This window comes from Methylomarinum vadi, assembly GCF_000733935.1.
GTDB classification, from domain to species: Bacteria; Pseudomonadota; Gammaproteobacteria; order Methylococcales; family Methylomonadaceae; genus Methylomarinum; species Methylomarinum vadi.
Genome location: NZ_JPON01000001.1, coordinates 1,151,076 through 1,208,746, shown reverse-complemented (window position 1 = coordinate 1,208,746; position 57,671 = coordinate 1,151,076). Strand labels below are relative to the sequence as shown.

At 51.0% G+C, this 57,671-nt stretch carries 39 protein-coding genes and 6 pseudogenes (1 of these 45 only partly in view); 31 read left to right on the top strand and 14 right to left on the bottom strand.

What is annotated here, in order from left to right; genetic code table 11:
• From EP25_RS0106105 to EP25_RS0106090, 4 genes are all read left to right on the top strand, one after another.
• Positions 1-1,056 carry the 3' portion of a PilW family protein gene (locus EP25_RS0106105; protein ID WP_036300292.1) on the top strand. Its footprint begins 33 nt before the window's first position, so 1,056 of the gene's 1,089 nt are visible here — the last part of the coding sequence; the start codon falls outside the window, past its left edge; the stop codon is at positions 1,054-1,056.
• A gap of 14 nt (positions 1,057-1,070) precedes the next feature.
• Positions 1,071-1,679, top strand: coding sequence for a pilus assembly PilX family protein (locus EP25_RS0106100; RefSeq protein WP_051906439.1), 609 nt, complete (start codon positions 1,071-1,073; stop codon positions 1,677-1,679).
• Between the two features lie 46 nt (positions 1,680-1,725).
• Entirely contained in the window at positions 1,726-5,247 is a 3,522-nt protein-coding gene (locus EP25_RS22430; RefSeq protein ID WP_084190977.1) for a pilus assembly protein, read from the top strand.
• Positions 5,248-5,398: 151 nt separating this feature from the next.
• Positions 5,399-5,848: a type IV pilin protein gene (locus EP25_RS0106090; protein ID WP_031433051.1), complete on the top strand. Its 450-nt coding sequence runs from the start codon at positions 5,399-5,401 to the stop codon at positions 5,846-5,848.
• 652 nt (positions 5,849-6,500) lie between these two features.
• On the opposite strand, the gene EP25_RS0106085 is transcribed toward EP25_RS0106090, so the two are convergent.
• From EP25_RS0106085 to EP25_RS0106065, 6 genes and pseudogenes are all read right to left on the bottom strand, one after another.
• Positions 6,501-7,256, bottom strand: a complete 756-nt coding sequence (locus EP25_RS0106085) for a peptidase (RefSeq protein ID WP_031433050.1) — start codon at positions 7,254-7,256, stop codon at positions 6,501-6,503.
• Between the two features lie 61 nt (positions 7,257-7,317).
• Entirely contained in the window at positions 7,318-8,214 is an 897-nt protein-coding gene (locus tag EP25_RS0106080; protein ID WP_031433049.1) for a transglutaminase family protein, read from the bottom strand.
• Positions 8,211-10,766, bottom strand: a complete 2,556-nt coding sequence (locus tag EP25_RS0106075) for a circularly permuted type 2 ATP-grasp protein (RefSeq protein WP_031433048.1) — start codon at positions 10,764-10,766, stop codon at positions 8,211-8,213. Before EP25_RS0106075 ends, EP25_RS0106080 begins: the two co-directional genes overlap by 4 nt.
• A 130-nt stretch (positions 10,767-10,896) precedes the next feature.
• Positions 10,897-13,860: pseudogene (locus EP25_RS21805) on the bottom strand (transglutaminase family protein).
• Positions 13,861-13,965: 105 nt separating this feature from the next.
• Entirely contained in the window at positions 13,966-14,295 is a 330-nt protein-coding gene (locus EP25_RS23810; RefSeq protein WP_235185850.1) for a transglutaminase N-terminal domain-containing protein, read from the bottom strand.
• 336 nt (positions 14,296-14,631) lie between these two features.
• The gene (locus EP25_RS0106065; RefSeq protein ID WP_031433047.1) at positions 14,632-14,922 is read right to left on the bottom strand and encodes a DUF6794 domain-containing protein; all 291 of its coding nucleotides are present in this window, start codon (positions 14,920-14,922) and stop codon (positions 14,632-14,634) included.
• Between the two features lie 423 nt (positions 14,923-15,345).
• Here EP25_RS0106065 and EP25_RS0106060 point away from each other — a divergent pair, with 423 nt between their 5' ends.
• Positions 15,346-16,368: a class 1 fructose-bisphosphatase gene (locus EP25_RS0106060; RefSeq protein WP_031433046.1), complete on the top strand. Its 1,023-nt coding sequence runs from the start codon at positions 15,346-15,348 to the stop codon at positions 16,366-16,368.
• Positions 16,368-16,970 (top strand): nitroreductase family protein, encoded by a 603-nt coding sequence (locus EP25_RS0106055; RefSeq protein WP_031433045.1) that lies wholly within the window; start codon positions 16,368-16,370, stop codon positions 16,968-16,970. The genes EP25_RS0106060 and EP25_RS0106055 overlap by 1 nt, the downstream gene beginning before the upstream one ends.
• A gap of 50 nt (positions 16,971-17,020) precedes the next feature.
• On the opposite strand, the gene EP25_RS0106050 is transcribed toward EP25_RS0106055, so the two are convergent.
• Complete coding sequence (locus EP25_RS0106050; protein WP_031433044.1) at positions 17,021-18,394, bottom strand: sensor histidine kinase; 1,374 nt, start codon at positions 18,392-18,394, stop codon at positions 17,021-17,023.
• On the bottom strand, positions 18,387-19,061 hold the full coding sequence (locus tag EP25_RS0106045; RefSeq protein ID WP_031433043.1) for a response regulator: 675 nt from the start codon (positions 19,059-19,061) through the stop codon (positions 18,387-18,389). The genes EP25_RS0106050 and EP25_RS0106045 overlap by 8 nt, the downstream gene beginning before the upstream one ends.
• Before the next feature lie 147 nt (positions 19,062-19,208).
• Here EP25_RS0106045 and EP25_RS0106040 point away from each other — a divergent pair, with 147 nt between their 5' ends.
• The 8 genes and pseudogenes from EP25_RS0106040 to tnpA all read left to right on the top strand — a co-directional run bounded on the left by EP25_RS0106040 (position 19,209) and on the right by tnpA (position 30,752).
• A complete protein-coding gene (locus EP25_RS0106040; protein ID WP_031433042.1) occupies positions 19,209-19,853 on the top strand; it encodes a carbonic anhydrase in 645 nt (214 codons plus the stop codon).
• 440 nt (positions 19,854-20,293) lie between these two features.
• Positions 20,294-21,841 (top strand): SulP family inorganic anion transporter, encoded by a 1,548-nt coding sequence (locus EP25_RS0106035; RefSeq protein WP_031433041.1) that lies wholly within the window; start codon positions 20,294-20,296, stop codon positions 21,839-21,841.
• A gap of 192 nt (positions 21,842-22,033) precedes the next feature.
• On the top strand, positions 22,034-22,570 hold the full coding sequence (locus EP25_RS0106030) for a hypothetical protein (protein WP_031433040.1): 537 nt from the start codon (positions 22,034-22,036) through the stop codon (positions 22,568-22,570).
• A 10-nt stretch (positions 22,571-22,580) separates the two neighbouring features.
• Positions 22,581-26,333, top strand: a complete 3,753-nt coding sequence (locus EP25_RS22425) for an EAL domain-containing protein (RefSeq protein WP_084190976.1) — start codon at positions 22,581-22,583, stop codon at positions 26,331-26,333.
• Between the two features lie 277 nt (positions 26,334-26,610).
• A pseudogene (locus tag EP25_RS0106020) lies at positions 26,611-27,552 on the top strand (IS4 family transposase); the annotation flags it as partial.
• 518 nt (positions 27,553-28,070) lie between these two features.
• Complete coding sequence (gene ltrA / locus EP25_RS0106015; RefSeq protein ID WP_235185849.1) at positions 28,071-29,360, top strand: group II intron reverse transcriptase/maturase; 1,290 nt, start codon at positions 28,071-28,073, stop codon at positions 29,358-29,360.
• Between the two features lie 79 nt (positions 29,361-29,439).
• A pseudogene (locus EP25_RS0106010) lies at positions 29,440-29,817 on the top strand (IS4 family transposase); the annotation flags it as partial.
• 503 nt (positions 29,818-30,320) lie between these two features.
• Positions 30,321-30,752, top strand: a pseudogene (gene tnpA / locus EP25_RS0106005) (IS200/IS605 family transposase).
• 263 nt (positions 30,753-31,015) lie between these two features.
• Here tnpA and EP25_RS21800 read toward each other — a convergent pair.
• Positions 31,016-32,367 (bottom strand): annotated as a pseudogene (locus tag EP25_RS21800) (IS1380 family transposase).
• A gap of 113 nt (positions 32,368-32,480) precedes the next feature.
• On the opposite strand from EP25_RS21800, the gene EP25_RS0105990 reads away from it, so the two are divergent.
• The 6 genes from EP25_RS0105990 (at position 32,481) to EP25_RS0105965 (ending at position 37,791) form a co-directional block, all read left to right on the top strand.
• On the top strand, positions 32,481-32,825 hold the full coding sequence (locus EP25_RS0105990) for a hypothetical protein (RefSeq protein WP_031433035.1): 345 nt from the start codon (positions 32,481-32,483) through the stop codon (positions 32,823-32,825).
• Between the two features lie 434 nt (positions 32,826-33,259).
• Complete coding sequence (locus EP25_RS0105980; RefSeq protein WP_031433034.1) at positions 33,260-33,655, top strand: DUF6869 domain-containing protein; 396 nt, start codon at positions 33,260-33,262, stop codon at positions 33,653-33,655.
• A 658-nt stretch (positions 33,656-34,313) separates the two neighbouring features.
• A complete protein-coding gene (locus EP25_RS0105975; protein ID WP_152555604.1) occupies positions 34,314-35,237 on the top strand; it encodes a hypothetical protein in 924 nt (307 codons plus the stop codon).
• 470 nt (positions 35,238-35,707) lie between these two features.
• On the top strand, positions 35,708-36,535 hold the full coding sequence (locus tag EP25_RS0105970) for a replication initiation factor domain-containing protein (RefSeq protein ID WP_051906434.1): 828 nt from the start codon (positions 35,708-35,710) through the stop codon (positions 36,533-36,535).
• 9 nt (positions 36,536-36,544) lie between these two features.
• Complete coding sequence (locus EP25_RS24235; RefSeq protein WP_084190973.1) at positions 36,545-36,868, top strand: helix-turn-helix domain-containing protein; 324 nt, start codon at positions 36,545-36,547, stop codon at positions 36,866-36,868.
• Positions 36,787-37,791, top strand: coding sequence for a tyrosine-type recombinase/integrase (locus tag EP25_RS0105965; RefSeq protein ID WP_407661369.1), 1,005 nt, complete (start codon positions 36,787-36,789; stop codon positions 37,789-37,791). The genes EP25_RS24235 and EP25_RS0105965 overlap by 82 nt, the downstream gene beginning before the upstream one ends.
• A gap of 98 nt (positions 37,792-37,889) precedes the next feature.
• Here EP25_RS0105965 and EP25_RS0105960 read toward each other — a convergent pair whose 3' ends face one another.
• From EP25_RS0105960 to EP25_RS0105950, 3 genes are all read right to left on the bottom strand, one after another.
• Positions 37,890-39,233, bottom strand: a complete 1,344-nt coding sequence (locus EP25_RS0105960; RefSeq protein ID WP_051906432.1) for a matrixin family metalloprotease — start codon at positions 39,231-39,233, stop codon at positions 37,890-37,892.
• A 72-nt stretch (positions 39,234-39,305) separates the two neighbouring features.
• Positions 39,306-39,695, bottom strand: coding sequence for a hypothetical protein (locus EP25_RS0105955; protein ID WP_152555603.1), 390 nt, complete (start codon positions 39,693-39,695; stop codon positions 39,306-39,308).
• Complete coding sequence (locus tag EP25_RS0105950; RefSeq protein WP_152555602.1) at positions 39,692-41,038, bottom strand: gluzincin family metallopeptidase; 1,347 nt, start codon at positions 41,036-41,038, stop codon at positions 39,692-39,694. The genes EP25_RS0105955 and EP25_RS0105950 overlap by 4 nt, the downstream gene beginning before the upstream one ends.
• Before the next feature lie 189 nt (positions 41,039-41,227).
• On the opposite strand from EP25_RS0105950, the gene ade reads away from it, so the two are divergent.
• The 6 genes from ade to EP25_RS0105915 all read left to right on the top strand — a co-directional run bounded on the left by ade (position 41,228) and on the right by EP25_RS0105915 (position 48,645).
• Positions 41,228-42,874 (top strand): adenine deaminase, encoded by a 1,647-nt coding sequence (gene ade, locus EP25_RS0105940; protein ID WP_200875017.1) that lies wholly within the window; start codon positions 41,228-41,230, stop codon positions 42,872-42,874.
• A gap of 37 nt (positions 42,875-42,911) precedes the next feature.
• Entirely contained in the window at positions 42,912-44,312 is a 1,401-nt protein-coding gene (locus EP25_RS0105935) for an FAD binding domain-containing protein (protein WP_031433026.1), read from the top strand.
• On the top strand, positions 44,309-46,585 hold the full coding sequence (locus tag EP25_RS0105930; RefSeq protein ID WP_031433025.1) for a xanthine dehydrogenase molybdopterin binding subunit: 2,277 nt from the start codon (positions 44,309-44,311) through the stop codon (positions 46,583-46,585). The genes EP25_RS0105935 and EP25_RS0105930 overlap by 4 nt, the downstream gene beginning before the upstream one ends.
• On the top strand, positions 46,566-47,048 hold the full coding sequence (locus EP25_RS0105925) for a hypothetical protein (RefSeq protein ID WP_031433024.1): 483 nt from the start codon (positions 46,566-46,568) through the stop codon (positions 47,046-47,048). Before EP25_RS0105930 ends, EP25_RS0105925 begins: the two co-directional genes overlap by 20 nt.
• Positions 47,041-48,045, top strand: coding sequence for an XdhC family protein (locus tag EP25_RS0105920; RefSeq protein WP_051906430.1), 1,005 nt, complete (start codon positions 47,041-47,043; stop codon positions 48,043-48,045). The genes EP25_RS0105925 and EP25_RS0105920 overlap by 8 nt, the downstream gene beginning before the upstream one ends.
• A gap of 318 nt (positions 48,046-48,363) precedes the next feature.
• Entirely contained in the window at positions 48,364-48,645 is a 282-nt protein-coding gene (locus EP25_RS0105915; protein WP_031433022.1) for a bacteriohemerythrin, read from the top strand.
• A gap of 302 nt (positions 48,646-48,947) precedes the next feature.
• Here the strand turns inward: EP25_RS0105915 and EP25_RS0105905 are convergent, their stop codons facing one another.
• Positions 48,948-50,045 carry an IS91 family transposase gene (locus EP25_RS0105905; protein WP_036300033.1) on the bottom strand — a complete coding sequence of 366 codons (1,098 nt, stop codon included), beginning with the start codon at positions 50,043-50,045 and terminating at the stop codon, positions 48,948-48,950.
• Positions 50,042-50,949, bottom strand: a pseudogene (locus tag EP25_RS0105895) (tyrosine-type recombinase/integrase). Before EP25_RS0105895 ends, EP25_RS0105905 begins: the two are co-directional and overlap by 4 nt.
• A 51-nt stretch (positions 50,950-51,000) precedes the next feature.
• Between EP25_RS0105895 and EP25_RS0105890 the strand changes: the two are divergent.
• The 5 genes from EP25_RS0105890 to EP25_RS0105870 all read left to right on the top strand — a co-directional run bounded on the left by EP25_RS0105890 (position 51,001) and on the right by EP25_RS0105870 (position 57,625).
• Entirely contained in the window at positions 51,001-51,558 is a 558-nt protein-coding gene (locus EP25_RS0105890; protein ID WP_084190972.1) for a pullulanase X25 domain-containing protein, read from the top strand.
• A gap of 50 nt (positions 51,559-51,608) precedes the next feature.
• Positions 51,609-52,922 (top strand): IS1380 family transposase, encoded by a 1,314-nt coding sequence (locus EP25_RS0105885; protein ID WP_031432630.1) that lies wholly within the window; start codon positions 51,609-51,611, stop codon positions 52,920-52,922.
• A 189-nt stretch (positions 52,923-53,111) separates the two neighbouring features.
• The gene (locus EP25_RS0105880; RefSeq protein WP_051906428.1) at positions 53,112-54,401 is read left to right on the top strand and encodes an alpha-amylase family glycosyl hydrolase; all 1,290 of its coding nucleotides are present in this window, start codon (positions 53,112-53,114) and stop codon (positions 54,399-54,401) included.
• A gap of 561 nt (positions 54,402-54,962) precedes the next feature.
• The gene (locus EP25_RS0105875; RefSeq protein WP_160172704.1) at positions 54,963-56,408 is read left to right on the top strand and encodes a S8 family peptidase; all 1,446 of its coding nucleotides are present in this window, start codon (positions 54,963-54,965) and stop codon (positions 56,406-56,408) included.
• A gap of 305 nt (positions 56,409-56,713) precedes the next feature.
• Positions 56,714-57,625 carry a C1 family peptidase gene (locus EP25_RS0105870; RefSeq protein WP_031433018.1) on the top strand — a complete coding sequence of 304 codons (912 nt, stop codon included), beginning with the start codon at positions 56,714-56,716 and terminating at the stop codon, positions 57,623-57,625.
• Positions 57,626-57,671 lie beyond the last annotated feature (46 nt).

Sequence of the window (57,671 nt, the reverse complement as noted above, 5' to 3'; positions counted from 1 at the left end):
CTGGTTGAAATCATGATTGCGTTATTGCTAGGCGCTTTTTTGCTCGGCGGCGTACTGCAGATTTTTCTTAGTTCGAGACAAACCTACCGCTTGCTTGAAGGTTTGTCCAGGGTGCAGGAAAGCGGCCGGTTCGCGTTGGATATTCTCAACAAGGACATACGCATGGCCGGTTTTTTGGGCTGCGCAAGTTTGAGTTCCATCACGCCGAACGTGATTGTCGACCCAAAGAACCCCAATCCCAATCCGCCACCAACGTCTTTGACGTTAGGCGCTCCGGCGGTAAGAGGGACTGACAATGTCGCTAACAATTGGGACAGTCTCGCCTGCGGCGCTGCCAATGCTTGCGTCGCCGGTACCGATGCCGTTACCATTTATTACGGGGGGTCCTGCGGCGGCTATCTGGTGGCTAACATGGCGACGGTCAACGCCAACATTCAAATCCATGCTCCGAACAGCTGCGATATCGATCAGTATGACGTCGTTATCGTTTCCGATTGCAGCGACGCGGACATTTTTATTGCCACCAGTGCCTCGCTGGGTGCCGGTAAGCAGACTATAGCGCACGCCAACAACCAGAATTTAGGCAATAATTTGAGCAAAGCCTATGGCCCCGATGCGGAGGTTTTCGCCTTCAATTCGTCAACCTTCTACATTCGGACCGGTGCGAACGGCCGGCCGTCGTTATGGCGACTCGATAATTCCAAGGCAATCGGCGGCAATAATCCGGTCGAATTGTTGGAAGGCATCGAAAATATGCAAATAACTTACGGAGTCGATATTGACGACGACGACGACGGCGATCCGGGTACGGCGGCGCCTGACGGTCCCGCCAATTATTATGTCAGCGGCAATAATATTCCCGACATGGATGGCGACGGGGCCGCCGACTGGTATCGAGTCGTTAGTCTGCGTGTCAGTATCCTGGTGGCCAGCGACGATAATCTGGCTTCTCAAGCCTTGCCATACGACTATAACGGCGCGACGGTTACGCCGGCCGACAGGCGGCTTAGGCGGGTTTTCAATACCACCGTTGCAGTACGTAACCGGTTGCCTTAAGAGAAGGTTTGCTTATGTATCAGTTACCAAGACATGCCGCTATTCGCCGATTGCCTTGCTACGGCCGTCCCAAGTCACAATCCGGCGTGGTTCTGGTGGTTTCGATGATTATTTTGTTGCTGTTGACGATCGTCGTTACCACCGCTACCCAGACCAGTACGCTGGAAGAAAAAATGGCCGGGAACATGCGCGATCGCAATCTTGCGTTTCAGGGGGCGGAATCGGCGTTGAGCGCCGGGGAGATCATTGCCGCGACAGTAACGCCGACGATCCTCTGCCCGGACCCCGGCACCAACCCCGTCGGTTTTTATTTGCCGTTTGACGTCGATTGCGATGGCGTCAAAGAAACCGCTCCCATTTGGGATGATGCGGCCATTTGGAGCGACGACGCCAAATCGCTGCAATTCGATGAAGACGGCAATGTCGCGACGATCGATCTGACCGGGCTCAGCGCCAATCCCCGCTACATCATCGAAGACCTGGGATCGGCTTGCGCCAGTGTCACTTCGCCTTGTCCGGCCGCCGACCAAAGGCATAATTACCGTATCACGTCCCGGGCCGTCGGCGGCACGACCAGCTCTTATGTGATGCTGCAATCGAATTACCAGGTTGATGCGCCATGACCATGCTAATCGGCGTTCCTAACGCTTACTCAAAAGCGGAGGTATTATGAAAGACTTTTCCACTTTTCGAAGCGCAATGGCGAATGCCCGCTTTGTTCTTCATTGCGCCGTCATGGGACTGTGTGCGGCAGGTATCGCGAAAGCCGAGATCGCCCAGTCGCCCTTGTTCCTGACCGGCGCTGTTAAGCCCAATGTAATGCTGATGTTGGATAATTCCGGTTCCATGCGTTCAAATTTGGAAGTTAGCGCGGCTGGTACCCCTTATGATCCCTCGGTGAACTATCTGGTCAATACTAACTGCAGTAGCACGCCGCTGCCGGCAGTGAGGGAAGAACCCCAGATCGATTATTCGCTGGATAGCCGGAGAGAATGCGATTCTGCGGGCGGGTCTTGGAGTCGCCGGAGAAATCGCTGCACAGTTATAGTGATGGAACCGGTTGTGTACGATAGTGACATCCCGTCGGATTTTTTTGGTAACAGGTCGGGTCGCCGAACGGGAACGAAGTGCTTCGCCCAAAATCTATCTTACACGACTAGCGGCCTTACTTTGCCTAATGATGTTATAACCGATGCCCAGCGCGCTAATTGGTTGAACTGGTATTACAGTAATGAACTCGCCAAGCAGGGAACGACAACGACGCGCATGCAGGTCGCCAAGAACGCCGCCAACGCCTTGGTCGATTCGCTGGACGACAATATCCGGCTAGGTTTTGCGAAATTCGATTTTTCCGAAGGGGGAGAGCTTTGGGAAGTGGTGGACGACTTGACCGAGATTAAGAAAAAGAACATCAAGAATCGCATCGATGTGTCGTCTCCTGAAACCTGGACACCGTTGGCCGAAACACTAGCCGATATCGGCAACTATTTCGCCACCGGCAGTAACAATTTGGTGTTGCATGCGGGCCAAAGCAATGCCGCCACGAAAACGAAATCGAGCATTTTTCCGAGCTCCCTGGTAAATAATACGAATTGGCAGGGACGCACGACGATAGCGGGCGAGCCTAAATTCACCGACAGTCCTATCCAATATAGTTGCCAAAAAAGTTTCGCGGTTTTCATTACCGACGGCTTGCCGACCAAGGATCAGAATATCGATTCCGATCTAACCGATTACGACGGCGATTGCACCGGGAACAATAGCAGTCAATGCGGTGCTTATGATATGAAAACGGCTTACAAGGATCCGGGAAACGATTCCAGCGATTATCTCGACGACGTGGCACAGGCTTTGTACGAAATGGATTTGCGCCCGGATCTACGCAACACCGACGAATCCGTTACCGCCAAGAACAATTTGACGACGTTCGTGATCGGGTTTGCCGACAAAGATGTCGATCCTAGTTATGTTGATCCTGACCCGAATGTTAAGCCAAATAACCCGTTGCCGAGAGACGCGGCCATCCAGGGAGGCGGAAAATTTTATTACGCCGGTAACGAAGCCGAATTGACTGCAAGTTTGGCCAGCGCATTTAGCTTTATCGTCGAACAAGCCGCTTCTTCGTCGTCGGTCGCGACCAACTCCACCAAATTTCAAACCGACTCCTTGATTTATCAAGCCATTTTTGACAGCAACGAATGGACCGGCGATTTGCGCGCGTTTACATTATTGACCGAAGACATAAACGGCAACGGGGTTCTGGACGACGGCGAAGACAGCAACGGAAACGGGAAAATCGATGCTGGGGAAATAGGCCCGAAATTATGGTTCGCGTCCGAAAAAATGCCGAACGCGGGTTTGCGGAACATTTACTCCTATAATCCCGAGTTGACCGGAGTGGCCAGCAAGGGCATCGAATTTAAGTGGGAAAATTTGAATGCAAGTCAGCAAGCAATATTAGGCGACGAAACAGTGCTTGATTACCTCAGAGGAAAACAGGACCAGGAATTGGATAATGGTGGGAACTTCCGCAACCGTTCGTCGATTCTTGGGGATATCGTTAACTCTGACCCCCTCTATGTCGGGCGCGATAACTTCGGCTATGCTAATTTGCCGGGAACTGAAGGCTCCAGTTACGAGGCATTCGCAACGACCGCACGTCGCGAAATGATTTATGTGGCGGCGAATGACGGCATGATGCACGGCTTCGATGCCGGCACCGAAGCCGATGGCGGCAAGGAAATCTTTGCCTATCTGCCGAATGCGGCGATAAATTCGGCATTGGTATCCTTGACCGATCCCAATTACGCTCACCGTTACATCGTCGACGGTTCGCCCAAGGCGGGAGACGTTTATTTCAACAGCGCCTGGCATACCGTTCTGGTCGGCAGCTTAGGCGCGGGGGGCAACAGCACTTTTGCCTTGGATATCACCGACCCGGATAATTTTTCCGCGAGCAGCGTGTTGTGGGAGTTTACGGAAATCGATATGGGCTACACGCTGCCGGAGGCCGCGGTGGTCAGGGCCGCCGACGGCCAGTGGGTTGCGGTTATAGCGAACGGTTATAATAGTCTATCGGGCAAGGCGGTACTCTATATCGTCAATATCCAAACCGGAGCGCTGGTCAAGAAAATCGAAGCGGAAACGGCAACAGGGGCGAACGGTTTATCGAGCCCCGCCGTGGCGGATGTCGATGGTGACAATATTGCCGATTACGTCTATGCCGGCGATTTACAAGGCAATCTGTGGAAGTTCGACATCAGCTCCAACAATACGGCCAGTTGGGGAGTGGATTACAATGGATCGCCGCTTTTCATCGCCAAGGATTCGGCCGATCCCGCCGCGACCCAGCCGATCACGGCGAAACCGGCCGTCAGCGAAGCCACGGCCAACGGCCAAGGCAAGGGAACGATGATTTATTTCGGTACCGGCAAGTATTTCGAAACCGGCGACAATATCGTTCCGGACTCGCCGCAAATCCAGACTTTTTACGGTATTTGGGATGATTGCGACAAGTCGGGCACGACCTGTAACGGCGTTATATCCGGGCGCGGTGAATTGCAACAACAAAGCATCATTTTCGAGGGAAATACCGGCACTACGATCCTTGCCGATGGAACCACGATAAGCGGCGATGTTCGGGTGACGACCGACTGCGAAGTCGGCTATGGCATTCTTGCTCCGAGTACCACTTCTCCCCCTTGTACGAACCATATCGGCAGGCGCGGCTGGTATTTGGATTTGCTTCCGCCGTCAGGGCCGGCCGGCGAACGGGTGGTGAGCTCCCCCGTCATTCGTCATGGCGTCGTTATTTTTCCGACACTGATTCCGATTACAGCGACGTGTTCGCCCGGCGGAACGAGCTGGTTGATGGAATTGGATCAATTTGCCGGGTCGCGGCTCGCCGGCGGGACCCCGATAGACCTCAATGAGGATCACGTCGTGGATGAAAAAGATCTGGTACGCATAAACGATACTTCCGCTGTTTTCGCCGTTTCCGGCGTCAAATCGACGGTCGGTATTATCGATACCCCGGCCATCATTAATTGCGAAGAAGGCATGGATTGTAAATACGCCAGCGGCAGCAGCGGCAACATGATGATGAAGAAGGAAATCGCTCCCGGGGGAGGAAATCCGCCTCCGGCGGGTGCCGCCAGCGGCCGGCGCCGTTCTTGGCGGCAACTGCATTAAAGCCTTGCTTTCCTATCAATTATGCGAAGAGGGGAACTGCCCGTTAGGAACGGCGCATTTATCCGGATTGATCGGTTTTGAGTTATCGAGGCTTAGGAAAATAATTGATGACCGGTTTCAGGTTTGAATGAATTTACCCGCTAACAATATGATGAGTGAACAAAAAGCATTTACTTTAATTGAATTGATGGTCGTTGTCGTGATCATCGGAATTTTGGCCGGCATTGTCTATCCGAATTATCAAGAGAGTGTCAAGAAGTCCAGGCGCTCCGATGCCGAAGGCGTGTTATTGAATTTGGCAAACACCATGGAACGGCATTTCACCGAAGTTAACAGTTATTGCGATGCGGCCGCCGGCGGCGCTGCGGTGGCCGGTTGCGGCACTGCGACGGAAGACACGGGGACGCCTTCCATTTTTTCCGTTCCGGCGGAAACGGCAAGTTATTATAATGTGACTATCAGTGCGGTTGCGCCGAACAGCTATACCTTGAGTGCGGCTCCCGTTGGTGTGCAGAGTAGTGACAAATGCGGCACGTTAACATTGAGCCATACGGGGGTTAAAAACAATTCGGCCGGTCTTTCGCAAACTCAATGCTGGTAAGCTCGTGGCCATCGGTTTTTGTCGCAGGTTGAAGGTGGCTCGTTTCTATGATTAAGCAAGAGCGTCAACCATAATCGAAATACATAGGCTGCAAGGGATTTAACACAGCGTCGATAAAATGCCGGGCATAATGAATTACGTTGGAACAGTAATCGTAGTTCGTAGCCTGGATGCAGCGTAGCGGAATCCGGGATGGCGTGGGGTTGAGGTCCCGCTACGAGGCTATTTTGTTCCGATAGTTGAATTGGATGAATTTGTTGTAAGAGAGAGTATATCCGGCATCAAGAGAGCCAAGGTGAATATTTCGAGCCATCAAGCTGGATATAAGTGGCTTGGCAGCAAAAAGAGCCCTTAGAGGGCATAACCGAATAAACCTCCGGCTTCCGGAGATAGCTTAATTGTACCTCAGACCGTGCTAGTATGCCCAACCGTACCCCTTAGCAGACTTCGTCCTCGGGATGACAAGGAGATGAAGGCGGAATATATTTACATGCCGATTCCACTTGAAAAGAGCTTGCACGAAGCTAAGCATTTCTTGTGATATTGATACTTATCTCGCCGAGTGATGCCGGGCCGTGATAATACTTTGTTCTGGTACAGTAACCAGATCTCTCTCAAATGGAGATTGTTCTCTTCTAAGACCGGTCGGTCGTTATAACTTGGCGATGAGCGGTTTGACGTATTTTTTATCCAACATAGGCAGTTTCGCGAATGCTTCCCTGAGCTGGTCTTCCCATTGCCGGCGCAGGCCCAGCATGTAAGCATCATCGTCCTGGAAGCAATAATATTCGTCCAGCTTAAAGCTGTCTTTACGGTATATCAGCAGTTCGATCGGCGGACCGACGCTGGCGTTACTGCGGACGGTCGAATCCATCGAGACCAGGCAACAGCGGGCCGCCTCGTTCAGCGAGGTTTCCGGTTTCAGAAAGCGGTCCAGGACCGGCTTGCCGTATTTTATTTCGCCGATTTGCAGAAACGGCGTATTGGCCGAAGTGGTAATACTGTTGCCTTGCGGATAAATCATGAAGGCGCCATGTGTTTCGTGATTGATCTGGCCGGCCAGAATGAAACTCGCGGAAGGATCGAAGGCGTTTTGACCGGCGGCCTCCTTATGCTGTTTCTGCTTTTCCACGCTGACTTGGCCCAGGTAATTGGCCGCGGCAGACAGGCATTCGACGTTATTCAGGTTAACTTCCGCTTCCTTGACTTTATCGCGGTGTAGTTGCTCGAGAACGGCTTGGGTCGTCGCCAGATTGCCGGCACTCAATAAAATCAATTTGCGGTCAGCCGGCGTATCGAAGACGTGCATTTTGCTATACGAACTGACATTATCGATACCGGCGTTGGTTCTTGAATCGGAAACCAGCACCAGGCCTTCATCAATCGAGGCAGCGATACAATAAGTCATGGGTAATTTCTTAATTGACCGAAAAAAACTATTTTATCGCATTCGGGTGAAAGAAACAGGACTATGTTTTTCTGACCACGTCGACGGATACCGAAACCTGATGTTTGCTGCCCCCTACCGCCAAGCCTTTCAGCGGCGTCACGTCGCTGTAATCGCGCCCCCAAGCTAGAGTGACGTGCTGTTCCCCAGCTTGGCAATTATTGGTCGGATCGAAATCCAACCATCCGGTGCCGGGAATGAATACCGAAAACCAGGCATGCGATGCATCGCTGCCGGCCAATTTTACCTGACCCGGCGGCGGTTCCGTTTCAATATAGCCGCTGACATAGCGTGCCGGCAGACCGAACGAACGAAAGCAGGCGATGGCCAGATGGGCAAAATCCTGGCAGACGCCGCGTTTATGCGCCAACACTGTCGCCAACGGCGTGGCGATAGTGGTGAAACTGGGGTCGTAATTGAAGTCTCGGTAGATGCGCTGGGTCAGATTTAACGCCACTTCGGCGATGGATAGACCGGGCTTGAAGGAGGCCGAAGCGTAATTTCTTAGATCGGCGCTGCTCGCCGCCATTTCCGAATCCAGACTATACAAGCGGGCCTCCAGCATGGCGGCCGGTGTCGAAGTTTTTAGCGGTCCGATGTTATGCAGTTGGGCGGACAGGTTTTCCCAGGTTACGGTCTCGTTTTGATTCGGCAATTTAATGGCGGGGTTGATTTCGACTTCGCTGACAGCGGTAACGGTCAATTGGGTATGAGGACGTTGAACCGCGAAATAGGCAACGCGGTTGCCGAAAAAATCCAATCGTTCCCGGTAATCGGCCGGTTCCGGCGCAATCTGCAGCCGGCTGGATAGGCATTGTTGGTTAGCGCAGCCGCGAGGCGACAGGCGGGCTTCGCTATGGCAGAGACTGACCGATTGGCTGTAATTGTAACGAGTGGTATGCGTGATATGGAATTTCACAAATTGTCCTCGGCCCAGGTAGGCGATAACTGATGCGTCGCGCTAATATGGTTAAAATAAGTTTGGGCAATCGCATCGGCCGCATTCCAAAGCGATTGCGCGATATCGCTGAGCAAGGTGTCGAGGTTATCGTAAACGCCGTCGTCGTTATCGGCCAGCAGAGCGTCGATATCGCATAATTGCAGGTCGGTATAGGCTTTTAGGACCAAGCGTTCTTCTCGGCGTAAACGGTTTTTATTGCTGTGCCTGGGCAATTTGGAAACATATTCATGCAGGTTCTTCAATTGAAAAAGAAGCGAGTAGGGCAGGCTTTCATCGGCCAGCAATAACTCCAGCAGCATTGGCAGGCGGGTGCCGGAACGATAACGGCGTTTATAGATACTGAAACTGTCGGTGATCTCGAGTAAGGCTTCCAATACCAGATAGAGCTGGGTATCCGGCTGTTTAGGCACGATAGTGGAACGCAATAACGAAACAAGCGACAAGGAGCGTTCCAGTTTTTGTCCCAACTGAAGTAGCAGCCAACCCGATTCGCGTGTCATGCTTTCGGCCGCGAGGCCGTTAAACGCGGCCAGCCGCGTGCTTAATTCCGTCAGGTAGCGGATCAGTTGCGGATTGGGATGTTCCATCGTCACCACCTGGCTGTACCAGTAGTGCTGCATCGAATCGATGCAGCGCCAAGTGTCCTGCGACCAGAGGTCGCGGATATTGAAGGCCGCTTGGAAAAAGGACTGGATATTGCTGGCGAGCGTACCGTGGCGTTGCTGGTCTCTGAATAATGACAAAATTTCCTGGTGCTGCTGAGCCGGCGACATTTGTGCCATCTCGACGAAACCGGGGTAAGTCACGGTCAAATGGGTCAGGGCGCGCAGCAATACTTGCAGGCATTGTTGGCTGTCCGAGTCATAACCGTTCATTAGGTTGGTTTGCTTGACCAGAATCGTACGTAGTAGGCGAGTGACGCCCAGGATGCGTTCGAAATTCCTGCCCACCCAGAAAAAATTGTCTGCGGCGCGGCTGGACAAAGGTTCGGTGATCGCGGGTATAGCGATATTTTGGGATGGTTGCGGCGGATGATGTTCTTCGACGGCTTCTTCGGTTAGAACCCAGGTGTCCTTGTTGATGGCGCCAAATTGATTGGATACGGTATATTGATCCTTATTGGCGGCGACCCTGGTCAAGCCGCCGGGCATGATTTGATAGCTGTCGTCGGAGCTGACCGCGAAACCGCGCAGAATCGAATTGCGTGCTTCGATGTTGCGGTTGATCAGGGTTGGCACGGTGGAAAAGGTGATTTGTTCCTGGCCGATATAAAGGTAGGGTTTAGCCTTGATTTTATCGATCAATTCGCTGCGTTGTTCGCGGCTTAGGCTATTGCCGAAGATGACATGGTTGGTACCGCCGCGATTGATTGGTTTTATCGCCAGACGGTCTATGTTCTTGATAACGAAATCGCGTTCCTTGGCCTGGCCGCACCACCAGGTCGCCACCGAAGGAAGCCGTAAATCCTGGTTCAGGAAATAACGGCACAAGCCGGGCAGAAAGGCTAAAAGGCCCGGATTTTCCAGAATGCTGCTGCCGAGAGGGTTGGCGATGCTGACGTTGCCCTGGCGGACCGCCTGCAGCAGTCCCGCCACGCCCAATTGCGAACTTCCGCGCAGTTCCAGCGGATCGCAGAAGGTGTCATCGACCCGGCGTAACAGCACGTCTACCGGTTGCAATCCTTCCAGCGTGCGCAGCCAGAGTTTGCCGTCCCGGACCGTTAAATCCTCGCCCTGGGCTAGGGTGAAACCGAGTTGCGCCGCCAGAAAAGCATGCTCGAAATAGGTTTCGTTCAAAGGGCCGGGCGTCAGGACCACGATATGGGGTTCAGATTTATTATGGGGGGCGGATTGCGCCAGGCCTTTCTGTAAGGCGCTGAAAAACGAGCCTAGCCTTTGTACCTGAGCGTCCTGGAACAGATCGGCCATGACTCGACCGATGACGCTGCGGTTTTCCAAACTGTAGCCGATCCCGGAAGGGGCCTGGGTATGGTCGTTCAACACCCACATATTGCCGTTGGGACCGCGCGCCAAATTGGCGGCATAGATCGTTAACCGGGAGAAGTCGGTTAATGTGCCGAGGCAAGGCGCTAAAAAACCTTGATGGGCATAAATCAGCTCCGCCGGCAGCCGACCCTTCTTAAGAAGGTTTTGCCGTCCATAAAGGTCCCTGAAGATCAGGTTCAGCAATTCGGCGCGTTGCTTAAGGCCTTGCTCGATGCTTTGCCATTCCGCCGCACTGATCAATAATGGAATTGGGTCGAGTTTCCAGGGGCGGGTGAAATGTCCGCTGTCGCTATAAACATTGTAGGTAACGCCATTTTCACGAAGCAGACGCTGGCTTTCCTTGCGCCGGCCGTCCAGTTCCTGTCCGCCCATGTGCTCGATCGCCTCCATGAAATGCTGCCAATGAGGTTGCACTTCGTTTTGATGGCTGAGCATTTCATCGTAGCTGCCCAGTCGAGTGGCGTAAAACTGGGCGGCGTTATGAGAGGCGGCTCTGTTTTGCAAGTCAGTTTTTTCCGAATTGGTCATGTGCCTGGCGCTGAATCATGAAAGTACCTTTTAGGCTTGTAGTGCGTCAATGCCCTAAACATTTAATGAAGGTTCCTTCTTAAAACCCTAAACCATGCTAGCGCAACTACAATTTTTTGTCATAACGTAAATCCAGCGTATAGGGGTACTCTTCGTCCGGCAGTTCCAGGGCCGGAGTCGTCGCCGGCCTGACGTTATTATGGCTGGTAAAGGTAACCCCGGTAACTTTGTTGCCTTTGCCGTATTGCAACACCGGTGGTATGTCTTCGATATTGGCGGGGCTGTGGCCGTAATCCCAGAAACGGGTGATGCGCCTGGCTTCCGCTTCGAAACTGTTGACCGGGAAAGTATCGTAACTACGCCCCCCGGGATGCGAGACATGGTAGGTGCATCCGCCGATCGAGCGGCCGTTCCAGCTGTCGAACACATCGATGACTATCGGAGTATGTGGCGCGATGGTAGGATGCAAGGCGGAAGGCGGTTGCCAGGCCCGGTAGCGGACTCCGGCGACGTATTCGCCTTTGCGTCCCGTTGCCCGCAGCGGCAGGCGCCGACCGTTGCAGGTGATGATGTATCGGCCGAAAGTGAAACCGGAAACCTTGACTTGCAAGCGCTCGACCGAAGAGTCGACGAAACGGGCGGTGCCTGTATTGCTCATTTCCTCGCCGAGTACATGCCAGGGTTCGATGGCGAAACGCAACTCCAGTTCGATATTCTCGATTTTTGCGGTGCCGTAAACCGGAAAGCGGAATTCGAAAAACGGCGCCAGCCACTCCATTTGGAATGGGAAGCCGGCGCGCTGCAAATCGCCGGCCACCTCCCGCAAATCCTCGAAGGCATAATGGGGTAGCATGAAGCGGTCATGCAACTCGGTGCCTCAGCGGATCAGATTGTGCTCGTAGGGCGTGCGCCAGAACCAGGCGATCAGTGTGCGCAGCAGCAGGTTCTGCACCAGCGACATGCGCGCATGCGGCGGCATCTCGAAAGCGCGAAGTTCCAGAATGCCGAGACGGCCGGAGGCACTGTCCGGCGAGTACAGTTTGTCGATGCAGAATTCGGCGCGATGAGTGTTGCCGGTGATATCGGTTAAAAGGTGCCGGAGCAAGCGATCGACCAGCCAGGGAGCCGGGACTTCGCCCTTGGGAATTTGTTGAAAGGCAATTTCCAGTTCGTACAATTTTTCGTCGCGCCCTTCGTCGACTCGCGGCGCCTGGCTGGTGGGGCCGATGAAAAGACCGGAAAACAGGTAGGACAGTCCGGGATGGTGCTGCCAATAGGTGATCAGGCTGCGGAGTAAGTCGGGGCGCCTTAATAGCGGACTGTCGGAAGGCGTTTCTCCGCCTAACGTAATATGGTTGCCGCCGCCGGTACCGCTGTGGCGCCCGTCCAGCATGAATTTTTCGGTGCCTAAGCGGACTTGATGGGCCTGCTCATAAAGCAACGAGGTTTTTTCCACTAATTCATGCCAACTGCGCGAGGGGTGGATGTTGACTTCGATGACGCCGGGGTCGGGCGTGACCATCAGGCGTTCGATGCGGTAATCGCGCGGCGGCTCGTAGCCTTCGATGATCACCGGCATGTTCAGTTTTTCGGCGGTGGCTTCGATGGCGGCGATCACGATCAGATAATGTTCCAACAGCGACATCGGCGGCATGAATGCGAATAGCCGACCGTCGCGAGGTTCTATGCACAAGGCGGTATGGGGAACAGAAACGATATGCTCTTGCAGATCTGCGATCGGTTGCGGGTTGATTTCCGGGTGTGGATCGGGGTGGGTAGTATACTCGCTGTAACGGCGGGTGACTTCGCCGTAATAATCCCCCAGTTCCGGTAACGGCTCGAACAGGCTTTGCGGTTCCTGGGGGTCGCGTTTTTCCGGCGCTATCCACGGCAAGCTATCCAGCGGCATACGCATGCCCATGGGCGAATTGCCGGGTATCAAAAACATTGCGCCGCGGCGGAAATCCCATGGACCGCTGCACCAATGCTGGTTTTGCCAATCCCATTGCAGGGGCAGGGCATAGCCCGCCGGCAAGCCCAAGTCGCCGTTCAATAGCTTGGCCAGGGTGCGGCGTTCGATGCTGTCTTTCAGATTGTGTTTGAGCGGGTCGAGATTGGTCGGTATGTTGCCTTCCTTCCACAGATAATAAATACTGTCTTCGTAAGCCGGGCGAATGTAATTCGTCGCGATGCCAAGATGATTGCAGAGCACGGTCATGAATTGGCTGGCATCGGCATGATTGAACTGGTAATCCTGTTCGATATTCGCCAGCAGGGCCGGATTGCGCCAGATCGGTACGTCGTCCTTGCGCCAGAAGCAACCGTATTGCCAGCGCGGCAAGGGTTCGCCAGGGTACCATTTGCCCTGGCCGTAATGCAACAAGGCGCCTTTGGCGAAAACATCGCTCAGTTTATGAATGAGGTTATGCGCCAGTTTGCGTTTGTGGGCGCCGTCGGCTTGGGTATTCCATTGCGCGCTTTCCATGTCGTCGACGGAGACGAAAGTCGGCTCGCCGCCCATGGTCAAGCGCACATCGTCTTGTTGCAGACATTCGTCGACCTGAATGCCCAACGCGTCGATGGCTTGCCACTGTTCGTCGCTATAAGGTTTGGTGACACGCGGATCTTCATGGAGCCGCGATACCGTGTTGTTGAATTCAAATTCGACTTCGCAACGGTCGGTTGCGCCCTCGATCGGCGCCGCGCTGACCGGATCGGGAGTGCAGGCCAACGGAATATGGCCTTCGCCGGCAAACAGACCGGAGGTCGGGTCCAATCCGATCCAACCGGCGCCCGGAACATAGGTTTCGGCCCAGGCATGCAGATCGGTGAAGTCTTGTTCCGGCCCGGAAGGGCCGTCCAGGGATTTGACATCGGCGGTCAATTGCACCAGGTACCCCGATACGAAGCGGGCAGCCAGTCCCAGGTGCCTGAGAATTTGTACCAGTAGCCAGGCCGAATCGCGGCATGAACCGCTACGCTTTTGCAGCGTTTCCTCGCAAGTTTGGATACCGGGCTCCATACGGATGTTGTAATTGATGTCTTTCCATAGCTGTTGATTCAATGCCACTAGAAAATCGACCGTTCTGACTTCGCTTCTATCGACCTTGTTCAGCCATTCGTTCAATAACGGACCGTTGTCGACGATTTGCAGATAGGGACCCAGTTCCTTTTTTTATTGCTCTTGATAAGTAAAGGGATAGTTTTCCGCCGATTCTTCCAGGAAGAAATCGAACGGGTTGATCACCGTCATATCGGCGATGACTTCGACTTCGACACGGAGATGGCGACTTTTTTCCGGAAAAACAACCCGTGCGAGTATGTTGCCGAACGGGTCCTGCTGCCAATTGATGAAATGCTCATCGGGTTCTATACGCAGGCTATAGGCCTTGATCGGTGTTCGGCAATGAACCGCGGGGCGTAAACGAAAAACGTGTGGGGATAAATTGACCAGACGGTCAAAATGGTATGTGGTTTTATGGTTGATGGCCTCTCGAATGGTCATATTTTGCCCCTATGCAGTCACAATATCGTTAAATTGTCTGCAATATTCGGGCCTGAATGGTTTAAGTGATGAAGCGGTTTATTTATATAGGTATAACTTTCAGGCGCGGCCTTTGTAATGATTTACTAAAGTGTAACTTTATCAATATCAATACGCTTTCAGCGACCGCGTTTTGTATGGGGAGCATCGTTCGCCAATTTTGGCAGATTTGAGTCAGAATGCCGGCAACTGCGCACTAAACAAGGCTATTTTATGCACCATTAAGGAGCGATGCCAAGTCGACAAGCATTTTGAACGATGTGCCTGGCTTAGCTAAACGAACATTTCGTCATTGCTTTATTCCGTCAATGTTTTCCAGACTTCTCTGATAATGATGTCGGCCGCTTGCTCCGGACGGGTCGTTCCGCAGTCGACCAACAAACTGCTTGCTTGGTTATCGAGGCTGAAGGCTTTTCTGATGGCGACCCCGAGGGTATAACGTAAATCGATCAAGTCATGTTCCGACATTAAGGCAATCATTAGCTTTTGTTCATTGCTTAGCACGAGTGATAACCGTTTGATTGCGCCGGAAAGGGTTTTAGGCGGGGCGAATAGATATTTTAATTGCTCCGGACATTGTTCAGGCATGAGTTGTGTCGATTAGAAAGGAATGTTAAAAATGCCCTGCGTGAAGAATCATACAGGGCGGAGTTTATCATGAAAGTTTTTGCCTTTCGGCAATGACCAAGATAGTACAAAGTTGTTTTTCAGCTAAGAGCCAATTGTTTATTTTTTGATCAAGTTAACGAAAAATTATTAGTGTCGAGCGCTTGAGAGCGTTTGTAACAGCGTGCTCACAGAGTTATCCACAGATTGTGTGGATAAATCAAAAAGCATGGCCGCTGATTAATGCCTAGGAGTTAAGCGATAACCCTTTTTCTAACATCTATTCAAGGCGGACGAGCATGCCGCCGCAAAATGCCGAGTCGACGAGGCGAAGTCGACAGCGAAAATCGTGTAAACTGGCGCAATTAATTTCAACCAAACTGATTCGCGGGAGATACAAACAACATGAGCAATAAAGTGACTTTGACCCAGTTTATTATTGAGCAGCAGCGTGGGATGCCTGGCGTTTCTGGGACGTTCACTTTATTGTTGAACGATATAGTGACGGCCTGCAAGAAAATTTCTCACCTCGTCAATCAGGGCGATTTGATCGGAATATTGGGAAATGCCGATTCCGAAAATGTCCAGGGGGAAGTGCAGAAAAAGCTGGATATTATCAGTAATGAAATCATGGTCGATGCGTTGAAATGGAACGGGCACTTGGCGGGCATGGCCTCGGAGGAAGAAGACGACCTCATCAGTATTCCCGAGCGGTATCCGAAAGGAAAATATCTGGCTTTGTTCGATCCGTTGGACGGTTCGTCGAATATCGATCTTAACCTGACCGTGGGCAGTATTTTTTCCATCTTGCGTTGCCGTGAAGGCGTGGAACCGGAAATGGCGGATTTTCTGCGCAGGGGCTCCGAGCAAGTGTGCGCCGGCTTCGTGCTGTACGGGCCTTCGACCATAATGGTATTGACCACAGGCCAGGGCGTGAACGGCTTTACATTAGACCAGGAAGTGGGGGAGTTCTATCTAACCCATCCGGCTATGAAAATTCCGGCCGATTGCAGCGAATTTGCCATTAACATGTCCAATCAGCGTTTTTGGGAGCCTGCAGTCCAGCGCTATGTCGACGAATGCGTGCAGGGCGAGGACGGTCCGCGCGGCAAGAACTTCAATATGCGCTGGATTGCGTCGTTAGTGGCCGAAGTCTATCGAATCCTGACGCGTGGCGGGGTATTCATGTATCCTTACGATTACAAAGACCCTACGCAGGCGGGACGTTTGCGCTTGATGTACGAGGCCAATCCCATGGCATTCATCGTCGAACAGGCGGGCGGAGCCTGCTCGACCGGCCGGGAAAGGATCATGGACATCAGACCGGAGGATATACACCAGCGAGTCCCCCTGATTTTAGGTTCCATGAATGAAGTCGAGCGTATTGTCGCTTATCACCGGGAACAACAGCAAAACCGAGAAAAATAATGGAAACCAAACAAACCATACAGTTGCGTCGTTCGGTCAAACAATATGATCCCGAACATCTAATGACGGATGACGAAATCAATCAACTGCTGTCGCTGGCGATGCTGTCGCCGACGGCTTTCAATATACAGCACTGGCGTTTTGTCGTGGTCAAGGACCGGGAGCTGCGCCGGCAGATCAGGGCAGCGGCCTGGGATCAGGCGCAGGTGACCGACGCCTCGTTGCTGATCGTATTGTGCGCCGATCTGAAGGCGTGGGAAAAACAGCCCCAGCGTTACTGGCGCGACGCCGCTCCGGAAGTCTTGGATTTTATATTGCCGGCCATCGATCGCTATTATCGCGGTAAGGAGCGCGTGCAACGGGACGAAGCGATGCGGTCTTGCGGCATCGCCGCGCAAACGTTGATGCTGGCGGCCAAGGCCATGGGTTACGATTCCTGTCCGATGGATGGTTTCGACTTCGAGCAGGTCGGCAAACTGATCCATCTGCCGGACGACCATGTCATCAGCATGTTTGTCGTGATCGGCAAAGGCATACAGGAAGCCAGGCCTCGACCGGGTCAATTAGGCATGGACGAAGTAGTGATCGAGAATACTTTTTAGGAGAGGACGCTCGGCCAGAATTTTACGGCACGACACGAACGCTTTCATTGCTAGCCGGATCGATTGGGAAATTTTAGGTCTATCAGAGTGCCGCCGCTTTCCGATGAGCCCAAACTCAGCTGGGCCTGGTGTAGGTCAGCGATTTCCCTGACGATGGCGAGACCCAAGCCGCAGCCTTTTCCCGGGCTGCCGGGTATCCGATAGAAGCGTTCGAATATTTTGTCATGCTCGGCGGCGGGAATGCCGGCACCGTCATCGGCCACGCTCAAACAAGGAATTGGCCGGCGCGAGACATGGACGCTGATGTTGCCGTGCGGACGCCCATAGGTAATGGCATTATCCAGCAGATTGGCCAGCAATTCCCCCAGCAATACCTTGTCGCCCTTGACGGTTATGCTTGTGCCCGGGTCGTCGAAACTCAATTCAATCTTTTTTTGCAGTGCTTTCGGCACCCATTCGATACAGGTATCCCGCGCCAATACACGCAGGTCGACCGGTTCTAATTGATGGCTGCCTTCTATCGGACCGGAACGGGCCAGCACCAGGAGTTGCGTGATCATATGGGAAACCCGGTCGGCGCTGTTTTGAATCTGTGCCAGTGCGGGGCGCATGGCGTCGATGTCCTTTTCGCGTTGTGCCCGTTCCGCTTGCAGCTTTAACCCGGCCAGTGGCGTGCGTAATTGATGGGCTGCATTGGCAATAAAGCGTTGTTGCGCGGTGATGGCGGTCGCGAGTTTGCCAAGCAAGTGGTTTATCGTGTCGGTCAGCGTACGGACTTCGGCAAATACATGAGTTTCCGGTACGGGGCTTAGATCGCGCGGAGAGCGTTGCGCGATTTCATTGGTCAGTTTATGCAATGGCGCCAGCCCACGGTTGACTCCCTTGAACAAATAAATACTGATAAGCAGCGTCAACAGCAGTTGCGGCACCAGGTCGGCCAATAGAATATCGAGCATCATATCGCGGCGTTTGTTTAATGTTTCCGCGACATGAATAAAGACTTTCTCGGGCAGGTTGTCGCCAGAGGCCCGCATCGAAACGACTCGTATCGGTTCTTCGTGGATCATCGCATTAAAAAAATAAGGTCTGTTCCAGTCGATCGCCTTGATAGGTTCGGGGACGAACTGATCACCCGCCAGCACGCCGCTGTTTTCTGCGATGATTTTAAAATAGGTTTTATCGACATCGTCCCATTTGAAAATCTCCATGGCACTGGTTGGCAGTTTGGCATAGACCTGGCCACCCTTGACTTTGATTTCCTGCAGCAATGAACGGGCGGAATCCAGCAACCAACGGTCGTAGGCTTCATCAACATAATGCAATGTCACGAAATAGGACAGGACCGTTTCGATCGTGAGGAATAATATGACTGGAATAATCAGGCGGACAGTGATTGTTGCCTTTAGGCTGGCTGTTTTATTCATGGGGTTGGTTTTCCAGTAAGTAACCCAGTCCACGAACCGTTCGAATAACGACCTGATACGGTTCGAGACGTTTTCTAAGGCGATGGATATAGACTTCGATGGCATTATCGGCCAGCGCTTCGCCGTCGGCGGACAAACGCTGGGCGATACGTTCCTTGCTAACGACTTTGCCAGCTTGTAGCAATAGAATTTCCAACACGGAAAATTCCCGTGCCGCCAAGGTTAGCAACTGATCGTCGGCCATGACTTGGTGGTTTTGGGTGTCCAGCAATAATCGGCCCACCGTAATGGCATTGCTGAAACCGCCATAGCAACGTCTGATCAATGCATGCAGGCGCGCTTCCAGTTCTCTTAATTCGAACGGTTTGGTCAAATAATCGTCGGCGCCCTGACGGATACCTTCGATGCGGTCGTTAACCGCGTCTCGGGCTGTCAAAATAAGAATCGGCAGGGCCAGCTTCTTACTGCGAAATTTGCGCAATAGTTCCAAACCATCCATGTCCGGCAGCCCAAGGTCAAGAACGATTAAATCGAAATCCTGGGCCTGTAACAAATGTTCGGCGTACTGGCCCGTTTTGGCGCCTGTGACCGAAAAACCGCTGTTAGACAGGGTATGAGTGAGCCCGTCGGCCAATACTTCGTCATCTTCGATTAATAAAATATTCATGAATTTGAAAGGTTATTGAAAGGTTGGGTGTTTACAATGGATTTATTAAATTCGATAAAGTCGGCAGGCTTAGTTAGGGCAGGCAACTGGTAATGACGCAATGTAAGATTGGACATAGGCAAAGTATCTAAGCATTAAGGATAAACCATGCAAAAAGTTGATGACTTTTTAAAGAATAACAAAATCTGGGCGGAAAAGAGCAAGATCGATAATCCGGCTTATTTTGAAGAAATGGCAAAGGAACAAAAACCTGAATTATTGTGGATTGGATGTTCCGATAGCCGAGTACCGGCCGAAATCGTGGTCAATGCCAAGCCAGGGGAAATGTTCATTCATCGGAATATTGCCAACCAGGTGATTGCCACCGATTTTAATTGTCTGAGCGTGATGCAGTATGCGGTGAATGTGCTACAAGTCAAGCACATTGTTGTCTGCGGCCATTATTACTGTGGTGGTGTTCGCGCAGCACTGGCCAAGCAAAATGCCAGTTTGTTAATTACCAATAAATGGTTAATGCATATTAAAAACGTTTATCGCTTGCACCAAAATGAAATCGATGCCATGCCTAGCGAAGACGAGAGAGTCAACAAACTGGTCGAATTCAATATTCTGGAACAGGTGCATGCTTTGTCGCATACCTCTATTGTCCAGGAGGCCTGGAGCAAGCAGCGCAGACCGGTGTTACACGGTTGGGTTTATAATCTGAAAGACGGCTTGTTGAAACCGCTGATCAAGATGAACCCCGGAGACCATATTCATCCTATCTATGAATGCGAATTCGCTGGTAGTTAGGTATCTATTAATCCTGATTTTTAACGGAGTGATAGATTCATAATGACACTGTTCGTGCAGCATTCAGGAAACTGGGTTCCGAACTCCCGAATTCCGCGCTGCATCATACGGGCTGCGCGGTTGAATCAGAAAGCGTGAATGAGCATATCCATTGTATTCACCAAAACAAAATAGCCTAATACCGTATATGGAAGTGATATCATCCTTCGCATGGGTTACCCGAGGGCGGGAGCGTTATCTATTCTAAGTACGGCAACTGGATAATGTTGCTGTCTCCTGAATTTGGGCAATTCTTATGAAATAATCGGCGAAGAAAAATGCTGATTAGCTGAGGGTATTACCCAGATGCAATGAAGGATCGTGCATTTTATTTTTCCTTTGTTTCGTTCCCATCTGTTACAGTTTGTTAAGTTATTTCCTTATTCCGAATTTCAGCGTCAATGATTCATAAACATCTGAGTTATTACCTCTCCCATATCAGGCAGGACATTCCGGCCGGGATCGTTGTGTTTTTGGTGGCTTTGCCGCTATGCTTGGGCATCGCGCTGGCATCCGGCGCTCCATTATTTGCCGGATTGATAGCCGGCATGGTGGGAGGTATTGTCGTATCGTGGGCCAGCGGTTCCCAGCTCAGTGTCTCAGGGCCGGCGGCCGGCTTGACGGTCATTATATTCAATGCCATAGAGCAACTGGGCAGTTTTAGCGGTTTTCAGTTATGTGTCGTGCTGGCAGGAGGCATGCAATTTTTGTTGGGGTTTGCGCGCGCGGGCATCATCGGAGCATTTTTTCCATCCTCGGTGATCAAGGGAATGTTGGCCGCCATTGGTTTGATTTTGATCATCAAACAAACTCCCCATGCGGTCGGTTACGATGTAAGCTTCGAAGGCGACGAGAGCTATATGCAGGAAACCGCGGCATCCAGTTTTCAGGAATTGATTTCCTCGTTTGCCGCAATTTCTCCCGGCGCGACATTGATAGCCGCGGTTTCGTTATTGATTCTGGTGCTGTGGGAATTGCCTTGGCTAAAGCGTTTTACCTTGGTTCGGTTGTTTCCCGGACCATTGGTAGCGGTTGCCTGGGGTATCGTCTACAACTTGTCCGCCAAGGCCTATTTTCCAGCATGGGCCGTGTCCGGCAAGCATCTGGTTTCGTTGCCGGCGACGGGCGGCTTCGAGCAGTTTGTGGATTTGTTTACACTGCCGGATTTTAGTTTTTTCAGCAATCCCGAGATCTACACTATTGCTGCAACGCTGGCGATCATCGCCAGCCTGGAAACATTGCTAAGCTTGGAGGCGGTTGACAAGCTCGATCCGCTGAAACGGACCGCACCGACCAATCGCGAATTGAAGGCTCAGGGAGTGGGCAATATCATCAGCGGTATGATTGGCGGTTTACCGATGACGGCGGTCATCGTGCGTAGTTCGGCCAATATCAACGCCGGTGGTCGCACCCGTGTCGCCAGTTTTATTCACGGCCTGTTGCTGCTCCTTAGCGTCATGTATTTGACCCGCTTTCTCAATCTGATCCCGTTGTCCTGTTTGTCGGCTATTTTGCTACAGACCGGTTATAAGCTGGCCAAACCTTCTCTTTTTCACAATAGTTATCGACAGGGTTGGGGGCAATTCCTGCCGTTCGTCGTGACTATTATCGCTATTTTGCTCACCGATTTGTTGCAGGGCATTATCATTGGTATCGCCGTCGGGCTCTATTTCGTCATTCGCGCCCATTATCATGCCTCCATTACCTTGTATCAGGAAGGTAATCATTACCTGCTTTCAATGAACAAAGATGTATCATTTCTCAACAAGGCATTACTGCGCCGATTGTTGTTTCAGATCGATGAAAACAGCACGGTGCAAATCGATGCGACTAAGGCGCAATTTATCGACCACGATATCTTGGAAACCCTGCAGGATTTTATGATGTCTGCACCAGACGACAATATAAAGGTCGAGGTGATCGGAATGGACGATTCGATTAAAACGTAGCCATGACTCGGTTTCCAGGCCCCATGGCCGAAAATTATTTTCGGTATGGAGATGAATTCTGCTACATTTAGTAATTAAATTGGTTTTCGTGGGGTATCCGGAAAACCCCTTCAGCAGCGGCAAATTTCCTCTATTCAACGGCGGTAAGCGGCTGTAATTATAAATTACTGCAAAGCAAGCAGGGCGGGTCTTATGAATGAATTCATGCTCCAGCTAGGCATTTGGCTGGCTGACTGGCAGCAAACCGCGACTGCTGATATGCGCGTCAGCGTGGTTTTCATAACCTTCGTTTTCACGGCCCTGATTCTGCTTTTTTGGCAGCGGAAAAGTCTCGCAAACTGTAGACAGCAACTGACCGTTAGATTACTTGAGCAGGCCGCGTCATCCAGTTCCTTGAAAAATGCCGACCAATCGGCTGGACAAGTCAAGAGGGAGCAATCCACCAGCGTGGCTAAGTTGCAACAAACTATTGAAGAGCAGTCGAATTACATCCATCGTCTGGAATATGATTTGGAGATCAAGAAACTGTTATTGCAGGATGCGAAACATCCGGTGCAAGCTATTCCGGCCGCGATTATCGCCAAACAACAAGCTGATCAGGCCAGAATCGAGCAACTAGAGAAGCGGCTGGCTTGGAGCAAAAAGGGTGATTTTTCAGGGCACGGAGAAGAAAGCCTAGAGAATTTGCAGAATAAGGTAAAGAATTTTTACCAAAAATGGTTATCTTAGGTTGCCCGTTATGCCTGACACGATTACTAACACTGAGAAAAGAGCGCTAAGCCGGTTTGTTGGCGGAAATAAATGGTGCCTAAAACTGCCTTTAGTTTTATTGTTGCTCTTGCACAGCGCTTTTGTTCAAGCCGAGTCGTCCGCCTTTGTCCAGCCTCTAGAAAAAGTCACCGTTCAACTGCGCTATCTACATCAATTCCAATTTGCCGGTTTTTATGCCGCGATCGCTCAAGGTTATTACCGGGAAGTGGGATTGGAGGTCGAATTAAAAGAGGCAGCGTTGGTTGGTGAATCGATCGACGAGGTTTTGTTGGGGAACGCCCAATACGGTCAGACCGAGTCCGATTTGTTGTTTTATCGCCTGCATGGCAAGCCGGTAGTGGCATTGGCGCCCATTTTTCAGCATTCGCCATTGGTGTTGATGGTGCTTAAAGATAGCGGTATCCGTACGCCGCACGACCTGAAAGGCAAGCGTGTCATGCTGGAAATGAACGATAAAGCGACCAGCTTTATTGCGATGTTGATTCATGAAGGCGTTGGTTTGAATCAGATCGAGGTGGTCGAGCAAAGCTATGGCGTCGATGAACTCATTTCCGGTCAAGTCGATGCGGTCGGCGTTTATCTGACCAACCGGCCGTTTTTGTTGCAACAGGCCGGCATAGAATACCGTATTATTAACCCGCTTACTTACGGTATCGATTTTTATGGCGATACACTCTATACCACCGAGCAGGAAATTGCACGTCACCCTCAGCGGGTCGAGCGTTTTTTATCGGCAACGCTTCGTGGCTGGCAATATGCCTTGTCTCATAAAGAAGAAATCATCGACTTGATCATTGCAAAATACGGCGTCAAGAAATCAAAGGAACATTTGCGTTTCGAAGCGGATGCCATCAGCAAGTTGATCATGCCCGAATTGATCGAGATTGGCCATACCAATCCGCAGCGCTGGCAACGGATGGCCGATATTTTCGTCAGGCAAAAAATGGCGCCGAACGGCAGTGAACTAAATGGGTTTATTTACCAATCTTATCTACCGTGGTTAAAAAAGTATCCGGTCGAATACATTTTGGTTGGAGTGGTCGTTATTATAATCCCATTGTTGGGGGCGATTCATTTCTGGTATTTGAACCGCCGGATGAAGGAGCAGATGCGGGCCCGAAAATTGGCGGAAACGGATAATCAACGTTTGGGGGAGATATTGGAACATTCCCTGAATGAAATCTATATCTTCGACAGCGAAACGCTGAAATTTATTCAAGTCAACGAGGGGGCTAGGGTCAACCTGGGCTATAGCATGGATGAATTGAAACAATTGACGCCTTTGGATCTGAAGCCCGAATACGACGAGGCCAAGTTTAAACGGCTGACGCAATTGCTGAAATCAGGGTTAGGACAAGTGGTGTTCGATACCGTGCATAAACGTAAGGACGGCAGCCTGTATCCGGTTGAAGTCAATTTGCAGTTTCACGACGATTTAGAGCAGCCGGTTTTTTATGCGGTGATCAATGACATCAGCGAGCGTAAGGCCAGTGAGGATAAAATCAATCGCTTAAACCACCTCTATGCCACACTGAGCCAAATCAATCAGGCTATCGTTAAAATCGATAATGAAAAAGAATTGTTCCAGTCTATTTGCAGAATCACGGTCGAATTCGGCCGCGTGCAGATGGCCTGGATTGGTGTGCGGAACGACGATAATCGAATAACCCCTGTCGTTAGCGTTGGTGAATATAAGAGCTATGTGGAGCAATTGAAAATCACCCTGCATCCCGATGATCCCCTAGCCCAAGGGCCGACCGCCCAAGCGTATCTCAGTGGACAAATTATCGCCAGTAATGATTTCCCAAACGACCAAACCACCGAGCCTTGGCATGAACTCGCCAGGCTGAGTCAATGGGGATCTAGTTGCGCGGTACCCATACTCCGCGGTGGCGAGACTTATGCCGTGCTCAATGTTTATACTTCAGAGTCGAATTATTTCGATCAAGAAATCATTCGTTTGTTCGATGAGATGAAAGAGGATCTCAGTTTTGCATTAGATTCCTACGACCGCGAAATGGCCCGTCGTCAGGCCGAGGAAAATCTGAAATTGTCGGACAAGGTCTTTCAACAAAGCCAGGATGCGATTCTGATCTGTGACCAGAACAATAGCATCATTTCAATTAATCCCGCTTTCACTGAGATTACCGGTTACAGCGAAAAGGAAGCACTAGGAAAAAATCCCGGTTTCTTATCGTCGGGAAGGCACGACCGTGAATTTTATAGCGAGATGTGGCAAGCAATTCTGGAGAATGGGTATTGGCAAGGTGAAATCTGGAACCGGCGGAAAAACGGAGAACTGTTTCCGGAATGGCTGACGATCAGCGTGGTCAGTGACGATAATGGCGCTATCACGAATTATATCGCCATTTTTTCCGATATCAGCTTGCATAAGGAGTCGGAAGAGCGTATCGAGCACCTTGCCCATTACGACCCGGTGACCGATCTTCCCAACAGGATATTATTGAGGGCTCATGTCGATCATGAACTGATCGTCTCGGAACGGCAAAACAAGTCCTTTGCCTTGCTGTTTATGGATTTGGATCATTTCAAAAACATTAACGATTCGCTCGGCCATACCATCGGCGACCAGGTATTGATCAAGGTTTCCGAACGGTTGAAACAAATTTTGCGGGAAGAAGATACTGTGGCGCGTCTCGGCGGCGACGAATTTAATATTTTATTGTCGGAAGCCAATTTTAAAGGGGCCGCGCTAGTCGCCGCTAAAATCATTAATACTATCGCCCGGCCGATTCATATCGATCATTACCAATTGCACATCACTGCATCCATCGGTATCAGTCTCTACCCGGAGAATGGGCAGGATTATGAAACATTGTCGAAAAATGCCGATACCGCTTTGTATCAATCCAAGCACAAAGGCCGTAATCAATTTGCCTTTTTTACCGAAGAAATGCAGCAAGCCACCATGCGGCGCATGGAAATCGAACATGATTTGAGGCTGGCCTTAAAGCGGCGCGAACTACAAGTCTATTATCAACCTCAAGTCGACGCGAAAAGCGGCGAAATCATAGGCGCAGAAGCGTTGTTACGCTGGCTGCATCCCCAATGGGGCATGGTGCCGCCTGTCGAATTCATTCCGGTGGCAGAAGAATGCGGCCTGATTTTGACGATTGGCGACTGGGTGTTGGACCGGGCTGTTGCCCAAGCAGCACAATGGCAAAACGCAGGGTTAGGAGAGCTGGTCATCGCCGTTAACCTTTCCATGGCCCAATTCAAGGAGGATGTTCTTTATCAGACCGTTAAAACGACGTTGAAACGGCACCAATTTGCTCCCGAGTATTTGGAATTGGAGTTGACCGAAAGCATCGCGATGAAAAACGCCAAGGCGGCACTCGAAATCACCCGGCAACTGCGCCAATTGGGCGTGCAATTATCGATAGACGACTTCGGAACCGGCTATTCGTCACTCAGTTATCTCAAGGCATTTTCCCTGGATAAACTAAAAATAGACCGCTCTTTCACCAAGAATATGACTGTCAATAAAGATAGTGAAATAATCGTCGACTCAATCATCGGTTTGGCGAAAAGCTTGGGTCTTAGAACCATCGCCGAAGGCGTCGAAACGGCTGAACAATGGCGTATGTTGCGGCAAAAAGACTGCGACGAACTGCAGGGTTACTATTTAAACAAACCATTAACCGCGGAAGAATTTGAGGAATTATTGGTAAACGAGAAACGCTATCGAGTACAGGTTTGATGATGTAGGTACATAGGTCTTAAACAACCTTCTTGCGACCGGCTGATTACAAATATTGTCTATTCAATATCAATTCAATTAAATCAACGCCTTGCATTGTCCGCTAAAATCAAAAACAGTCTCAATAAGCCTTAAAAACAGTAGTAAACATATAGCGTAGCTACGATTTAGCTACAGTTGCTTACCGGCCTCTTACAGCCCTTAATCCATCCCGTTATACACAAGTCACTAAAAACAGTATGATCTGAGTTTTTTGCATGAGGAGCTGAAAGTCACCATGGGATGGGCAAAGGAAGAGTTATCACGGATCGACCTAGGAGATCAACGTTTGAATGCACGTTCTATCAAACTGCTGAAGCAGTTTGCCGCGAAACCGACGGCCAGTATTCCTGGGGCCTGTGGCGGTTGGGCGGAAACTATAGCCGCCTATCGTTTCTTTGCTCAAGAAGAGGTGGACTGGCGTGATATTCTGCAGCCGCATATAGACTGCTCGTTGACGCGGATGCGTTCGCAACCGGTGGTGTTATGTTTGCAAGATACCACGGAGTTAGATTTTAACGGTCGTCAAGGGCAAGGATTGGGGCCGTTATCGTATGAAGCGCAACGTGGAATGTATCTCCATCCGACGTATGCGGTAACGCCAGAGCGTTTACCTTTAGGTGTCCTGGATGCCTGGATGTGGGCGCGCGAAGCGAAAGATGAACAAGGTCACCGTCCCGGTATTTTGGAGAGTTTGCGCTGGATTGAAGGCTACGAACGGATAGCCGAACGGGCCATCGAGTGTCCTGATACCCGATTGGTTTATGTTGCGGATCGAGAGGCCGATCTCTTGGCCTTAATGCAGCGGGCGGATGCGCTTGGCCATCCGGCGGATTGGCTGATTCGAGCCAAACATAACCGCAAATTAAGTGGGGAGACGGACAAGCTATGGGATAAAGTCGCCCAAACCGATGCGCTCGGAGAGCTAGGTTTTTACCTACCGCCGCGCGCTGGGCGCAAGGGACGAGATATCGTCCAACAGGTGCGATCATTGCGGGTCAGTTTGCCAGCCGAAGGCGGTGGGACATTTGAAGCTACGGCCATTTTGGCCAAAGAAATCGATCCACCGGCGGGAGAAAAACCCTTGGAATGGCGACTGTTAACGAACCGCGTCGGGAATACGCTATCCGAAGCGGCGGAATATGTAGACTGGTATCGTTGCCGCTGGGAGATCGAAAGTGTGCCGCAGGCACACAAGTTAGTCGCATAGGATATGCGGTGAATTGTGGCTAAGCTCATTGGAAGATGGTGGTAGGCCCACCGGAGTCTGCTGTCGGAAGCCGGCTTCAAACCGCCTCAAGCTGCGTGTATTAAGAGTGCAGGTAGTGAGCGTTGAGGAAAAGTTAATGGATAATTAGCAGGTAAGGTATAGAGAGACGAGTAACCCCGAACCTTTGTTGACGCGTCGTCATCCAGAGAATTGACATCAAAACCAGAGGCGTTTCGATCTTCTGGGATCAGTTTGCAAGTGAATTCCGAATGCTGTGCAAGCGGTGTCCGGCGTAAAGAAGGCGTGACTCTATAGCGGGCTTTCGATGGGAACTGCGGGAACCAGTCATCATGATGTGAAGAGAGGCATGCAAATAACGAAATTTATGAGCATCAGAGTATCGATGCATGATACTGGGGCGGAGTTGTTCGTAGTAGTGAGGAAGCGTTGGTAATGAACGTGGAGCGAAGGGACAACGTCGGGCTGCTTTGTTCAGGCTTCAACTGTCGACAGACAGGAGGAAGGTCATGAGCCAAGCAAAACCTTTTGTCATTTCCAAATGGCAAGTCATGCGCGCGTTTGAATTGGTGAAAGCCAATGCAGGTGCCGCTGGCATTGATCAGCAAACCCTTGCAGAGTATGAAGGAAACCTGCAAGACAATCTTTACAAACTCTGGAACCGGTTATCGTCAGGCAGTTACTTTCCGCCGGCCGTTAAAGCGGTTGCGATCCCGAAGAAATCGGGGGGAGAGCGTCTACTGGGGATACCGACAGTGAATGATCGTGTGGCGCAGATGGTGGTCAAACTGAAATTTGAACCGGCAGTTGAACCGCATTTTCTCGCGGATTCGTATGGCTATAGACCGAACAAGTCAGCACTGGATGCGATCGGCGTTACTCGGGAACGCTGTTGGCATGACGACTGGGTGCTGGAATTCGACATCAAAGGATTGTTCGACAACATCCCGCATGATCTGTTGCTGAAAGCCGTTGATAAACACACGGACTGTCCGTGGATTCGGCTTTATATCCGGCGTTGGTTAACGGCACCGATGCAGATGCCTAATGGCGAACAGGTGTCGCGGGAAAAGGGTACGCCACAAGGTGGCGTGATCAGTCCTTTGCTCGCCAACCTGTTTCTGCATTATGTCTTCGACAAATGGCTACAAAAGTATTATCCGAATACACCCTGGTGTCGCTATGCGGATGATGGTTTGGTGCACTGTCGTAGTGAAAGGGAAGCCAAACAGATGCTGACAATCCTGGAACAGCGCTTCAAAGCTTGTGGATTAGAGCTGCATCCGCTGAAAACCAAGATCGTTTACTGTAAAGATGGTAGTCGTAAAGGACGCTATGAAAATACGGCCTTTGATTTTCTAGGTTATACCTTTAAGCCACGGCTCTGTAAAAATCGCAAACGCAACAGTTTGTTTGTGAATTTTACGCCAGCGGTGAGCAAAGTCGCCCTGAAAGCGATGCGACTGAAAATCAGGAAACTGCGCATACGCATGCGTACCGAGCTGAGTATTGAGCAACTAGCTCAATGGCTGAATCCCATTATCAATGGATGGATTGGCTATTATGGTCGGTACTATCGATCGGCCTTGTATGCGATGTGTCGTCACTTCAACAAAACGTTGGTGAGATGGGCAAGACGAAAGTTTAAAGCCCTTCGATGGCACAAAACTAGAGCGGCGCAGTTTCTTGAACACATAGCTGAACAATGCCCGAACTTGTTCGCCCATTGGCGAGTAGGAATGACAGGCGCGTTTGCCTGATGGGAGCGGTATGAATCGAGAGGTTCACGTACCGTTCTGCGAGAGGCTGCGGGGGAAGTTCCCGCGGTCTACTCACCTGTTTTTCAACATCTTGAAAAACGGCTGCAAGGTGGAAGCCTTGCAATTATCTGCCATTTCACGCATCGAACTGGCATTGGCTTTGTTTATGATTATTGCCTGGCGAATCGGTTACTTGATGCGCTTGGGACGGGAATGTCCGGAGATGGACTGCGAAGTGGTGTTTGATCGAGAAGAATGGCAAGCCGCTTGGTTGGTTGCCCGTAAACCCTTGCCGCCTGAGCCACCCAAACTCAATGAAGCGATTCGATTAATTGCGAGTTTTGGTGGATTCTTGGGGCGCAAAGGCGATGGTGAACCTGGCGCCAAATCACTCTGGCAAGGATTACAGCGCGTCATGGATTTCGCCATGGGAATACGCGCTGTGCGGGAGACCTAGATTTGTGTATAACGGGATGCCCTTAATCCCAGGCGTTGTAATGACTCAGTTTACGGCATACTCGTTATTCAAGCGATTATCCAATTGCTTAAGGCCAGCTTTCATGAATGGGATTTAACTCGGCAAACTTGCTATACCAAATTTGTGTGCTAAAGTTCAAAGCAATTTTGTAGCGCAACTTAACGTGAACGCTAACGTAGCTAGATCGTGTTTTACAAAGTTTAATTTATTTTGGTGATATCTCTTCAACGGGTTTTCACCTTAACGGTTGATTTGGTCCATCGGCTTTCGGTCTAATTTAATGGAAAATTGCATTTATCGTCCAATTTCCTTCTTCATTAGATTGATTTGGTGCAGCTCAGTCTGCATGTAAGGCTTATTGTATGATCCCTGAATCAGTGACTTCAATTATTGGTTGGGAAATTAATTATCCATCATAAGGTTTAAACCACCGGCTTTAGCCGGTCAGCTTTAGCTGCGATAATTTGCCCAAGGAGGTGGCGATGGACTATAGATACGGCAGCCATACGGTTTACCAAATTGAGTATCATTTTGTTTGGGTTACGAAGTATCGTTATAAAGTGCTGAAGGATGAAATAGCCGAACGAGTGAGAGACTTGGTGCGGCAGACATGCGAAGCCTTTGAGATACGGATTATCAAAGGTGTCGTGAGCAAAGATCATGTGCACATTTTGGTGAGTGCGCCGCCGACTATGGCCCCAAGCGAAATCATGAGGCGAATCAAGGGACGAACTTCGAGCTATCTGTTCGAAGAGTTCCCGCACTTGAAAAAGCGATATTGGGGTCGACATTTTTGAGCCCGCGGTTATTTTTGCGCCACAGTGGGGCAAATGACTGATGAGATGATAAAGCAATATTTGGAGCATCACTTTGAACCTAATCCAAACGATAATTTCAAGATGGAGCCCGACTAAGACGCGTCGTTTAGTCGACGCGTATCCGGACTTTCAGTCCGTTATTGGAACCCACCCGCTTGAGCGGGTGGTTGTTTAGTCTTGAGTTTTCCAAAATTCGGAGATTTTATAACGCTATCAATAAAGTCGAGTTTAACTGAGGATTATTGAAACTTTTTTTCGTAGGTTTTGAGAAAATAATAGGGGCATGGCGTTTTTTGGGCAAAGAGAGATTAAACGCGGTGTTGCCACGCTGATGGTTTGAAGCTGAAAACGTTGAAGGGTTAACCGGCGGCGAGTTTTGTGTAGGTCGATTCAAACGCGATAAAGCCGGGGCAAGCGTTGGAAAAGCGCAGTTTTAACCGGCGACCGGTACGGATCAAACGGGCGGCCAGATACATGAGTTCTTGAATGACGGTTCTGATGCGGCGTCGTTTGGCCGGATGCCGAATGGGGCTTTGTTGCCCCAGTAAGCCGATCAGGCCGATCCAGCGCAAGATATTGTAGCTGTAGGCGCTCAGGGTCATGATGACATCGTTGGTGGCGAATTTGCCCGAAGGCAAGCGTTCGATGTCCAGATCCGTTTTAAACTCGCTGTGAAATTGCTCGGCGGTGGCATGATCACGATACAGTTGAACGATCAATGTGTCGTCATATTCGGTAGAAGCTAGGCTTGTCCACCAGCCTTCCATCTCGATCTCAGGGAACAGCAGGAGTTGTCCCTTAGCCGTTGTCGTTCGTTCGGTGATTTGCACTTGTGCCCTGTGGGTATGACGCGACGACAGGAATAGGTTTGGCCGTTTCGGGTGTGTTCCTCCGTGACACTAAATAAGGCCACCCGTTTGCCTTCACGTGGTGTGTCCCATTGTCCGTGTTGCTCGGCGTAGGCTAGCCAAGCATCGGCATTCTGTTTACGGGGATTCCATTTGATGATGAACTCGGCTTGCTCGTCTTCCTGTAAGACAATTCGGTTGTCGAGTGCGTCATGCCCGCTATCCAGGCGAACAAGTAACGGCAAGGGTGTCAGACGCTTGGCTGCAGTCAGTCCGCGCTCCAAGGAATAGAGGAATTCGTATTGGCAATGTTGCTTGCCTTCGCGCAGTTCGTTGCCAAGACACCAGCCTTCTTGGCCCAAATAAAGCGCGATGGGGGCATAGCCGTCGAATCCTTTATAGGTCCGGGAGACGCCTTCCTTGCGCGTTTTTTCGTTGTTCATCGGATAAACATCGATATCCAGCGCCACATGACCAGTGGCTAACGGCGTTACCGGGACTTGCGCGTGGGCCAGAAAATCGATGTTGCTCTGATAAACGAGCGGCAATAGTGCCTCGGCGTGTTCGTCCAACCGTTGTCTAAGGCGAGCGCTGGAGGGGACTTGTTGAATCGACAGCGCGGTTTTGAAATAGTCGTCGTCGCGGTAATTCTCAATCGCTTCGAAATCGCTCTTGCCCAGGCAAAGCGACCCGATCATGCTTTTGATAATATCGGCATGAGCGATACCGTGGCGCAATGGAATACCCTTATCCAGCACTTGATTGAGTTGGCCATACTGATTCAAACATAAGCCCACTAAGGCTAATCCGGAATGGCTGGTATAAAATTCAGTTTCTGACTGCTCCAGGATAAATCGTTTCATGATTCACTGAGTGGGTGAATGAAGAAATAACGACATTATCCCAGATTAAGCTTGTTAAATCATTAGGATAGAAGAGATTATCACTTCTTAAGTCACGGATTCAGGTCAACTTTATGAAAATAATTACTATGGCTAGTGAGGATACCCCCCCTTATTTTAATAGAAATAAATGTTATTTTAGGTTTAATTACTTTGATAGTAATTATGAATTTCCAAGTATAGAAACTTACATTTATCTTGGTAATGCATTGGAAATGAAAGAAAAAATTCCAATTATGGAAGGTTTTCTGTATTTTCAAGATGCTGAATCCTTCGCTAATCATGGTTTTTTAAATTCCAAGAGGCATGAGCTTGAAAATGATGAAATGAGGATTTGGCAAATAAGTGAAGCCGAGGCGAAAAAGAAATTATTAAATTTCGATCAATTAATACAAGTGCTTAAAGAGTGTAAAAATTAGCTCGTAGCGTGATGACATGGACTCCTCTCCACCCCCAAACGGTGTCATAATGCACCCAAGAATTTAACCGGGACAAAGAGGAGTCCAAAATGAATCGTAACGTAGTGGGTTTGGATATAGCAAAACAAGTTTTTCATCTGTTCACGATGTTAGATGGAAAAGCGATCAAGCGGAAGTTGAAGCGATCGAATCAAAGGGGTCACAATCAAAGGGGCAGACTCGATAGGTTTTTCCTTTTAAGATAACCGGCTCGGCACTTACCGGTTTAAGGCCGTAAGGAAGGGTACATACATTGGTCATGCTGACCAAATTAGACAGAAAATAAATAGACTTCGTAAGAAGATTGCTGAGGCAGATGCTAAAGGTTGTAAAGTTGACCCATTTGATCGTAAGTTGCTTAATCTCGAACCTCCGACTTGCTCAGCTAAATAATCATGAATAAAGAATATATTCGAATTGCCCAAGCATGGATTCAAAATTGCCGCGATGCCTATACTTTTGGCGTTAGTAGTACTGAAGCTGAATTGACTTGGTGGGCATATGAAGAACTTGAACAACTTATTGATAAGAACCCTCAACAAGCATTAGAAATAATTCTAGACATATTAAATTTAACTGATGAAGATCGTGTTTTAGATAATCTTGCTGCAGGGCCTCTTGAATCATTGTTAGTAAAAAATGGTGATATAGTCATTGGAAACGTAGTTAGCTTAGCGAAAAGGGATGCTAAGTTTTATGAGTTGCTTAAGGGAGTTTGGGGTAATTCGATTGATGAAAGTATATGGAACGAGATCAAAACCCTTGTTCAAGAAATAGGTCATGATCGTTGACGTTCCCTGTTCTGTCGAACTTCCAAAAACGATTTACTGGCGAAACAACGGTACCATATATGGTCCGCCTCATATTACAAAAAAAATTCGTCAGTGACATGAAGAATATTGCGCCCATACCCGGCCTGGGTTGAGGTCTATTTTAGGCCTCCGGCCCTGACGGACTTCGCCTATTCCCCCTCATCAGGTCTACAGCTTCTTAGAGCCCGAAGTACCGACAGGTTGTTTTAGAATACAGGTATTACCTCTTATGCCATCACGTGAACTATACCTCCGCAATTGGTTGCTAAACGGTGAGTTGTTTTTTTGCGTTAGATTCGCGTCGTCCCCCCACTTGAATTCCGTGCGGGTTTCGGGCAGCGCAAGGACGACTCGGCGCTGGCGCCAGCGTCCTAAAACGTCACCAGGTCTTGCAATCAAGCACGTTAATGTAGACAACTGGCACCGACGAGCCAACCGATGCCAATGACGCCTACGACGAGACGGCCCGCTTTTGGCCAATCGCTTTTTGTGATTATAATTTTTGTATCACGGTAGCCAGCCATCCACAGGAGGGACCCGGCGGGGCTGCGGCAGCGTTGCCCCAGAGCCGGGAGGTCCCTGTGGTTGGGTGGCGGTTGGCCACGCCACACCCTTCAAAAGGACCTGAAATCACCCTATGACGACCATTCCCAGACCCAATCTTGAACTCGTCATTCAGCTATACGGCTCATGTCTGCCTGACTATATCTGGATGCTTCGTAATATCGAAACCGACAAAAAATGGCTGCGGTTTTCACCGAGATTGAATGAGTTTATTAAGAATCTACGATGCGAAGGTTATCCCCAACTTTATCAGGATGAAAAGCGGATCGAGACGGCGTTATTCCGAGCGATTTTTCCAACCGACGACGATATTTGCGATTTATTTCAAGAACTGGCCAGCCTCACGGTTGACAAACAAACTCGATTTCTGAATGACTGTTTGGAAGGATCAAACGAACTGGGTCAATTGATCGATGAAAAGCTGGTCCATATCGACGACCTCGACTTAACGCCGGAAGGGCAGAAAAAAGCCAAGCTTGAATTCGATAAATTATCGCCCGAAGAGCAACAATTGCAAATGCGGTTTGTTCAATGTATATCGGCTTTCGGGCTTGCCAGCTTCTATAACTTTTTATCGGTCATGGTCCATGGCCGAAAGCTTACCCAGCTGGTACCGGAAGCGATGCAAGGCAACGATGAGTCTTTTTGTCTGGCCGTACATATTGATAAATCCATCATTCATCAAATTCCTTATTTCAAAGATCGTTTCGCCCGTGCTCAGCAAGAAGGCGATGAAAAGTTTTTGTCATCGGTGAGTTACCGGCTTCAATCGCCGCAGTTAAAGGGGAGAGTGCGGCACCGTTTGTTGTACATGCTGTTTGCGATTCTAGAAGCCACGCAATGGCTCAATGATCTAAAGCACCGTGAAATACTGGATATTTGCGATCAATTGGAACTTGACCGCTATGACAACCGAATCGAAACGGAAAACGCCTTAACCAAACGATTAAACGACTATCGGGAAGCGCAGAAAATCAACCGACTGTCAATGCCCTGAAATACTTTTTAACGGCATCGTGATTTGATTTTTTGTGGCATACCTTAGCTAACCATCGCGGGACGGATTGGCCGTCCTGCCTTGGTTAAATAGGCTAATGTATGCACAAGAAATCCACTGAGCATTTCCATTCAGGAGTGTTACCACAAGCGACTCCCTCCGAACATTCGCACGCGAGCCCAGCGCCCGCTGACGGACAGGCACGCGCAGGCTCTGAGCGTGCCTGCCCGGCGGCGGGCGAAGTCCCCCGTCTGGTAATACGGGGGGAAAGTTTTAGTATTAATGATTCAGAATCAGGCGACACTCTTCAAATTCGTCCCATTGGAAGCAATGGCAAATACAAGATTATTCGAACGCCGTTAGCAAATCCAAGCACGGAACCCAGAGCGGCGTTAACCGATTATCTGAATACCAGCTTTCAATTTTCGCCATCGCGTGAAACTGTCGCCGAATTATTAAGCTGGTTTAAATTGTTCCTTGGGGAACCCTTCGGCTCACTGGAGCAACGTAAGGGCGGCTTACACGGCTATCAAGTCTCTTTCACGATAGGCGACACCGGCGGTTTATTCGCCTATGGCGGACAGCGCGGCACAGCCTTTGTCAGTCTACCCGGTTCGGCCTGCGCCTTGATTGAAGATTGGGAAAGCTGTTATCACTTGTTTCATGACATTCTAAACGCTCGGATTACCCGCTGGGATGGGGCTATCGATCAATTCGACGGCGTGCCTTCGGTCAACGATGCGGTGAACTTCTATCAATCCGATTTATTCAATGCCGGAGGCAATCGGCCTTCCTGTAGTCAGCAAGGCAATTGGTTGGAACCGGACGGAACAGGGCGCACGTTTTATGTCGGCAAACGCAAGAATGGCAAAATGATGCGGGTCTATGAGAAGGGCAAGCAGTTGGGTGACCCGGAAAGCCCCTGGGTACGCTGGGAGTTGGAACTCCATAACCGGGATCGGGAAATCCCCTGGGACGTGATCCTGGAGCCGGGCAAATACCTGGCTGCATCTTATCCGTGCATGGCCTGGGTTAATGACATTCAGGAACGCATCAAAACCACGCAGAAAACCGCGCAAATCTCTTACGAGCATTTAGTCCACTGGGCCAGTCAAGCCTATGGGCCGTTGATTAATGTCATGTTGGAAGTGGAAGGGAGTGCTGAAAAGGTTATCGAACGATTGAAACGTACCGGCGCACCGGCACGGTTGGCTCTTAGCGATCAAGAAACACTCGCGCAGTTGATCAACGATCCTGACGCCTCGGCCAACGATCCAAACCAACCAGAGAACCAGTAAAGGGAACCGATGAAAACGCTCAACCTGCAACAAGCGGCGGAGTTACTGCATATTCATCCGGTGACCCTCCAAAGCAAAGCCAAGGCCGGAGACATACCCGGCGCGAAAATCGGCAAGTGCTGGGTGTTCGTCGACGTTGACTTGATCAAGTTCATTCGATCACAATACGACCGGCGGACGTTGCAGGGTGAACAGGAGATAAGCCTATGTCACTCTTTAAACGTAAAGACTCGTCCCTCTGGTGGGTCAAGATCACCATCAACGGACGAATTGTACAGAAAAGCACTGGCACCGCCGACAAAACCCAAGCGCAAGAATTCCATGACCGGCTGAAAACGCAGTTATGGGACCAGCTAAAGCTCGGCAATAAACCGCGTTACTCTTGGAATGACGCCGTGGTTCGTTGGCTTAACGAGACTCAGCACAAGGCCTCAAGAAATGACGATCTGATGCACTTACGCTGGTTGGATCAGCATTTCGACCAAGTGCCGTTGGATGGCATTAACCGGGACTTCCTGGATCAAGTCATCCAAGCCAAGTTGGAAACCGGCGTGGCTAATGGCACGGTCAACCGGATGCTGGCGTTGATTCGGGCGATTCTACGCAAAGCGGCGCTGGAATGGGACTGGCTGGACAAGACGCCTAAGATTCGTCTGTTACCGGAACCCACCAGGCGCGTGCGTTGGATCACCCGACAGAAAGCAGAAAGGCTGATCGACGAACTTCCACCGCATTTAAAAGCGATGGTGCGTTTCAGCTTGGAAACCGGCCTCAGACAATCCAACGTCACCGGCTTGCAATGGTCACAGATCGACCTTGCCAGACGCTGTGCCTGGATACATCCGGACCAAGCCAAGGCGAAAAAGGCCATTGCCGTACCGTTGTCGAAAACGGCCGTGGTGATTGTCAGGGAGCAGATCGGTAAGCATGATAGCCATGTGTTTACCTATCATGGCAAACCGGTCTCTGAGGTCAATACCAAAGCCTGGCGCAATGCTTTGAAGCGGGCGGGGATCACGGATTTTCGTTGGCACGATCTGAGGCATACCTGGGCTAGCTGGCACGTACAAGCGGGAACGCCTTTGCATGTGCTGCAGGAACTTGGGGGTTGGGAATCGGTGGAAATGGTGCGGCGTTACGCTCATTTATCCAGTGCGCATTTAGCGGAATATGTTGACCGTTTGTCCGCGATCCGAGCCATAGACGATGAGTCGATTGGCTACGATTTAGCTACGGTCAATAAAAAAGGCCCGTAACGAAACCGCTACAGGCCTTTAGAAATATGGAGCTGGTGATGGGACTCGAACCCGCGACCGGCTGATTACAAATCAGCCGGTCGCGGCAAGCGATATCTTTATGGTTGACTGGTCACCACCAGATGATATTTGCTCGCTTTGTATCCTCTGACCATGACATAAGCCTTGTTTTGTCCTGTTGGTACATCCAGGCTGCAGCTTTCGTTGGCGCCGGTCAGATAAGGGCGACAGGCATAAGTGCTGGTGGTGGGCTTGCTTTGGAAACGAACATATAGATCGGGGTCGCCGGTCGAATCGTTGGCGAATATCAGGGCCGTGAAACGGGAACCGGGTTTTACCGAATAGGGCCCGTATTCCTTTTCCTGATTCTGATTGACTTGCTGTTGCGCGTAGGCATCGGTGCGCATTTCGCATACTTGTGATTGCGGTTCGGGTTCCGGTTGCGGAGCCAGGTCCGGGCAGATATTGGCGTCGACTTGAAAACCGGGAGCGGGTCCGTAAATACAGGCCGCGCCGTTTTTATCGAGATAGGTCAGGGTCAGGCTCCAGTCGCCGGCGCCGTTACATTGCGGGTAATGCATGACCGAAAAGGAGTCGTAATCGGTCAGAGGACGCCAGTTATTGTCTTCGAAACATTGGCCGGAGTCGGGTCGGGTATGCTCGTGGCGAAAACCGAGAGTATGGCCCAGTTCGTGCCGTAGTATCCCACGCAAGGTAAGGTTGCCGTTTGGATCTAAGGTGAAGGAACTATCGTCGATCAACACATTTCGGGCGGAACGGGCGTCGTTAGGGAAGAAGGCGCGCGCCAAGTATTGGCCATTGACGTTGACCGGGCGCACATCGAACACGACTGACTGATTGGTCGCGGTGCAGTTGTCGTCATGCGCGGATAAATGGACGAACTTGACGTCGGCCACTTGCGACCAGGCTTCGCCGGCGGCTTTCATGTCGGCCACGACGGCATCGTAATGGTTGCCGAATGAACGGCTTACGCAATAATCGAGGTGGAGTTTCTTGCTGGCGCTCCAAATAGTGTCGCTGCCGTTTTGTGTGTTGACGATCAGGCTGCGAGGGGATTGCAGGGAAGCCGGCTGTTCGCCTTGTTGGATTTCCTGTTCAAAGAATTCGCGCAGCAGTTTTTCGTTGGCGATCGGAGTATCGCCGTTGACGATGTATTTGCCGCCAGGGAAAGGCTCCTTATAGACACTGGCTTCGAATTCTTCGAAACTTTTATCTTTCCAAGCCATTCTGGCCTGATGAGCGTTTTCCCGCGTCACTCGCTTGCCTTCCGCGGGAGAAACCTTATTGCCGCTGGCTGGGGCAAAGGTCGGGACTTTGTTCGGTTTCGATTTGGTCGGCGCGCCGCTGCAGGCCGATAGGGCCAGGATTACAACACAAGCCAGTACTGGCAAGGATTTATGGGATTGTTGTAGGTGTCTCATCGGTCTCTCCTCGTTAATGGGGCGGGGTCCGCCTTGTTAGTGCCGGACTTTCTATGGACCGGCTTTCAGCGTTTAATCCTGGCAGCGTCTGGCTTCGATGTTCAGTAAGTCGATGCCTGTCGCCGTGGATTCGATTTTTTCCAGCAAGGCTGCGGCATCGGTTGGATCGGAAAATTCGATGCATAAGCGAGTTTCTCCCTCCAAGCCGATCGTATTTTCCCGGATATTCAATTGCATGCCCTGTTTTTGGGCTTCGATCAACAGGTCTTTGATTTTAAGATAGGCTTGGTGTGTCTGAGGCGGAACGCCACGGCCTCGGGATAAGGCTTCGATGCGAAGGGTGGTTGGCGTTTCGTGTTGGAGTTTCATCTCGGTGCCGTGGCAAGCGACGCTCAGCAATAGCAGCAAAAATGGCAAGAGTCTGCTGATGAACGAGTAGCCTGTTGCCGCCGCTGATATCATCGGTTCGTTTTCCCTTTGCCGGCTTTTTTGCCGGGCTTTTTCGCTTTTGTAGAATTGTCCTTGACCGGCGCTTCCGGGTCGGTGGGACCTGGCGTATCGCGTTGCGGATCGCAATCTTCCAGCCGATAAAGCGAATACATACGCGAATCGGCGGCGGCTTGCAGGCCGCGCCAGGCGAAACAGTCGCGCAGGATGGCTTTATGCCGGCCGTCGTTTAGGCTTTGGTCGGCGCGTAACAGGCTCCTGGCATAATCGTGATAGGTCAGAAAATGCGGCGATAAATTCGACCAGGTGGTTGCCAATAATTGGCCGACGCTATCACGGGCGGCGATCAATGCCTGTTTGAAAGCCTCTTCCTGCCCCAGATAGGCTTCCTTGAAGGCGGCGGCGATTTTTTCGTGGTCGGCCTGTCCGGTCGTGCTGTTGTCCGAACGTTTGCCCAATTCCTCAGAAATCAAATTCGCTTCGATCAGGTTTTGCTGAAAAATTTCAACTAGCGTGTCGAATACCGCGCCGGTGAAGGGCAAAGACCTGAGATGCGGTTCGTCGTTGACGTCCGCCATGCGCAGATAGTTGAAGGCAATGCGCACTTGCTTGCTTTCGGACAACTCGCCGACCCGGCTCAATTCGTTGTAACTGAAAAGATTGCCGTGAGTATGCGCCAGCAGATGCGTCACTACCGAATCGAAATGCAGCGAAGCGATCAAGGCGATCAGGTCGCCGGCCGATTCCTGCATGCCGGCATAATCGACCGCCAGGTCATTGCTGTTATTGGGCGAGCCGACCGTGGCGTAAATCAGACAGTGGCCGAATTCATGGGCCAATACATCGAAATTCTGGCAATGCGGTTTAGTGAAGTCGATGCCGCCGTAAGCCGCCCTGGCATAACCGAATTCCATAAAACCGTAGCCTGCCTGGGCGTTGTTCCATTCCACCAGCGGGATCAGCTCCAGTCTTTCGAAATCCAGGTCGAAATGCCAGTCTATGCGCCGGCCGAAATAATCCTCCCAGATATCGAGTACGAAGCGGACCGTAGCGTACATCGAGGCACAGAGGAATTCGCGGCTGTCGGGATCGAGATGATCGAAATGGCCTTTTTTCGGTTTGACAGGGGCATTGACCTCGCCGCGATAGGGCGGTCGGTCGGATTGGGCATAGGGTTGCTTATGGATTGCATCGGTCACATACATGCGCTCGTCGGCGGGGCCGGCCAAGATTTTATCGGGGGGGACAGAGACATGGATCGTTTCCGGTTTGGAGAACGCCTTCAAATAACGCGGCTGGGGAAAAATGCGAAAGCGTGTGCCGCTATCGCGCAAGGCTGCACTCAGTTTCGCCGACATGGCCTTATCCAGATGTCAGTGAAGTTCGGGCGGTTTGAAGCCATAATAATGTTCTCCGCTTTGAAAGCTCGACATTAACCGTACGCCGAGTATTATTTTGTATAGCATAGTTTGCATAACTTGACCACAAATTAGGAGGAGATATTTCTTGGCAAGCGTTTTTAGCAATCCGGCACTATAATCCATATCATGAAAGACGATTCCGGCATTCTGACAACTAATCTGATCGACCTGTTTGAGGGCGGTATTTACTTTGCCGAACTGGCATGGCGGGAAGGCATCATTAGCGATATTCGCCGCCTTGGACCGGAGCGTTTAGGGCGTCCTTATCTATTGCCCGGCTTCGTCGATGCCCATGTCCATATCGAAAGCTCGATGCTGACGCCGGTGGAGTTTTCCCGCCTGGCGGTGCGCCACGGCACCGTCGCGACCGTTTCCGATCCGCATGAAATCGCCAACGTGTTGGGTTTGCAGGGCATCCATTTCATGTTCGCCAATGCCGAGCAGACGCCGCTGAAAATACGCTTCGGCGCGCCATCGTGCGTGCCGGCCACGCCGTTCGAAACGGCCGGCGCCGAACTGGGCGTAGCGCAGCTGGAAGCCTTGTTCGCAAGCGGGGAAGTCGGTTATTTGTCGGAAATGATGAATTATCCCGGCGTTCTGGCCGGCGATCCGGCCGTGCTGGAAAAATTGGCCGTGGCGCAACGCCATGGGGCGCCCATCGATGGCCATGCCCCCGGTCTGGTCGGCAAGGACGCGCAACAATACGCGGCTGCCGGCATCAGCACCGATCATGAATGCGCCAGTCTGGATGAAGCCTTGGATAAAATCTCCGCCGGCATGCACATTCTGATTCGCGAAGGTTCGGCGGCGCGCAATTTCGAGGCCCTGCACGAGTTGATCCGCCTGCATCCGGACAAGGTGATGTTTTGCAGCGACGATAAGCACCCGGACGATTTGCAACGCGGCCATATCAATCAACTGGCGGCGCGCGCTGTGGCCAAGGGCCACGATGTGTTCGCGGTATTGCGTTGCGCCTGCTTGAACCCGGTCCGCCATTACCGTTTGCCGGTAGGGCAATTGCATGTCGGCAATGCCATGGATGCGGTATTGGTCGACGATTTGACCGATTTTCAGGCTCTCCAGACTTGGATCGACGGCAGGACAGTCGCCAGCCGCGGCATTTGCCGCATCGAATCGTTCGCGACCGAATCCATCAATCGTTTTTCCGCTCGACCGGTGGAGCCGGCCGATTTCGCGATCCCTGATCCCGCTGTCACCATCCGCGCGATCAAGGCATTCGACGGCGAATTGGCGACCGAGGAATGGCTGACTTTCGCCAAATGCGACAACGGCATGATCGTGGCGGATACGGAACGGGACATTCTGTTCCTGGCCGTGGTCAACCGTTACCAAGCCGCTCCGCCGGCCGTGGCCTTGATTCACGGGTTCGGGTTTAAACACGGAGCGTTGGCTTCGACCGTGGCGCACGATTCCCATAACATCATCGCCGTGGGCGCCACTATCGAGGCCTTGTGTTTGGCTGTCAACGACGTGATCCGCCGCGAGGGGGGAATTGTTGTGGTTAATGGTAAAGGTAGAAAGTTCGGGTTGACGCTGCCGGTGGCCGGATTGATGACGGGGGACGATGCCGAATTTGTCGCCGCCCATTATGCCGAACTGGACCGGCAGGCCAAACGGCTGGGCTCGACCCTGCGTGCGCCGTTCATGACACTGTCGTTCATGGCGCTACTGGTGATTCCAGCGTTGAAATTGAGCGACAAGGGCTTGTTCGACGGACGCCGTTTCGAGTTTACTTCCTTGGCGGTCACATAAAACGGATTGTTACGCCGGAATGACGAATAGGTGAACCATGCAATTCTTGCTCAATCAACGCAGTATCGACACCGACCGGCCGGAAGGCATGGTAGTGCTCGATTTCCTGCGCCAAGAACAACAACTGATCGGCACCCGCGCCGCCTGCCGGGAAGGCGACTGCGGCGCCTGTCTGGTATTGCTTGGAGAGTTGCGTCATGGACGTTTGCATTACCGTCCCGTCAATAGTTGCTTGTTGCCGTTGGGTCGGATCGCCGGCCGTCACATCGTAACGATAGAAGGCGTTTCGGGTCACGAGCCGAATCCGCTGCAACAGGCGTTGGTGTCGGCGACGGCGATACAATGCGGCTTTTGCTCGCCCGGCCTGGTGATGGCGCTAACGGCATTTCTGTTGAACACGCAAAGTTCTTCGCCGGAGGAAGCGATCGAGGCGGTCAGCGGCAACCTATGTCGCTGTACCGGTTATATGGGCATAAAGCGCGCTTTGCGCGATCTCTGCAATCGCTTCGACCTCGGTGCATCCAGCAAAGAAAATCGTCTCGCCGATTTGATCGAGTGGCGGTTGTTGCCATCATACTTCAACGAGATTCCACAGCATTTGGCGGAACTTGATCCAACGCCTGCAAGTAATATGCGGCAAGGGGTCAAGGTGGCCGGCGGCACCGATTTGTTCGTGCAGCGCCCTCAGCAATTGTTGCAACAAACATTGGTCTTCCTGCCCGAACAGGAAACCATTGAATTGCAGGGCAATGAATGCCGGATTGGCGCCGGCACCCGGATCGAGACGCTGCGCCAGTCCGGAGTGATGAGGCAATTGTTTCCCGCTATAGGCGAGAACCTGAAACTGATCTGCTCGACCCCGGTGCGGCAACAGGCCACGGTCGGCGGCAATCTGGTCAATGCCTCGCCGATCGGCGACATGAGCGTTTTTTTGTTGGCATTGGATGCCTCGCTAACCATCGCTTCGACAGCGACGTTGGCGCGGCGGGACATTCCGCTGAGAAAATTTTTCCAAGGCTATAAGCGAATCGATCTGCAATCGGATGAAAAACTGGCCGATATACGCTTCCGTTGCCCCGAGAAACCGCTACGTTTCAGTTTCGAGAAAGTCAGCAAAAGGACGTATCTGGATATCGCCAGCGTCAATTCGGCGATGTCATTGGAAATAAAGGAGCGGGTGTTAACTAAGGTGCATATTTCGGCTGGCGGCGTCGCCGCGATCCCCTTGTACTTGCATCAAACCGCCGAATTTCTCCAAGGCAAGTCCGTTTCCGCCGACGTGATCAAACAGGCATTGGCGCTGGCGCAACAGGAAATCAGTCCGATCGCGGACAGCCGAGGTTCTATCGCCTACAAGCGTTTGTTGCTGCGGCAACTGCTGATCGCGCATTTTCTGAAGCTGTTACCGGACTCAGTGACCTGGGAGGACTTGCGATGAAACACGCGGATAGCATCTTGCATGCGCAGGGCCGTGCCCGATTCGCCGACGATATCATATTACCGGAAGGCGTGTTACATGGCTTCCCGGTTTGCAGTTCTATGGCCCATGCCCGGATCAAGCGTTGCGATTTCAGCTGGGCTTCGGCAATGGAGGGCGTAGTGGCAATCTTGAGCGCGGCCGATATTCCGGGTATTAACAATATCGGCAATGTCGAGGCCGAGGAAGTGTTGTTGGCCGACAGCGAGGTTTGTTATCAAGGCCAACCGCTGGCGCTGGTCGTCGCCGAAAGCGCGGAATTGGCGCGGCAGGCGGCGAGTGTCTGCAAGATCGAGTACGAAGCCTTGGAGGCCGTGTTCGATCCCCGGGTAGCCGCGCAACGACAACAAACCATCGGTACGACGCGCTGTTTCGCGTTGGGCGATGTCGAGACGGCGTGGCAACAATGCGCTGTGGTGGTGTCTGGCAGCGCCGAAACCGGTGCCCAGGAGCATGTCTATCTGGAGACCCAGACCGCGATCGCCTTGCCGCAAGAAAACGGCCAACTGAAGGTTGTTTCTGCGACCCAGTCGCCGGGCATGGTGCAGCGCATCATCGCCAGGGTGCTTGATTGTCCGATGCATGCCGTCGAAGTCGATGTATTGCGATTGGGCGGCGCCTTCGGTGGCAAGGAAGAACAAGCCACGCCATGGGCGGTATTAGTCGCGCTGGCGGCGAGACGCTTGCAACAGCCGGTCAAATTGCATTTGAGCCGGGAGGAAGACATGCGCCTGACGGGCAAGCGCCATCCTTATTGCGCCGACTTCAAGATCGGTTTGAGCGGCGATGGTAAAATCCTTGCCTACCAAGTGGCTATGTTTCAGAACTCCGGCGCCAGCGCCGATTTGTCGCCGGCGATACTGGAGCGCTCGCTGTTCCATGTCGGCGGCGCCTATTTTATCCCCAATGTGCACGCCACGGCGGTGTGTTGCCGCACTCATCTGCCGCCGAATACCGCCTTTCGCGGCTTCGGTGCGCCGCAGGCGATGTTCATATTGGAGGCGGCCATTCATCAAGCGGCTTTACAGATGGGAGTCGATCCCGCCGAGATTCAAAGCCGGAATCTGTTAAAGGACGGCGATCATTTTCCCTACGGCATGAGTGTACAATATTGCTCGCTGCAGCGCTGTTATCGGCAATTGCAGCAGGATTTCGATCTGCTGCGACGTCGACAAGACATCGAACGATTCAATGCCGAACAGAATTTACAGAAAAAAGGCCTGGCGTTGATGCCGCTGGCCTTCGGTATTGCCTTTACCGCCCGCTTTCTAAACCAGGCCGATGCCTTGGTCCATATTTACGGCGACGGCAGCGTCGGTATCAGCACGGGCGCGGTGGAGATGGGGCAGGGCGTCAAGGTCAAACTGGTCAAGGTCGCCGCGCAAACTTTAGGCATAGCCGAGCAACGTATCAAGATCGAAAGCACCAATACCTCGCGCATCGCCAATATGTCGCCCACTGCCGCCAGCACCGGCGCGGACCTTAATGGTCAGGCGCTTAGATTGGCCTGCCTGCAACTGCGCGAACGTCTGATTCGGGTCGCGGCCAGGGTGCTGGGGTTGGCCGATAACAGCACGTTACACATTTGCGAGGAAAGGGTCGAGGCGGAGGGGCAGGCGACAACACTGGATTGGCGCCGCCTGGTCACCGAAGCCTATCTGGCGCGCTGCGGTTTGTCGGCGCAGGCGCATTATGCGACACCGGATCTGGCTTTCGACCGCAAGCAAGAGCGCGGCAAACCGTTTGCCTATCATGTCTATGGTTTGGCGGCAATCGAAGTGACGCTGGATTGCTTGCGCGGCCGCTATCTGATCGAGCGGGCCGATATCATCCACGACGGCGCCCAATCGCTGGACGAGGCGATCGATCGCGGCCAGATCGAAGGCGCCGTGGTGCAGGGGTTGGGCTGGCTGACCAGCGAGGAAATCGTGTACGACGATCAAGGTCGATTGTCGACCGCTAACCTGACTCAATACAAGATTCCGGATATTTATGCGGCACCGGAAATAGATGCCCGTTTTTTGCCCGATAGCGATAACCCGGCCGGTTTGTTGCAGTCGAAGGCGGTCGGCGAGCCGCCGTTCATGTATGCGATAGGCGGGTATTTCGCCCTGTGCCGGGCGATCGAGGCCTTCAATCCCGATTTCCAGCCGGACTTTTCCGCGCCGATGACGCCGGAGAGAGTATTAATGGCTTTGCATCGACAGGATGGTAATGGCATTACTGAGCGTTAAGGATGCATTTTATGGTGGTTTGATTTATTGCTCGGGTGATACTATCGCGATGTTAATCGGTTCCGACTATCAATTTTCACGCATGCTCGGAATGGCTTTGCTTGGCTCGACCCTTTATGCGATCGAAATTCCGGCTTATTTTCGCTGGTTGGCGAGACGTTTTTCAGGGCGGGGTATCGGCCAAGCTCTTGCACGTATGCTTTTAGCCGCGGCGTTTTTCAATCCACTCTGGATTGCCCGGCATATTGTGTTCATCAACTTATTTTCCGGCGCCTGGCGAGATATCTCATTTGCTATTTTTCCATTGGCTTTGTCTTCTTTCTGCTTCAGCCTTCCGGCGACATTGCCCGCCAATTATGTGATTCAGAATTATATTGGCTTGGACTGGCGCTTCTTCGCCAGCTCGCTGTTTTCGGCCCTGATGGCGATTTATTTCTCGCTGAGCGAGGTGTTATTTGCTTAACTCATCAATTTGGCAATTTCTGATCGACGCTCTGGGCCGGAATGAGCGCGCGGCATTGTTGCTAGTCGTCGCCAGTAAGGGCAGTTCGCCCGGAACCGCCGGCGCGAAAATGGCGGTGACGGTAGATGGCAAAACGCTGGGTACGATTGGCGGCGGCCAAGTGGAGTTCGAACTTGCCGGGCTGGCGCAGAAATCGTTACTTGCTTCCGATCACCCGGCTTTACGCTTATTTCGGCGTTACCACGACGACCATCACGCCGAATCCTCGGGGCATATTTGCGGTGGCTCCCAGCAGGTGCTGCTGTGGCTGTGTCGGGCGGCCGACTTGCACATACTGCAAACCTTGCAAGCACAGCAAGCGGCTCGTCAGCCGGTGGTTCTGTCATTGACCGAACAAGGCGTGCAAACGTCTCCGTGGACTAAGCAAGTTGCGCAACCGTGTTTCGACTATAGGGACCACTCTCATTGGTGTTATCGGGAAACGATCGGTTTGAGGAAACAAGCCTATATCATTGGCGGCGGGCATGTCGGCTTGGCCTTGAGTCAGCTGCTTTCGCGACTAGGTTATGAAGTTAACGTGTTCGATCAACGACAAGAGGTTGTGACCATGGTCGATAATAACTATGCCGACAGTAAGGCGGTCGTGTCTTACGCTCGAATCGACCAAGTTATCCCGGAAGGAGAGAATAGTTATGTGTTCGTCATGACTCATAGCCACGAAACCGATCAACAGGTAATCGAATTATTGGCCGGGAAGCAATACAGGTATCTCGGATTAATGGGAAGCCGACGAAAAATAGACATCCTCAAGCAGAAATTATCCGATCGTATCGGACCTGCAGACTGGGAAAATATTCATGCTCCATTGGGATTGCCGATCAAGAGTCGAACACCGATGGAAATTGCCGTCAGCATCGCCGCGGAACTGATTCAATTCGACAATGCCGAAAATTCGGTTTTTGATGCCATCATCCGGTCTCCTTCCGGACGGAAGTGAAGGGATTAAGGTGGCGAATTATGAAATGGCATGGCTATATAATTGAGCGCCATCACAATTTTAAAGATTCTTAATAGATAAATGATAAATTATTGTTAACATCCAGTATCCGCTGCATGATATGGTGGTTTAGCGAATGAGAATGTAGGCTAGCATACATAAAGGAAAATTGCCATGCCAGTAATGTTCGTTTTATGGCAAGAGCAATTATTCGACAACTGAGAATAAATGTTTGTCAGGCTTATCAATTACATATTGCTAGTTAAAAATTTCTGTCCGAATTGCTGCTGATAAATTGAATTATTGAGTTCGCAGGTAATGAAACAAAAATCCGCTGAATTATTTGAAGTTTTTTTATGGAATGATAATTTCGGAACCCAAATTCCCGTCATTGACGAACAGCATAAACAATTGGTTGCCTTGTTGAACAAGTTGGCATCGTATTTGGCCCGGTTATCCGACTTACTCGAACTGAGAAGCATCATCGCTGAGTTGACGGCTTATGTGGATTACCATTTCAAGACCGAAGAAGCGATCTGGCAAGAATATTTCCAGGATGACCTCTGGTATCGCAGTCACCTAAAGACACATAACGAATAAGGTTAGATTGTAATCGCGGAGCGAGCCACAATCTGAACCGTTTGTTGGACAAGCCCGGTATTCGGAGGGAGCGTTATATAAGAAAATAGCTTTTCGAAGGATTGGGGGATGTGTTGGCCCATTTCAAGCGTTGACGTCGATAAACGGGCTGAAATGGGCGTGATGCTGATCATCACACCCGGAATTTCGGATTTTAGCGGCATTTTGCCCTGAATTCAGACCGAACGAAAGCCTCGGTGCTAAAATGCCCGATGATCGGTTTGGGTCAGTGAGAAATGCCGCTTACATAACCGGTTTTGCCTCTACGCTTTGGTCGAATTCAATGCCATGACAGCCGAAGAACCGAGAATGCGCGTTTTGATAATCTGCAGGGTTCCACCACAACATGGGCATTGGAGTTTCGGGCGGGGCCTGAGCCAAGCGATAGCACGATTGGGATTGACGCCGAGCAAGACTTGCAGCAGACGAATCAGCCGTTTGCTGTTGGGGTGCAAAAAGCCGAAGTTGCGAGTCCGCCTAAAGCCTTTGGGCAGAACATGGCGGAGCATCAGCCACAGAAACTTCACGCCGGGTAGTGTTCGAGTCTGCCACTTTTTGGTTTTGCTGTCCTGGTAACGGAAGGTTACTTGGCCATCTCGGCAGGCAATAATGTCCTTTTCCTGGATAACGCCCTTATAGAGATAACGTCCCAGATAAACCAAGGCTTTATCGCCGCGTCCGACCGACTTGACGTCAACGACCCATTGTTGCGGATAGTAGTCAGGCAATGTCAAACCGGCCTGCGAGATCGCTTCAAGCAATTTGGCCCGAAACACTTTGGCCACTGCCTTGTGATTGAACAAATAGCCTTTCCGGCCCTTTTTACCCTGTTTGGTGCGCCACAGTCGTTTATCAGGATCGATGGCGGCCGCCGGCATCACCAAGTGTACATGCGGATGGTAATCCAATCGGCGGGAATGGGTATGCAACACAGCAATAGCACCGGCATTGCCCTGAAGCTGTTGATCGTTGCGGGTGAAGGTGTTGACGGTATCCCAACTACAGCGGATCAGCAGATCATACAACGTACGTTGCTGTTGCCAGGCCAACGGCCTGAGTTCTTTGGGCAAAGTAAACGTCAGCAAAAAATATTCGGCCGGCACCTGCTTCTGCAACTGCCTTTCCAGCCATTGTTGCGATTCGTGCGACTGGCAATGCGGGCAGCTGCGATGGCCGCAGGAATGCGGCACCAAGCGTTGCCGATCGCAATCATCGCATTGCGCCAACATCACAGGGCCTTGCGACGTGCGGCAGTGTTTCATCGCGGCCAGCGCCTGACGCTGACTGGGTGACAAGCGACCCTGGTAAGCGACCAGAAACTCGGCTTCGAAGGTTTGGATGATGGCGGAAAGCAAGATCATTTGACCGCCCCCCAGTCGATGTCGAAGCCATTCATTAAGGCATTAATCAACTGGCCGGTATTTTGATTCGTGCCGTCGGTCAGGTGAGTATAGCGGGCAGTGGTGAGGATACTGTGGTGACCGAGGATTTTCTGCACTTCCAGTAGATCGACGCCCGCTTCAATCAAATGTGTGGCATAGCTATGCCGCAGACAGTGCGGGGTAATCTTTTTTTTAAACCGCAGTCTTGCGCGACTTGGCGCAGAGCCTTTTGCACGCCACCGCGATCCAAAGGGCTCTGCGCGCGCTGCGCGCCCTTCAAACCGCCATGGCGATTGGGAAACAACATGACCGGATGCCGGTGAACTTGCCAGAAGCGGCGTAGCAAATCCAGGGTGGCAGCCGGCAACGGCACCAGTCTATCCTTATTGCCCTTGGCATCTCGGATATGCACGCGTTGGCGACCGGCATCGATATCCCCAACCTCAAGACGCAATCCCTCGCCGAGGCGCAAACCTAGACTGTAGAGCGTGAAAAAGAACACCCGGTAACTGAGAATACGCGTGGACTGGAAGATACACCGCGCCTCGTCGACAGTGACGATATCCGGCAAACGTTGCGCCTTCGGCGGCTTGACCAACTGCGGCGCGACCCAAGGCTTGCGCAGTACATGGGTGTAATAAAACTTGAGACCGTACAGGTCCAACTTGACCGCACTCCAAGAATGCGACTCCAGCAAATCGGTGAAATAATCGGTCAGTTGCTGTTCGGTCAACGCATTGATGTCTTCGTTGAAATACTGGCCGATACGTCGAATCGCACGGGCATAGGCCTCGATCGTCTTGGGCTGCAACCCTTTAAGTTTGAGGTGTTTCAGATGGCTTTGATAGTTTTGCTTGAAATGGGATTCGAATGATGTTGTCATTGTCGCGTAACCTCATGATTCGTCATGGAATAATCCCTCTTAAAAGAGGGCGTGAGATTACATTTTATAAATTACCGGCTACTGCCGCTTTTCTCCGCGTTAGCGGCTTCGTCCAACATTCAATCCATCCAGGTTTGTGGTGACTTTCAAAAAGCATTGGGACAGCCTAATAACTGGAATCCCGCCACAGCCCCTACGATGACGAGACACGATCATGATGAAGGGGAAATCTGGAGTTACCAGACACCAGAGGAAATTCCCCAGGGTTTCTATCAATACAAATATTTCGTAACTTTCAAAGATACTACTGAACCTCCGCGTTGGGTGAGCGATCCATTTGCGCGTTATGGCGGAGAAAACAATATGAATGCCGCGGTCGTTGTTGGCGGAAGTCGGCCGGAAAATAACCAAGTCGTCTCGCTGTCCGGAGGTCGGAAGCCAGTGCGTGATCTGGTTATTTACGAATTGATGATCGATGATTTTACGGCGGAATTTCGCGGTGTCAGGGCCCCCCTGGATGCTGTAACAGATAAGATCGATTATTTAAAGGGTTTAGGCGTTAATGCCATATCCCGAATATTTCATGATAGAGGCGGGCAAGTTTGTTGATATTTGATAAAATTCAGTTACTTAGATTGAATTTAACCAACAACTTGCCCATGACAAATTGTACTCCAGCTCAAATAGAATTTCCTCCCTTAAAACGCCGTAAAATAGACGCCCAATTCAGTGGTGGAGCGATCACCAGTGATGGCGGTGTGCTGTTGTTACGAGCGGTTGACCAGCAGTTAGGGTTAACCGAACGGATAGCGGCGCAGATTCCTGACGCCAGAGCCCCTGACCGCGTGCAACACTCTGTGATCAACCTGCTCCGTCAACGGGTTTATGGCTTGGCGTGTGGGTATGAGGATTTGAATGATCATGACACGCTCAGAAATGATATCGCCTTTCAGACGGCGGTGGAAAAGGATCAGACATTGGGCAGCCGATCCACCTTGTGCCGGTTTGAGCAGCAGGCGGATCGCGCCTTGATGTGGCGAGTTCATGAGGAGTTGCTGGCACAGTTTATCGCTTCGTATGAGACACCGCCGAAATCGTTGATCCTGGATTTCGACGCCACCGACGATCCGGTTCATGGCGAACAGGACGGACGTTTTTTTCATGGCTACTATCGGCACTATTGTTTCCTGCCGTTGTATGTCTTTTGCGGCCATCACTGCTTGGTCAGTTATCTACGTCCCAGCAATATTGATGGCGCCAAGCACAGCTGGGCGATTCTGGCTTTGCTGGTTCGGCGCTTGCGTCAGGCTTGGCCGGACGTTGACATCACGTTTCGCGGCGATGGCGGTTTTTGTCGCCATAAGATGCTGAGTTGGTGCGAGCGGCATCGCGTTCACTATATTGTCGGGTTGGCCAAAAATAAACGCTTAACGCGCTTAAGCCAACCCTGGATTGAACAAGCCCGGCAACAGTTCCAAAGCGAACAGCAGAAACAGCGTCTCTTTACCGATTTCCACTATAAAGCCGGCACCTGGAAACGCCGACGCCGTGTCATTCTTAAGGCCGAACACATGAGCCAAGGGAGTAATCCCCGCTATGTCGTAACCAATCTGGACGGCGATGCACAAACACTCTATGAAACCGTTTACTGTGCGCGAGGCGACATGGAAAACCGGATTAAAGAACAACAATTGGATCTGTTTGCCGACCGCACCAGTTGCAGCCTGTGGTGGCCGAATCAGTTTCGTTTGCTGTTATCGACACTGGCCTATACGTTGATCCATGCGATTCGCCGAATCGCCCTCAAAAATACCGAACTAGCGACAGCCACTTGCGCCACCATTCGCCTGAAATTGTTTAAAATCGGTGCCGTCATCATTCGTAACACCCGTCGTATTCGACTGCTGTTCAGCAGTCAGTATCCGTTTCAATCCTTGTTTAAATCCGTTTGTCAGCGCCTGTGCCCTGATTAGTACAAACAAAGTGCTGTGCCCGGCACGCTGATAAACAATGGGGTAAGGGGAAGTTGCGCCTGAAAAACGGAAATCAATGCTTAATTCCCTTTTTGACCGCTCAATTTCTCCTTACGATCGCATGTTTTAAAACAAACGAGGGTTTCGATAGGGTTTCAAGGGACTGATGAAATATCCGGGATATTATTCATGCCATGGACCGCCTGGAACGACGAGCAATTCAATTGGGGCTATACGCCGTCTTTGTATTATTCGGTTGCCTACCGCTATGCCAATGACTTGAATCAACCGGCCGAGAAAATCTCGTGGTTGAAGAGATTGATTAGCGAATGCCATGAAAAGGGAATACACGTCATCATGGACGGTGTCTTCAATCATGTTTACTGCGGCTTTCCCTATAAAGTGTTTTATCAATACTATGACCGGGACTGTCCATATGCCGGTAAGTTCTATGGTGAGTTCGAAGGACTCCAGGATCTTGATTTCGATTACAGCTGTACCCAGGAACTTATTCTGGACGTTTGCAACTATTGGATCGACGAATTCAAAATCGATGGGATACGCTTCGACAACACGGTCAATTTCTATCAAAAGGGCGACAATCGCGGCTTGCCGCAATTGATGAAAGAGATCGAACAAAAAATGGCCAGTGCCGGAGAACCTAATTTTTCCCTGACACTAGAGCATCTTAAGATGGATGCCGTCGATGTGACCAAAACGACTTGCGCGTCGAGCTATTGGGACAATGCATTGTTCGGCCAGTGTTTCGATGGACTTTGGCATGATCGCATTCAGCCGCAATTGCTCGATGTGATCAACAACAATCGCTTTTTGCTGGGGAGCGGAAAGATTCCCACCATTTACTTGAGCAATCACGATCATTCGCACGTCAATTGGCAAGCCGGGGCCAAAGATAATGCCGGCGCGTTGCAATGGTATCGAACCCAACCCTATGTGATCGCGATGATGACCGCTCCCGGCGCACCCATGGTCCAAAACGGTCAGGAATTCGCCGAGGATTATTGGATGCCAGAAAACGACCATGGCAGCGGCCGACGCGTACAGCCGCGCCCCTTGCATTGGCGCTACAGCAAGGACAAATTCGGCGCCGCATTATTGGCAGTTTATACGAAGTTGATTCAGTTGCGGCAACGCTATCCGGTTCTTCGTGCCGACGGTTTTTACCCCGAACATTGGGAAAGCTGGCAAACTCGTTTTAATCCGGAAGGGGTCGGCGTCGATACCGAGAAAAAGCTGTTGGTTTACCGTAGATATCATGTCGACGACCAAGGTATCTTGCAACATGCCGTAATTTGTCTGAATTTTTCCAATCTGAATCATTGGTTGGAGCTGACTTTCCCCGAGAATGGTCAGTGGGTGAATCTTTTGGTCGAGCCGGAATGGACGATCCACGTTCAAAACCGACGCTTCGGACTCGACGTGCCTTCAAACTGGGGCATGATTTTTTATAAGGGTTGATCTATTGCAAGGGGCAGAACAATAACATTTTTGATACAAACATATAGGTAAGGAAACCTTAAGATGATGCATGAGAATTAAGAATTTGAATGTATCGATATGAATCCGTTAGTGATAATTACTGTGTCGGAGGGTAAAAACAGAAGCATCGATTCCAAATAATAAAGATTTCATGGCTCATCCTGGATCTAATCCATTGCTCTAGTGCTTGTTAACCATTAATAGAAAAACGGGATCTAGAACAAATCTAGTTGCAGAGCCTAATTCGTGAGGAGGCAAACCATGTCTAGAAAAAGAGTAATCATCGAGTTGCGGGTGCAAAGATCAGCCAATGCGGCTGAGTCGTTAAGGACCGCTGCAGCATTGCAGGTTGAGGGATTGACGATCGATCAGGACTACAAACCCGTTCCAGTCAATCCAGCCGAAGAGCAACTCGAAAGTCTGAGGTTGGCCAATGAAGATATCGTCTTAGTACGAGGTGAAATAGACGAGGAAAATGAAGAACAGCTCAAGTCCCAAGCTAATGTGGTCAATGTTTGGACCGATGCGATTATCAGACCCGTGGCAAAAGGCGATATTCCCCCTTTCCCTCTCGATACAAACGGCGGTTGTACGCCGAGAGATTGTGAACCAACAACGGCGAAGGGCAATATTCAGGATGTCGCCCGCTATCTCGGCTGCGATAAAATTTGGGAAAAAGGTTATAAAGGGAAAGATATCGTCGTCGCGATTTGCGATACCGGTTGCGACAAGAACGTGCTGCCGGTAGTCGATGGCTGGTCGCCTAATTTCTTTTTTCCACCTGGCACCCATCTTCCTGTAGAAGGTGGTTGGCATGGTTCCATGTGCGGTACCGACGTTATAGAAATGTGTCCGCAAGCCAAATTGTACGATATTGGCGTTTTAAAAAGCACGGCCCAAGATGTCTCGGGTTTTCTGTCTGATGCGATCACGGGGTTTCAGTGGGCCATCGATCGCTACAAGCAAGACGGTACCCCTCATATCATGTCAAACAGTTGGGGCATGCCGAAAGAAGATTTCGGACCGGACTATGCCAATGACCCTAACCACCCCTTTACCCGTAAAGTCGTCGAAGCCATCGACCTAGGTATCATCGTTACCTTCGCGGCCGGTAACTGTGGCGCTTATTGCCCGAGCAGCGTCTGTGAGGGCGATACCGGACCGGGAAGAAGCATTTGGGGAGCAAACGGTCATCCCAAAGCCATCACGATCGGTGCGGCCAATATTAAAGAGGAATGGATCGGCTATTCCAGTCAAGGACCGGCTGCCCTCGACCCGAAAAAACCGGATTTTTGTTCGATCAGTCACTTCAAGGGATATACCGAGTGTGACAACGGCACATCGGCGGCGAACCCGATTTGCGCCGGGGTCATCGGTTTGCTGAAATCCGTTAACCCCGATTTGACCCAGGATGAAGCAAAGTCAATTCTTCAGCAGACAGCCAAGAATATTTGTGAGGAAGGTTGGGATGCTAATTCCGGCTACGGCATTATTCAGGCTAAAAAGGCTTATGAGGCGCTCAAGCAAGAACCGACGCCAACCCCAACTCCGACGCCGGAAGAATGCCGCGAATGTTTATTGGCAACGAAGACCATTCCGTTTTATGAAAACCATTCGATTCCGGCCAATACCGGAATAAGCAGCGGAGTCTATACGGAAGTAGATGGTTACCGCTATCTCAATGTTTTCGTGGAATTCGAACAAGAAGAAGCCGCAGAAGAACCGGTATCACTCGGTATCATGTTTGCCTTCGGCACCAATGGTAAATACGGCTCACGCCGCTATTTCAATTTTGAAGAGAATTTTTCGGGTACTGCGGATCCCCAGATGATAACCCTTTCGGGCAAAAATTCCTGGCATGGCGCCCAAGGAAAAAGCAGCTATACCGCCCGTATTCCGGTAATGGGGCCTTTCGTTCAAGTTTTTCCTTTCAACCAAGAAAATAAGAATCGCAAAATCAGTGTAGTGGCATATTTAACAACCTGAATCATCTGCTAAAGCGCTGAATTAAATCATTGAACAGGAATAAATCAAAAAAAACGTATAACTGCTTTCCCTAATCCTTCTTTTCGGATATTGAGAAGCTACGAGGGTGACAAACTCAGAAAAAATTGCTTGTTAATAAAGCTTTTAAATTTGAAATGATAAGACCGATCGTAAGGAGAAGCGCCGATCGGTCATTAAGGTTTATTGTTATGTTTTACGCCTGATGAACTCAAGAATGTGGGGCTGGCAGAATTCATATTCGCTCACTTACTACGAGTTTCATTTATCATAATAGGAGAACGAAAATGGACGAAATCACAGTTAAATCAAAAGGCATGGGTTGGCATCGTGACTTGCCGGATTATAGAGACTACACTCCAGAACACCGAGAAATTAAACCATTACTCAAGAAGATGAACTTAGCGGCGTTAGCGGCACCGGCTTCCTTGCCGAATTCAACTGATCTTAGGGCATGGTGTTCATCGATTGAGGACCAACAAGATTTGGGTTCTTGCACGGCCCAGGCAGGTGCCGGTTTGATAGAGTTTTATGAAAGAAAGGCCTTCGGGACGCATATCGATGCGTCCCGGTTATTTCTCTACAAGGTGACCCGAAACCTGCTGGGCTTGATCGGCGATACCGGCGCCTATTTAAGTAGCACGATGGCCGCAATGACGTTATTTGGGGTGCCGCCGGAAAAATATTGGCCGTATACCACCGCGAAACCGGGACCGATAGCGCCGCCCACAACTCATTTCGACATGGAACCACCGGCATTTTGCTATGCCTTTGCCCAAAACTATCAATCCGTAAAGTACTACCGGCTTGATCCTCCGGGTGTCAACCCAGCTGATCTGTTACAACGAATCAAAACCAATCTAGCCGCAAATATGCCCGCAATGTTCGGGTTTACGGTATACAACTCGTACCAATATTCGGGTTCCAACGGTCATTTTCCATTTCCTTGTCCGACGGAAAAAGTCATGGGAGGGCATGCGGTTGTCGCTGTAGGCTACGACGACACTAAAAAAATCAAGAACCCGATATGCGGGAAAAAAACCACGGGGGCTTTGCTGATCAGGAACTCTTGGGGGACCGGCTGGGGCGAAAACGGCTATGGCTGGTTACCGTATGACTATGTTCTGCAGGTACTGGCCGATGATTGGTGGACGCTTTTAAGGCAAGAGTATGTAGATAGTAAACAATTCGGTTTGTGAGGTGCGCAAGGGATTTATGCAAGGACGGCCAATTCCCGTCCTCACC

Excerpts from the sequence above, each read along its gene's own strand:
- EP25_RS0105950 (WP_152555602.1), bottom strand. The coding sequence starts at position 41,038 with ATGTCGGCGAAACTGAGTGCAGCCTTGCGCGATAGCGGCACACGCTTT.
- EP25_RS0105990 (WP_031433035.1), top strand. The coding sequence starts at position 32,481 with ATGAAAATAATTACTATGGCTAGTGAGGATACCCCCCCTTATTTTAAT.
- EP25_RS0105935 (WP_031433026.1), top strand. The coding sequence starts at position 42,912 with ATGCAATTCTTGCTCAATCAACGCAGTATCGACACCGACCGGCCGGAA.
- EP25_RS0105925 (WP_031433024.1), top strand. The coding sequence starts at position 46,566 with ATGGCATTACTGAGCGTTAAGGATGCATTTTATGGTGGTTTGATTTAT.
- ade (WP_200875017.1), top strand. The coding sequence starts at position 41,228 with ATGAAAGACGATTCCGGCATTCTGACAACTAATCTGATCGACCTGTTT.
- EP25_RS0105880 (WP_051906428.1), top strand. The coding sequence starts at position 53,112 with ATGCCATGGACCGCCTGGAACGACGAGCAATTCAATTGGGGCTATACG.
- EP25_RS0105885 (WP_031432630.1), top strand. The coding sequence starts at position 51,609 with ATGACAAATTGTACTCCAGCTCAAATAGAATTTCCTCCCTTAAAACGC.
- EP25_RS0105915 (WP_031433022.1), top strand. The coding sequence starts at position 48,364 with ATGAAACAAAAATCCGCTGAATTATTTGAAGTTTTTTTATGGAATGAT.
- EP25_RS0105905 (WP_036300033.1), bottom strand. The coding sequence starts at position 50,045 with ATGATCTTGCTTTCCGCCATCATCCAAACCTTCGAAGCCGAGTTTCTG.
- EP25_RS0106060 (WP_031433046.1), top strand. The coding sequence starts at position 15,346 with ATGAGCAATAAAGTGACTTTGACCCAGTTTATTATTGAGCAGCAGCGT.
- EP25_RS0106085 (WP_031433050.1), bottom strand. The coding sequence starts at position 7,256 with ATGACTTATTGTATCGCTGCCTCGATTGATGAAGGCCTGGTGCTGGTT.
- EP25_RS0106030 (WP_031433040.1), top strand. The coding sequence starts at position 22,034 with ATGAATGAATTCATGCTCCAGCTAGGCATTTGGCTGGCTGACTGGCAG.
- EP25_RS22430 (WP_084190977.1), top strand. The coding sequence starts at position 1,726 with ATGAAAGACTTTTCCACTTTTCGAAGCGCAATGGCGAATGCCCGCTTT.
- EP25_RS22425 (WP_084190976.1), top strand. The coding sequence starts at position 22,581 with ATGCCTGACACGATTACTAACACTGAGAAAAGAGCGCTAAGCCGGTTT.
- EP25_RS0106090 (WP_031433051.1), top strand. The coding sequence starts at position 5,399 with ATGAGTGAACAAAAAGCATTTACTTTAATTGAATTGATGGTCGTTGTC.
- EP25_RS0105870 (WP_031433018.1), top strand. The coding sequence starts at position 56,714 with ATGGACGAAATCACAGTTAAATCAAAAGGCATGGGTTGGCATCGTGAC.
- EP25_RS0106100 (WP_051906439.1), top strand. The coding sequence starts at position 1,071 with ATGTATCAGTTACCAAGACATGCCGCTATTCGCCGATTGCCTTGCTAC.
- EP25_RS0105955 (WP_152555603.1), bottom strand. The coding sequence starts at position 39,695 with ATGATATCAGCGGCGGCAACAGGCTACTCGTTCATCAGCAGACTCTTG.
- EP25_RS0106065 (WP_031433047.1), bottom strand. The coding sequence starts at position 14,922 with ATGCCTGAACAATGTCCGGAGCAATTAAAATATCTATTCGCCCCGCCT.
- EP25_RS23810 (WP_235185850.1), bottom strand. The coding sequence starts at position 14,295 with ATGACCATTCGAGAGGCCATCAACCATAAAACCACATACCATTTTGAC.
- EP25_RS0106050 (WP_031433044.1), bottom strand. The coding sequence starts at position 18,394 with ATGAATAAAACAGCCAGCCTAAAGGCAACAATCACTGTCCGCCTGATT.
- EP25_RS0105975 (WP_152555604.1), top strand. The coding sequence starts at position 34,314 with ATGACGACCATTCCCAGACCCAATCTTGAACTCGTCATTCAGCTATAC.
- EP25_RS0105980 (WP_031433034.1), top strand. The coding sequence starts at position 33,260 with ATGAATAAAGAATATATTCGAATTGCCCAAGCATGGATTCAAAATTGC.
- EP25_RS0106045 (WP_031433043.1), bottom strand. The coding sequence starts at position 19,061 with ATGAATATTTTATTAATCGAAGATGACGAAGTATTGGCCGACGGGCTC.
- EP25_RS0105960 (WP_051906432.1), bottom strand. The coding sequence starts at position 39,233 with ATGAGACACCTACAACAATCCCATAAATCCTTGCCAGTACTGGCTTGT.
- EP25_RS0106035 (WP_031433041.1), top strand. The coding sequence starts at position 20,294 with ATGATTCATAAACATCTGAGTTATTACCTCTCCCATATCAGGCAGGAC.
- EP25_RS0106040 (WP_031433042.1), top strand. The coding sequence starts at position 19,209 with ATGCAAAAAGTTGATGACTTTTTAAAGAATAACAAAATCTGGGCGGAA.
- EP25_RS0105930 (WP_031433025.1), top strand. The coding sequence starts at position 44,309 with ATGAAACACGCGGATAGCATCTTGCATGCGCAGGGCCGTGCCCGATTC.
- EP25_RS0106055 (WP_031433045.1), top strand. The coding sequence starts at position 16,368 with ATGGAAACCAAACAAACCATACAGTTGCGTCGTTCGGTCAAACAATAT.
- EP25_RS24235 (WP_084190973.1), top strand. The coding sequence starts at position 36,545 with ATGAAAACGCTCAACCTGCAACAAGCGGCGGAGTTACTGCATATTCAT.